General features: G+C 62.8%; 49 protein-coding genes (1 of these 49 cut by a window edge). 20 read left to right on the top strand and 29 right to left on the bottom strand.

Features of this window, described 5'->3' with window-relative positions; translation table 11 throughout:
• On the bottom strand, positions 1–339 hold the 5' portion of the coding sequence (locus tag FJ938_RS10055; RefSeq protein ID WP_140693225.1) for a heme-degrading domain-containing protein. The gene continues 174 nt to the left of window position 1, outside the view; only the first 339 of its 513 coding nucleotides appear in the window; it begins with the start codon at positions 337–339; the stop codon falls past the left edge of the window.
• Between the two features lie 378 nt (positions 340–717).
• On the opposite strand from FJ938_RS10055, the gene FJ938_RS10050 reads away from it, so the two are divergent.
• Positions 718–1,323 (top strand): hypothetical protein, encoded by a 606-nt coding sequence (locus FJ938_RS10050; protein WP_140613147.1) that lies wholly within the window; start codon positions 718–720, stop codon positions 1,321–1,323.
• Between the two features lie 120 nt (positions 1,324–1,443).
• A complete protein-coding gene (locus FJ938_RS10045; protein WP_140693223.1) occupies positions 1,444–2,787 on the top strand; it encodes a hypothetical protein in 1,344 nt (447 codons plus the stop codon).
• A 327-nt stretch (positions 2,788–3,114) separates the two neighbouring features.
• Here the strand turns inward: FJ938_RS10045 and FJ938_RS10040 are convergent, their stop codons facing one another.
• From FJ938_RS10040 to paoA, 3 genes are read right to left on the bottom strand one after another with little or no spacing between them, the layout of a single operon-like run.
• A complete protein-coding gene (locus tag FJ938_RS10040; protein WP_140693220.1) occupies positions 3,115–5,277 on the bottom strand; it encodes a xanthine dehydrogenase family protein molybdopterin-binding subunit in 2,163 nt (720 codons plus the stop codon).
• Positions 5,274–6,245 carry a xanthine dehydrogenase family protein subunit M gene (locus FJ938_RS10035; RefSeq protein ID WP_140693218.1) on the bottom strand — a complete coding sequence of 324 codons (972 nt, stop codon included), beginning with the start codon at positions 6,243–6,245 and terminating at the stop codon, positions 5,274–5,276. Before FJ938_RS10035 ends, FJ938_RS10040 begins: the two co-directional genes overlap by 4 nt.
• A complete protein-coding gene (paoA, locus tag FJ938_RS10030; protein WP_140693215.1) occupies positions 6,242–6,856 on the bottom strand; it encodes an aldehyde dehydrogenase iron-sulfur subunit PaoA in 615 nt (204 codons plus the stop codon). Before paoA ends, FJ938_RS10035 begins: the two co-directional genes overlap by 4 nt.
• A 249-nt stretch (positions 6,857–7,105) precedes the next feature.
• On the opposite strand from paoA, the gene FJ938_RS10025 reads away from it, so the two are divergent.
• Complete coding sequence (locus FJ938_RS10025; RefSeq protein ID WP_210240573.1) at positions 7,106–7,699, top strand: TetR/AcrR family transcriptional regulator; 594 nt, start codon at positions 7,106–7,108, stop codon at positions 7,697–7,699.
• A 121-nt stretch (positions 7,700–7,820) separates the two neighbouring features.
• Positions 7,821–8,372, top strand: a complete 552-nt coding sequence (locus FJ938_RS10020) for a flavin reductase family protein (RefSeq protein WP_140693213.1) — start codon at positions 7,821–7,823, stop codon at positions 8,370–8,372.
• 182 nt (positions 8,373–8,554) lie between these two features.
• Here the strand turns inward: FJ938_RS10020 and FJ938_RS10015 are convergent, their stop codons facing one another.
• From FJ938_RS10015 to FJ938_RS09985, 6 genes are all read right to left on the bottom strand, one after another.
• Entirely contained in the window at positions 8,555–9,874 is a 1,320-nt protein-coding gene (locus FJ938_RS10015) for an HlyD family type I secretion periplasmic adaptor subunit (protein ID WP_140693211.1), read from the bottom strand.
• A gap of 3 nt (positions 9,875–9,877) precedes the next feature.
• Complete coding sequence (locus FJ938_RS10010; protein ID WP_140693208.1) at positions 9,878–11,626, bottom strand: type I secretion system permease/ATPase; 1,749 nt, start codon at positions 11,624–11,626, stop codon at positions 9,878–9,880.
• 46 nt (positions 11,627–11,672) lie between these two features.
• A complete protein-coding gene (locus tag FJ938_RS10005) occupies positions 11,673–13,139 on the bottom strand; it encodes a family 16 glycosylhydrolase (protein ID WP_140693206.1) in 1,467 nt (488 codons plus the stop codon).
• Positions 13,140–13,520: 381 nt separating this feature from the next.
• Positions 13,521–14,315 carry an HdeD family acid-resistance protein gene (locus tag FJ938_RS10000; protein WP_246673249.1) on the bottom strand — a complete coding sequence of 265 codons (795 nt, stop codon included), beginning with the start codon at positions 14,313–14,315 and terminating at the stop codon, positions 13,521–13,523.
• Between the two features lie 197 nt (positions 14,316–14,512).
• Complete coding sequence (locus tag FJ938_RS09995) at positions 14,513–14,818, bottom strand: preprotein translocase subunit YajC (protein ID WP_140693204.1); 306 nt, start codon at positions 14,816–14,818, stop codon at positions 14,513–14,515.
• A gap of 756 nt (positions 14,819–15,574) precedes the next feature.
• The gene (locus FJ938_RS09985; protein WP_246673247.1) at positions 15,575–16,828 is read right to left on the bottom strand and encodes a L,D-transpeptidase; all 1,254 of its coding nucleotides are present in this window, start codon (positions 16,826–16,828) and stop codon (positions 15,575–15,577) included.
• A gap of 165 nt (positions 16,829–16,993) precedes the next feature.
• Here FJ938_RS09985 and FJ938_RS09980 point away from each other — a divergent pair, with 165 nt between their 5' ends.
• Positions 16,994–17,989, top strand: a complete 996-nt coding sequence (locus tag FJ938_RS09980) for a YihY/virulence factor BrkB family protein (protein WP_140693201.1) — start codon at positions 16,994–16,996, stop codon at positions 17,987–17,989.
• A gap of 268 nt (positions 17,990–18,257) precedes the next feature.
• Here the strand turns inward: FJ938_RS09980 and FJ938_RS09975 are convergent, their stop codons facing one another.
• A complete protein-coding gene (locus FJ938_RS09975) occupies positions 18,258–18,713 on the bottom strand; it encodes a phasin (RefSeq protein ID WP_140613153.1) in 456 nt (151 codons plus the stop codon).
• A gap of 310 nt (positions 18,714–19,023) precedes the next feature.
• On the opposite strand from FJ938_RS09975, the gene FJ938_RS09970 reads away from it, so the two are divergent.
• Entirely contained in the window at positions 19,024–19,932 is a 909-nt protein-coding gene (locus FJ938_RS09970) for a hypothetical protein (RefSeq protein ID WP_140693359.1), read from the top strand.
• A 32-nt stretch (positions 19,933–19,964) separates the two neighbouring features.
• Here the strand turns inward: FJ938_RS09970 and FJ938_RS09965 are convergent, their stop codons facing one another.
• Positions 19,965–20,165, bottom strand: coding sequence for a DUF2905 domain-containing protein (locus FJ938_RS09965; RefSeq protein WP_140693199.1), 201 nt, complete (start codon positions 20,163–20,165; stop codon positions 19,965–19,967).
• On the bottom strand, positions 20,150–20,371 hold the full coding sequence (locus FJ938_RS09960; RefSeq protein ID WP_140693196.1) for a hypothetical protein: 222 nt from the start codon (positions 20,369–20,371) through the stop codon (positions 20,150–20,152). Before FJ938_RS09960 ends, FJ938_RS09965 begins: the two co-directional genes overlap by 16 nt.
• A gap of 610 nt (positions 20,372–20,981) precedes the next feature.
• Here FJ938_RS09960 and FJ938_RS09955 point away from each other — a divergent pair.
• The 4 genes from FJ938_RS09955 (at position 20,982) to FJ938_RS09940 (ending at position 24,813) form a co-directional block, all read left to right on the top strand.
• Positions 20,982–22,478, top strand: a complete 1,497-nt coding sequence (locus tag FJ938_RS09955) for an aldehyde dehydrogenase family protein (protein WP_140693193.1) — start codon at positions 20,982–20,984, stop codon at positions 22,476–22,478.
• Between the two features lie 162 nt (positions 22,479–22,640).
• Entirely contained in the window at positions 22,641–22,916 is a 276-nt protein-coding gene (locus FJ938_RS09950; protein WP_140693356.1) for a hypothetical protein, read from the top strand.
• A gap of 174 nt (positions 22,917–23,090) precedes the next feature.
• Positions 23,091–24,113 carry an LLM class flavin-dependent oxidoreductase gene (locus FJ938_RS09945; RefSeq protein WP_140693191.1) on the top strand — a complete coding sequence of 341 codons (1,023 nt, stop codon included), beginning with the start codon at positions 23,091–23,093 and terminating at the stop codon, positions 24,111–24,113.
• A gap of 52 nt (positions 24,114–24,165) precedes the next feature.
• Positions 24,166–24,813, top strand: coding sequence for a ThuA domain-containing protein (locus tag FJ938_RS09940; protein ID WP_140693189.1), 648 nt, complete (start codon positions 24,166–24,168; stop codon positions 24,811–24,813).
• A gap of 289 nt (positions 24,814–25,102) precedes the next feature.
• On the opposite strand, the gene FJ938_RS09935 is transcribed toward FJ938_RS09940, so the two are convergent.
• Together FJ938_RS09935 and FJ938_RS09930 are read right to left on the bottom strand one after the other, a co-directional pair.
• Positions 25,103–27,130, bottom strand: a complete 2,028-nt coding sequence (locus FJ938_RS09935) for an amidase (RefSeq protein WP_140693187.1) — start codon at positions 27,128–27,130, stop codon at positions 25,103–25,105.
• Between the two features lie 148 nt (positions 27,131–27,278).
• Positions 27,279–28,187, bottom strand: a complete 909-nt coding sequence (locus tag FJ938_RS09930; protein ID WP_140693184.1) for a LysR substrate-binding domain-containing protein — start codon at positions 28,185–28,187, stop codon at positions 27,279–27,281.
• 82 nt (positions 28,188–28,269) lie between these two features.
• On the opposite strand from FJ938_RS09930, the gene FJ938_RS09925 reads away from it, so the two are divergent.
• From FJ938_RS09925 to FJ938_RS09915, 3 genes are all read left to right on the top strand, one after another.
• Positions 28,270–29,100 carry a class I SAM-dependent methyltransferase gene (locus FJ938_RS09925; RefSeq protein ID WP_140693182.1) on the top strand — a complete coding sequence of 277 codons (831 nt, stop codon included), beginning with the start codon at positions 28,270–28,272 and terminating at the stop codon, positions 29,098–29,100.
• Positions 29,101–29,112: 12 nt separating this feature from the next.
• Positions 29,113–29,622, top strand: coding sequence for a hypothetical protein (locus tag FJ938_RS09920; RefSeq protein ID WP_140693180.1), 510 nt, complete (start codon positions 29,113–29,115; stop codon positions 29,620–29,622).
• A gap of 70 nt (positions 29,623–29,692) precedes the next feature.
• Entirely contained in the window at positions 29,693–29,887 is a 195-nt protein-coding gene (locus tag FJ938_RS09915; RefSeq protein WP_140693178.1) for a hypothetical protein, read from the top strand.
• 33 nt (positions 29,888–29,920) lie between these two features.
• Here the strand turns inward: FJ938_RS09915 and FJ938_RS09910 are convergent, their stop codons facing one another.
• The 3 genes from FJ938_RS09910 to FJ938_RS09900 form a co-directional block, all read right to left on the bottom strand.
• Positions 29,921–31,135 carry an alpha-D-ribose 1-methylphosphonate 5-triphosphate diphosphatase gene (locus tag FJ938_RS09910; protein ID WP_140693176.1) on the bottom strand — a complete coding sequence of 405 codons (1,215 nt, stop codon included), beginning with the start codon at positions 31,133–31,135 and terminating at the stop codon, positions 29,921–29,923.
• 131 nt (positions 31,136–31,266) lie between these two features.
• Positions 31,267–32,271, bottom strand: a complete 1,005-nt coding sequence (locus FJ938_RS09905; RefSeq protein ID WP_140693174.1) for an NADP-dependent oxidoreductase — start codon at positions 32,269–32,271, stop codon at positions 31,267–31,269.
• A 314-nt stretch (positions 32,272–32,585) separates the two neighbouring features.
• The gene (locus tag FJ938_RS09900; protein WP_140693354.1) at positions 32,586–33,308 is read right to left on the bottom strand and encodes an alpha/beta hydrolase; all 723 of its coding nucleotides are present in this window, start codon (positions 33,306–33,308) and stop codon (positions 32,586–32,588) included.
• Positions 33,309–33,598: 290 nt separating this feature from the next.
• Here FJ938_RS09900 and FJ938_RS09895 point away from each other — a divergent pair, with 290 nt between their 5' ends.
• Positions 33,599–35,140, top strand: coding sequence for a winged helix-turn-helix domain-containing tetratricopeptide repeat protein (locus FJ938_RS09895; protein ID WP_140693172.1), 1,542 nt, complete (start codon positions 33,599–33,601; stop codon positions 35,138–35,140).
• A 138-nt stretch (positions 35,141–35,278) separates the two neighbouring features.
• On the opposite strand, the gene FJ938_RS09890 is transcribed toward FJ938_RS09895, so the two are convergent.
• The 3 genes from FJ938_RS09890 to FJ938_RS09880 form a co-directional block, all read right to left on the bottom strand.
• Positions 35,279–37,513 carry a mechanosensitive ion channel family protein gene (locus FJ938_RS09890; RefSeq protein ID WP_140693169.1) on the bottom strand — a complete coding sequence of 745 codons (2,235 nt, stop codon included), beginning with the start codon at positions 37,511–37,513 and terminating at the stop codon, positions 35,279–35,281.
• A gap of 315 nt (positions 37,514–37,828) precedes the next feature.
• Positions 37,829–38,977, bottom strand: coding sequence for an amidohydrolase (locus FJ938_RS09885; protein ID WP_140693167.1), 1,149 nt, complete (start codon positions 38,975–38,977; stop codon positions 37,829–37,831).
• A gap of 363 nt (positions 38,978–39,340) precedes the next feature.
• Positions 39,341–39,784: an SRPBCC family protein gene (locus FJ938_RS09880; protein WP_140693165.1), complete on the bottom strand. Its 444-nt coding sequence runs from the start codon at positions 39,782–39,784 to the stop codon at positions 39,341–39,343.
• A 269-nt stretch (positions 39,785–40,053) separates the two neighbouring features.
• Here FJ938_RS09880 and FJ938_RS09875 point away from each other — a divergent pair, with 269 nt between their 5' ends.
• The 4 genes from FJ938_RS09875 to FJ938_RS09860 all read left to right on the top strand — a co-directional run bounded on the left by FJ938_RS09875 (position 40,054) and on the right by FJ938_RS09860 (position 44,071).
• On the top strand, positions 40,054–40,914 hold the full coding sequence (locus FJ938_RS09875; protein ID WP_140693163.1) for a xanthine dehydrogenase family protein subunit M: 861 nt from the start codon (positions 40,054–40,056) through the stop codon (positions 40,912–40,914).
• Entirely contained in the window at positions 40,914–41,390 is a 477-nt protein-coding gene (locus tag FJ938_RS09870) for a (2Fe-2S)-binding protein (RefSeq protein WP_140693161.1), read from the top strand. Before FJ938_RS09875 ends, FJ938_RS09870 begins: the two co-directional genes overlap by 1 nt.
• 2 nt (positions 41,391–41,392) lie before the next feature.
• Positions 41,393–43,657, top strand: a complete 2,265-nt coding sequence (locus FJ938_RS09865) for a xanthine dehydrogenase family protein molybdopterin-binding subunit (RefSeq protein WP_140693159.1) — start codon at positions 41,393–41,395, stop codon at positions 43,655–43,657.
• 168 nt (positions 43,658–43,825) lie between these two features.
• Positions 43,826–44,071 carry a MoaD/ThiS family protein gene (locus tag FJ938_RS09860; protein WP_140613542.1) on the top strand — a complete coding sequence of 82 codons (246 nt, stop codon included), beginning with the start codon at positions 43,826–43,828 and terminating at the stop codon, positions 44,069–44,071.
• A gap of 43 nt (positions 44,072–44,114) precedes the next feature.
• On the opposite strand, the gene FJ938_RS09855 is transcribed toward FJ938_RS09860, so the two are convergent.
• From FJ938_RS09855 to FJ938_RS09835, 5 genes are all read right to left on the bottom strand, one after another.
• Entirely contained in the window at positions 44,115–45,374 is a 1,260-nt protein-coding gene (locus FJ938_RS09855) for a caspase family protein (protein WP_140693157.1), read from the bottom strand.
• A gap of 2 nt (positions 45,375–45,376) precedes the next feature.
• Positions 45,377–45,802 carry a hypothetical protein gene (locus tag FJ938_RS09850; protein WP_140693155.1) on the bottom strand — a complete coding sequence of 142 codons (426 nt, stop codon included), beginning with the start codon at positions 45,800–45,802 and terminating at the stop codon, positions 45,377–45,379.
• Positions 45,803–46,117: 315 nt separating this feature from the next.
• Positions 46,118–49,555 (bottom strand): DNA methyltransferase, encoded by a 3,438-nt coding sequence (locus FJ938_RS09845; RefSeq protein WP_140693152.1) that lies wholly within the window; start codon positions 49,553–49,555, stop codon positions 46,118–46,120.
• Between the two features lie 229 nt (positions 49,556–49,784).
• Entirely contained in the window at positions 49,785–50,738 is a 954-nt protein-coding gene (locus FJ938_RS09840; RefSeq protein WP_140693150.1) for an ornithine cyclodeaminase family protein, read from the bottom strand.
• A 558-nt stretch (positions 50,739–51,296) separates the two neighbouring features.
• Complete coding sequence (locus tag FJ938_RS09835) at positions 51,297–52,979, bottom strand: bifunctional diguanylate cyclase/phosphodiesterase (RefSeq protein ID WP_246673245.1); 1,683 nt, start codon at positions 52,977–52,979, stop codon at positions 51,297–51,299.
• 501 nt (positions 52,980–53,480) lie between these two features.
• Between FJ938_RS09835 and FJ938_RS29380 the strand changes: the two genes are divergently transcribed.
• Together FJ938_RS29380 and FJ938_RS09830 are read left to right on the top strand one after the other, a co-directional pair.
• Positions 53,481–53,645, top strand: coding sequence for a hypothetical protein (locus FJ938_RS29380; RefSeq protein ID WP_181169048.1), 165 nt, complete (start codon positions 53,481–53,483; stop codon positions 53,643–53,645).
• Between the two features lie 299 nt (positions 53,646–53,944).
• Entirely contained in the window at positions 53,945–54,385 is a 441-nt protein-coding gene (locus FJ938_RS09830; RefSeq protein WP_140693148.1) for a hypothetical protein, read from the top strand.
• A gap of 17 nt (positions 54,386–54,402) precedes the next feature.
• Here the strand turns inward: FJ938_RS09830 and FJ938_RS09825 are convergent, their stop codons facing one another.
• The 3 genes from FJ938_RS09825 to FJ938_RS09815 are packed head-to-tail and all read right to left on the bottom strand — an operon-like array spanning position 54,403 to position 56,283.
• A complete protein-coding gene (locus FJ938_RS09825; RefSeq protein WP_140693146.1) occupies positions 54,403–54,939 on the bottom strand; it encodes a hypothetical protein in 537 nt (178 codons plus the stop codon).
• Positions 54,936–55,769 carry an SPFH domain-containing protein gene (locus FJ938_RS09820; RefSeq protein ID WP_140611881.1) on the bottom strand — a complete coding sequence of 278 codons (834 nt, stop codon included), beginning with the start codon at positions 55,767–55,769 and terminating at the stop codon, positions 54,936–54,938. The genes FJ938_RS09825 and FJ938_RS09820 overlap by 4 nt, the downstream gene beginning before the upstream one ends.
• 58 nt (positions 55,770–55,827) lie before the next feature.
• A complete protein-coding gene (locus tag FJ938_RS09815) occupies positions 55,828–56,283 on the bottom strand; it encodes a hypothetical protein (protein WP_140693144.1) in 456 nt (151 codons plus the stop codon).
• Positions 56,284–56,554: the final 271 nt, after the last annotated feature.

Here is a 56,554-nt window from a genome sequence, read left to right as displayed (position 1 = left end):
CGGATCGAGCCCGTATCCCGGCGGAAAGGTTCTATCCTCACGCTGCTGCTCCAAGGCCATGCGATAACTGCTCTTTTGGAACATCCTGACGGTATTAAGCTTGCGCCGCGCCCATTCCGCGGTGGCGGCGGTTGAGCCTGGCAGAGCAGCGTGGAACAGCTGCCGGTCCCAGAGACGGACATCGACCACGATACCCTGCCTCTCTACGATCGCGCTCGCGCGGATGGCACAGCCAATCTCGAACGCACACTGTTCATCGAAGCATGCGAAAAGGAGCGTCGTTTCCTGTTCGACGACTATTTTCAAATCTTCGGTCTTCCCAGCTGTTCCTGCCTTCAAAATCTTCGCCTCCTTGCTTGCTGGCCGTTGAAAATTCACGGTCCTACAACAATCTCAGTCCGGTCGGAAATCTGTCGTGGGCAATGGGCCAGAACGCCTGGCACGTCTGTTGAAGTAGTCCCACCACTTCAACCCTATAAAAACTTGCTGCTGCCTTTGGATAAAGCCCCGAAATTTGTCGTCGGCTGCTGTTAGGGCTGTTGCAATCTGGGCAGGATTGCTAGAAGTCGCCAACCAAGCGAGACCGTCCAGGTCGCAGAATTCCCAAGGGCAATGAGAAACCGAACATTTTTTGCGATAGTTTTCGTAGGCAGGCAAGGGTCCAGCTATCTCCAAGGGCTGATAGACTCCCATCCAGACGCGACGTGCGAAGGTGAATTGTTCTCGCCGACGGCACGCTTGCTGGCTGACGTGCTCAGGCGACGCACCATATCGTTCAGGAACTCCCGCCAGAAAGACGTCGCGACTTACCTTGAGAAAAGGCTGCACAGGAAGAGCAGCGACGTCATCGGATTCAAGATGCCATATCTCTCGCTGATAGAACATCCTGATGCGAAGGACGCGTTTGAGACTTTTGGGTACAGGATTATCCGCCTTTCTCGCGAGAATCTCCTGGATCAGTACATTTCGTACAAGCTTGCGACTATCAATGGTGCCTGGAGGTCCGATCGCGGCTCAATGACCGTCAACTGCTTCACTGCGGAGCCGGCAGATGTGGAAGAAGCGTTCAAACGATGGACCGAATGGAATTTGGAGCTCTCAAGGATGGTAGAGACTCTGCCCAATCTGCATGTTACTTACGAGGAGTTGGTAGACGGGCCAGGTGTGTCTCGCTCGCTGGAGTTTCTCAATTTGCGCCAAGTTTCGCTCCATAGTCCGTTCAGGAGGCAGCGGTCCGGTACCCAATCTGAAATCATCAAGAACTATGCCCAGTTGAAGGAGCATTTTGCCCGGACAGAATGGGTAAGTCATTTCGTTGGATGAGTGCTGTTCCGAACGCTGCCTGTTATGGGATCGAGAGCGACGAGCGCGGGGTTTGGCCTCGCTACGGACCTCCGCCCCGAGCCCTCGAAGGCCATTCGGCGGCCGTATGAGCGCGCGGCAATGACCGAACTCTCCGGCGTGCTTAGGAGAGCGAAGCTGCCTTCCATGTTGAGGGCCAGCGGAGCGGCGGCGGCCGGCCGAATAGCAATACTGGCAGCCGGACTAGGCAGCTCGCTTCTTCTCCCCCTCGCCTTACCGCAAGACAAGGTTGGCATCTACTTCATCGCTCAGATTCTCACAGCCGGGTTCGCAATTCTGGCGATGATGGGTCTTACGTTCACGGCGCCGGCACTTGTTTCGGCCGCCGCGGCGCGAGGCGATTTCGGACGTGCGCGTGACGCCATCATGAGGATCCAAGGAATCGTCGGCGGGTTTGGCCTCATAGTTGGGTGCGCCTTTTGGCTTGCAGACCGGTGGATTCCCTCAGGGGCAAACGTCACGGCTTGGAGCGGAGTGCTGGCAATAGTTGCGCTGCAAATTCCGTGCGCCGCACTCGGAGCAGTGCAGGTGGAATTGCTCAGAGCAATTCACTCGATCAGGAGTTCGGCGTTTCTTATGGCGTTTCCGAGCACCGCGGTTGCCCTCTTTCTAACTTTCGCCCTGACCACTCGACTGCAACCAGACTTGCATCAGGTGCTCCTTTGCAGTTTTGCTGGATACGCAATTGCCGCGGGGGTTGGAGCCTTCAGCATTTCCTCGTCGTGCCGGCGCTGGAGCCAGGTGGCCAAAGAGCCCATTGGCGCTGGAGCGATCATCCGCCGGACCCTGCCCAATCTGGCGACAACGTTAGTATTGTTTGGGTTGTCTCAGGTGGACATGATCCTGTTGACGCTGCTCAGCAGTCTACAGGAGATCGCGCAATACGGCATCGCCCTACGGATTTCGACAGTGCTCATAATGCCGCTGAGCATAGCCAATTCGGCCTTTGCGCCCTCAGCCGTTCACCTCTGGACACTCGACGATCGTACAGGACTCCAGAAGGCGCTGCGGCTCCTGGTCTCAGTGGCGACCCTGCTGACTTTTCTCATGTATGCCGGCCTCGCGGTGCTCGGCTACACCTTGGTCCATCTTTGGAATCCACATTATGAAAACTCTCTTTGGCTCGCCCTGATCCTGGGCGCCGGTCAACTAGGGCATGTTCTCGGCGGTTCATCGGGCATTTTGCTGATGGTTCTGGGCGACGAAAAAGTCGCCTTCCGTATCACTCTCGTCACAGGTGTAGCGACAGTTGCTCTATGTAGCGTCGGCATTTTGGTCGGAGGACCTTATTTGCTCGCCGCCGCAGCGGCCGCGTGCAACGTGCTTCAGGTCTTCTTCTTCGCGAGACGAGTTCGGGAAAGATTCAAGGTAGACGCTACATTCAAGTCGCTCTTTCATAAAAAAGTCCCAACATCAGAGGTCTAACCAGACAGTTTCTGACGTGATGTTTGCGTCAACGTTCTGAGCATCGGACAGCAAGGCGTCCTTTCGGGCTCCGGCTCCGATAATACCAATGCTCTTATCTGCTCCTTCGTTGGTCTTGGGCCTGATTTGCTTGAGGATCGGCAGAGGCCTGGCGGCGGGCCGGGGCGCGCTGCGCCAAACCTGCTCACCTACAGTGCCGCAACGATCATCCAGCCGATATTGGTTTGTGCGCGGCGGGCCGAGCTTCCGGCCCGCCGCCGATCCGGCGCAGGATCCGCAGTCCCCGCGCCTAGCGCTCCTCGTCCGGTTGCTTTGGCCGCTGAGTGGTCACGCTGCCGTCCTCATCGGCGGAAGTCCCGGGAGCAGCTTGGCCAGGGTGATCGGAAAATCCCGGACTCGTATCCCGGTGGCGTTGAATACCGCGTTGCTGACCGCCGCTCCCGTGCCGCAGACGCCAAGTTCACCAACGCCCTTGATGCCGAGATGGTTGGCGTGTTCGTCATAGTCGTCGAGCAGCACCGTCTCGATGGCCGGAATATCGGCGTGCACCGGCATCAGATATTCGGCGAGATCGCCGTTCACCCAATTGCCGTGGCGCCGATCAACATGGGCGGCCTCGTGCAGTGCCGAGCCGACGCCCCAGATCATGCCGCCCATCAACTGCGAGCGCGCCGTCTTGGCATTGATGATGCGGCCCGCCGCGAACACGCCGGTCATGCGCCGCAAACGGACTTCGCCGGTAGCGACATCGACAAGGACTTCCGCGAACGCCGCGCCATAGGTGTTCTGGGAATAATTCTTGAAGTTCGGATCGTCGGCTTGGCCAATAGTTTGTCCTGTGGCTTCAAGGCCTTCTGGAAACCAGCGGCCGACATCGGCGAGGATGTCGTTGGGAACGGCTCCCGGACCAGCAGCTTCGGCGATCTTGTTCCTGATCTCTTGGCAGGCCCGGTCGACCGGTATCGACAGGTTGGACGCTCCCCAAGAGCCGCCGGCGCCGGCGCTCGGCGGAAAATCCGAATGCGCCAGTTGTGCCGTCACCAGATTCACGCCGATCCCCAACGCTTCCGCCGCGATTTGGCAGGCGATGGTGTACGTGCCGGTGCCGATGTCGGGCGTGTCGGAGCGCACGATCACACGGCCGTCCGGCTCGATGCGGACGATGGCGCCCGTCGGCCCCTGAAAATGCATTCGGATTCCCGCCGCCATGCCGTAGCCGACCAGATGATTTCCCTCGCGACGGCTACCCGGCGTCTTCGGCCGCTGGTCCCAGCCGAAGCGCTTGGCACCTTCGCGAAGGCAGTCCGCGAGCCGCCGTCCGTTCAGCGGCACGCCCAGCTCAGGATCGGTCGCGGTGTCGTTCTTGAGCCGCAATTCCACGGGATCGATATCGAGCGCATGGGCCAACTCATCCATTGCGGTTTCGAAGGCCAGCAAGCCCGGCAGTTCGCCGGGGCCGCGCACCGCTTCAGCCGCCTTGAGATCGAGATTGGTGATCGAGTGTCGAGTCAGGCGGTTCGGCGCCGCATAGAGCGAGCGCGCCACTGTCGCGGCCTGCTCGATCCATGGTTCCCCTTCAGCCGCCTGAAGGTTGACGTCGTGCCCGAGGCCGGTGAGTTGGCCGTCCGGTGTCGCCGCCAGGCGCACGCGGTGGATCATTTCTGGCCGATGCCCGGTGAGGGTGAAGACCTGCCGGCGCGTCAAGGCGACCTTGACCGGGTGGGCCAGCGCGCGCGCGGCCAGCGCCGCGAGAACGGCTTCGGCGTGGAGATAAAGCTTGGAGCCGAACCCACCGCCGACAAAGGCCGCGTCGACGGTCACCTGATCGGCCGTCAATCCCAGCGTTTCGGCAAGGGCGATGCGATTTTGCGCGACGGTCTGCGTCGCCAGATAGACGGTGAGATGGTTGTCGCGCCAGTCGGCGAGACAGGCATGCGGCTCCATCGGCTGCGAGAAGTGGTATGGCGTCGTGTAGGTCTGGTCGATGGTCACCGGTCCGGCCGACATCGCTGCCTCGAGGTCACCGAAGCGCGTCTCGCCCGGAAGGCCGATGCTGAGGGTCGCCTGCGGTTCTGCCCGATCGGCGTGAGTGGCAAGATCGAAGGCGCCGTCTTCATGCGTATAGGTCACTTTCACAAGAGCCGCGGCGGCGCGAGCTTGTTCGAAGGTGTCCGCGACGACAAACGCCACCGGCTCGCCAAAATACGCGATCCGGTCGCTGGTCAGCTGCGGATGCGACCGGTCGAAGATCGTCGGCTTGTTGACGAACGCCCCCTGTTTGGGAACGTTTCGATGGGTCAGCACCAGGCGCACGCCAGGTGCCATTTCGGCTTCCGCGGTGTCGATGTGGGTGATCTTGCCCTTTCCGATCGCCGCGCCGCGGATGAAACCGTAGAACGGTTGGCCCGGGTCCTGCCGCTCGTAGGAATACACAGCGCGCCCGGTGACTTTTAGCGGGCCGTCGATGCGGTTGATGCCGGGGCCGATCATCTGGAAGCTCCTTCGCGTGCCTGTTCGAGAGTAGCCGAGAGTGCCCGTCGGGCGAGCGGCAGCTTGTAGGCGTTCTGTTCGGTTGGCCTGGCGCCGGCGAGCACAATGTCGGCGATCGAGTCTGTGTCGGCGTCGGTCCGCTCGGCCTGTTCGACGCGCCAAGGCTTGTGTGCGAGACCGCCGAAGGCAAGCCGGTCGACGGTGAGGTGGCCCTCCTCGACCTTGGCAATCAATGCCACCGAGACCGTGGCGAACGCGTATGACGCGCGTTCACGGACCTTGCGATAAAGCTGCACGCCGCCGCGTGGTTCAGGCAGCGTCACCGCGGTGATCAACTCGCCCGGCTCCAGTACGGTCTCGATATGCGGCGTATTGCCCGGCAGGCGATGGAAGTCGGCAATCGGAATGCTGCGCGTTGCCCCTCCTGGCGCCACCGTTTCCACGGCCGCGTCCAGCACCCGCATGGCGACGGCCATGTCTGAAGGATGCGTCGCGATGCAGGCTTCGCTGGCGCCGAGAACAGCGTGATTGGCGTTGAGGCCGCCGATCGCGGCGCAGCCCATGCCCGGCGAGCGTTTGTTGCATGGCATATCGGTGTCGTAGAAATAGGGGCACCGTGTTCGTTGCAGCAGATTGCCGGCAGTTGTCGCCTTGTTGCGGAGCTGCCCGGAGGCGCCGGAGACGATCGCCCTGGACAGCACGCCGTAATCCCCGCGGATCCGAGGATCGGCAGCAAGATCGGTGTTGCGGACAAGCGCGCCGATGCGCAGGCCGCCCTGGTCGGTTGGCTCAATCCGATCGAGGCCGATGTTGTTGACGTCGACAAGATGCGTGGGCGTTTCGATCTGGAGTTTCATCAGATCCAGCAGATTGGTGCCGCCGGCAATGAATTTTGAGCCAGGTGTACGCGCCGCCGCGGCCGCGGCCTCGACCGCGCTGGCCGGGCGTTCGTAGGTGAAGGCTTTCATGGCCGTCCTCCTGCAACCGTGTGGATCGCTTCGATGATGTTGGGATATGCGGCGCAGCGGCAAATATTGCCGCTCATGCGCTCACGGATTTCCGTTTCGCTCAGCACGATTGGTGCAGTGAGATCGGCCGTGACATGGCTTGGAATGCTGGCTGCGACTTCGTTCAGCATTGCCACCGCCGAACAGATCTGCCCCGGCGTGCAGTAGCCGCACTGAAAGCCGTCATGATCGACGAAGGCGGCCTGCATCGGATGCATCCGATCGGGCGTGCCCAGTCCCTCGACGGTCGTGATCGCGTCGCCCTCATGCATGACGGCGAGGGTGAGGCAGCTGTTGATACGCTGCCCATTGACCAGGACGGTACAGGCGCCGCACTGGCCCTGGTCGCAACCCTTCTTGCTCCCCGTAAGATGCAAGTGTTCGCGCAGGGCGTCGAGCAGCGTCGTGCGGGGATCAAGCTCGAGCGCGTGAACTTCGCCGTTGACCCGAAGCTCCACCGAGTATCGCTTGGATGTGCCGCTTTGGTTACCCGCAATGTGGGTCGGTGAATTGTCCGCAGCCGCCGAACTCGGCTGTTTGCGACCGCGTGTCCGCATATGAACTGAAGCCATGCATCGTCCTCCGTTCAGGACGGTCAGACCGCAGCGCCTGCTTCATTCACCAGGATCTGCGGAGACCGCGCTTTGCCCAGGTAGCCCGTCGCAAAAGCTACGATACGTAGCGTACACTTGTCAACCACGATACGTAGCGTACACTTATCAAGCCGATTCGGGGGTTTGGGCGGGATCAGAGGCGCGAGTCTGCTGCTTGCTTTGGCCAGACGGACCGCATGGGAAGCGACGATGCAAAGGAATGTTCGATTGGAAACGGCGAAGGTCGCGCATCCGCGCCAGCGCGGCGCGGATGCGACGGCGGCGATTCTGCGCGCCGCGCTGGACCTGGGCGAAGAGGTAGGATTCGACGCCCTGACGATTGAAGGCATCGCGGAAAGGACTGGCGTAGCCAAGACGACCATCTACCGCCGATGGCCGAATGTCTCGGCAATCGTGATGGATGCGTTTCTCACCGAAGTGACAAAGGCGGCGCCAATCCAGGAGAAGGCGACTGCGCGCGCGAGCTTTGCGGCGTCCATGAAACTGCTGGCACGGGCTTACCGCGGTAAGCAGGGCAGGATCATGCGGCCGCTGCTGGGCCGTGCGCAAACCGATGAAAGGCTGCTGGATGCCGTAAAGATGCGTTGGGTCGAGCCGCGGCGGCGGATTGCTCGCGAGATCGTTCGGCGCGGCATGGCGAACGGTGAACTGAGACCCGGATTGGATCCGGATGTCGTGCTCGATGCTCTATATGGCCCGATCTATCACCGGCTGCTCGTTCCGCACGCCAACTCCGACATCTCCGACGCCTACATCGAGGCGGTCGTTGAAACCGTATTTGGTGGTCTGACGGCGCGCTGAGCCGGCCACCCCGGTGGAGCGGCATCGCGCCTTGTTCGTCCGCGGTTGTTGTGTCGTCGTTGTGGCTAAGGATCTTGCGGGCGCCATCAAATCGCAAGGAGAACTCACAAGGAGAACTCACATGAAGGAAATGCCCGCATCCCATGCCTATCGACTGCTCGAACCTGGCCCCATCGTCCTGGTCACGACCGCTCTAAATGGCGAACCGAACGTGATGACGATGGGCTTCCACATGATGGTCCAACACGCGCCGCCGCTGATTGGATGCGTCATCGGACCCTGGGACCATAGCTACGGAGCATTGCGCGAAACCCGCGAATGCGTGATTGCGATCCCCACGGTCGATCTTGCCCGCACGGTCGTCGATATAGGCAACTGCTCGGGCAAGGAGGTCGATAAATTCGAGAAATTCGGGCTGTCACGCCTTCCCGCCCGGGACGTGGGGGCGCCTCTTATCGGCGAATGTCTCGCCAATATCGAGTGTCGAATTGCCGACGACAGCATGGTCGAGACCTACAACTTGTTCCTTCTCGAGGCGGTCAGGATCTGGATCGATCCCGACCGGGAGGAGCGGCGGACACTACACCACAGGGGAGATGGGTCCTTCACCGCAGACGGCGAGGTCGTCGACCTGCGCGAACGGATGGTAAAATGGCGGGATCTTCCTGCCTGACCACCAGAAACCTTCGCGCCTCTGCTCGCCGTTGCCGCTCGTCGGTTGCGCCTTCGGCGAGCTCGGAGCGCGGTTCGTCTACGCGATGGTCTCGCCCTCAAACAAGATATCCCGGCGCACGGTCGAAGGCAGCGGCCGTCCCTCGCGGTCGATTTCAGCAACGGCGCCGTAATGGCGCCCGCCTACCGCTCCGTGAAGGCGCGAGCGAATGAATCGAGCATCGGCCGCGCGAGATATTCGAAGAAGGTCCGGTCGCCGGTGTTGATGAAGGCCTCGACCGGTGTTCCAGGATAGAGCTGCTCGGCCCTCACGCCGGGCGGCAGGGCGTCGGCAATCTTCAGCTTGGCGCGAAAATAGGGTTCGCGCGTTGCCTCGTCGATCAGCCGGTCCGCGGAAATCTGCGTCACCGTGGCTGAAACCTCGGGCGTCAGGCGCGAGTTCAAGGCGGACAATCTGAGCTTCGCCGGCTGGCCGACGCGAACCAGGTCGACGTCTCGCGGTCGCAGCCGCGCGTCGACAATCAGGCCCGATGCGGTGGGCAGGATCTCCATGATTTTCTCGCCGGGGGCGATCACGCTGCCCTTCGAGTTGTAGGTCGACGACACCACGATGCCGGCGGTCGGCGCCTTGATCGTCGTACGCTCGAGCACCGCCTCGGCCGTCCGCGTCTGTTCCCCGATATCGGCGAGCTTGGTGCGAAGCTCATCCAGCTTGGTCAGCGCCTCCTCGACCCGCTGCGTCGTCAGGCGTTCGGTCTGGTCCTGGGCTTCGACGATCTGCGTCTTGGCCGAGGCGAGGTCCGCCTCCAGCGCCCCGGCCTGACCGACGAGGTCGGCCTCGCTGCGCAGAAGCTGCGAATATTCGGTGCGGTTGGTGAGGCCCCTGTCGAGGAGGTTCGTCTTGATTTCGAGTTCTTTCTTAACCACGCCGGCCTGCTGCTGGATGGCCTGTTGCTGGGCGTTTAGCCCCTGCAGCGACTCGCGATGCATGGCGACCCGTTGCGCGAGGATCGATTGCTCCGACCGGAACCGGGCGAGCCTGGCGGCGAACTCTTTCTGCTGCTCGCCGATCAGGGCCTCGAAGTCGTGCTGGAACGGCGTCGGCGCCGCCTCGGTGATCGGCGCCAGCCTGTCCAGTCCGTCGCGCTCGGCCTCCAGCCGCGCCGCGCTTGCCCTGAGGGCGATCGACTGCCGCGTCAGCCGGTTGAGCTCGGCCTGCGCGGCTGTCTTGTCGAGCAGGACCAGATCCTGGCCCTGCCGAACGCGGTCGCCTTCATGGGCCAGCAGCTTGTCCACGATGCCGCCCTCGGGATGCTGGATGAGGATGTTTCCGCCTGTCGCCGAGATCGTGCCCTGCGTGATCACGGCGCCGGACAAGGGCGCGGTCGCCGCCCAATAGCCGAAGCAGCCGACCAGCAGCGCTATCGCCGCATAGCCGGTGAGCGCGACGCGCCGGAAGTTGGTGCGTGGCTGGCCTTCCCAGGCAAGGCTTTGCGTGGTCATCGTCTACGATCCGAAGCGGGCGTTATGCGTGCGGATCATCGTGGCGAACGAGCCTGTCACCGCCGTGTTCGCCGGCGCGGGAGAGCCCTTGGCGACGACCGGTGGCTTAAGCACGTCGCTGTGCGGGCCGAAGGCCTCGATCACGCCGCCGCGCAGCAGCATCACGCGGTCGCAGGCCATGGCGATCGAAGGCCGGTGCGTGATCACGATGGTCGTGACGCCGGCCTCGCGCGCGGCCGCGAGCATCGCCTGGAGGGCGGCTTCGCCCGTGCCGTCGAGATGGGCGCTGGGCTCGTCCAGCAAAAGCAACCGCGGATTGCCGTAAAGCGCGCGCGCCAGGCCGATCCGCTGGCGCTCGCCGCCCGACAGCGCCCGGTCCGACGGACCGATCCTGGTCTGATAGCTGTCCGGCTGCGCCAGGATCATCTCGTGCGCCTCGGCGCGCTTGGCTGCCTCGACGATCGAGACGTCGTCCGCGTCAGGCTCGAAGCGGGCGACATTGTCCGCGATCGATCCGGGGAAGAGCTCCACCTCCTGCGCGAGATAGCCGATATGCCTTCCGAGCTGGTTTTCGTCCCATGTCCTGAGGTCGGCGCCGTCGATCCTGACGAAGCCGCTGGTCGGCTGCGCGGCGCCGACGAGCAACCGCGCCAGCGTCGATTTGCCGGCGCCGCTCGGGCCCACGATGGCCACCGCTTCGCCGGCGCCAATGCGGAAGTTCAGCCGCTTGATGATGGGCGCTGTCCCGGGCCGGGCATTCGGCGCGACAAAGATCAGGTCCTCCACCGAAATCGCGCCCGACGGGTCCGGCAAGGTCAGCTTGCGGGTCTGTGCCGGATGCTCGACAAGCGCTTTTTCCAGGCGCTGCCACGCTCGCCTGGCCTCGACGATCTGCCGCCACGATCCGATCAACTGGTCGAGCGGCTGCAACGCGCGCGCCGACACCAGTGAGGACGCGAAGATCATGCCTGCGGTCATCTTGCCTCCCAGCACCAGCCACGCGCCGGCGCCCAGTATCGCAAGCTGCAGCATCATGCGCAGCGCCCGAGAAATTCCGCTGAAGATCGCATTGGCGCTCGAAGAGCGGTCGTGCAGGGTGAGCGCTTCCCCGACATGCCGTCCCCACACCCCTGCGGCGTTCTTAACCATGCCCATGGCGCGCAGCGTTTCGGCATTGCGGGTGAAGGCCTGTTCCGACTGGCTGGCCAGAGCCGAGCGTTCCGTGGACAAGGCATCGTTGCGGCCAATGGCGAGCTGGTTTGCCATGACCAGCACGAAGAGCACCACCGCTCCGGCGAGCGTCAGCCAGAACAGGACCGGATGGATGAGGTAGATGAGAGCCAAGAAGAGGGGAGCGAAGGGCAGGTCGAACAGCACCGCCACGCCGCGTGACCTGATGAAGGAGCAGACCGAGGCGAGGTCGCGCAGCGGCGACAGGCTTGCGCCTGCATATCCAGCGCTGAGCGAGGCGGCGAACGTCCTTGCCCCCAGCCTCCTGTCGACGGTGGCCGCGACGCGCTGCGTGTAGATGGCGCGGACCGCGTCCAGGAAGCCGAGGAAGGCAAGCGCCAGGACCGCGATGGCCGACAGATAGATGAGCGTCTCAACGCTCGAGGAGGGCAGGACGCGATCATAGACTTGCAGCAGGTAGAGCGGGATGACCAGGAGCAGGATGTTGATGAGCAGCGAGAAGAGCCCGACATCGGCGACGACGCGACGGAAAACAGGCCGCAAGCCCGACTGTCCAGTCATTCCCGCACTCCCTGTCGAACCCACGGCATGGGGCTGGTCACACGCTTCAGGCCGAATGCTCGCCCGCCATGCCCAAATGGTGTGTGCTGGTCGCCGTGTGGCTGGCCAATTCGAGAGCGTGGCTTGTCGTGTCGTTCAGCGTGTAGGCGCGGATGTAGTCGATCTTCATCTCGGCCGGCGTGGCGAGATGATCCGGCGGTGTGCCGGCGGCGCCGCCGATCGCGAGATTGGCCAGCATGTACATGGGGCTGTGCATGTCGGCCGGCGTGGCTGCCTTGGCGACCTCAATGCCGTCATACGTCCAGACAAGCTCATCGGGAGTCCAAAGCACGCCATAGGTGTGGAAGCCTCCCGTATCCATGACGTTCACCGTGGACGAAACCTCCGTGTGCTGGCCCGTGGCATTCGAATGCGCCGTCATATAGAGCGTGTTCGGATCCTGGCCGCGCGCTTCCACAGCATCCAGCTCCGGAGGCCACGAGCCGTTTTCGGGAAGAAGCCAAAAGGCTGGCCAGGCCCCGGCCGTATGGGGCAATTCGGCCCGCATTTCGAAATAGCCATAAGTCTGGGAGAAGGATTCATGCGTCGTCAGCAGGCCGGATGTGTATCCGTAGTTGTTGATGAGGGGCTTGATGTCGGCTGGCGCCTGCGCCGCGGTGATGGTGAGAACTCCGTCCAGCACGCTGAACGGATGCACCGAGCTGGTCGGGGCGTAATTGGTGTTGATGTACCATTGCAGCTCGCTGTTGCCGGTCAGGGTACTTCCATTCGGTTGGCCCCACCAGAAATTGGAATTCCAGGTGCCGCTATGGCCGTTCCAGAGGCTGAGCGAGTTGAAGTCGTCGTTGAAGGACAGCGTCATGCCGGACTTGTCGATCGGCAGTTCGAACTGGCTGGGCTGCAGCTTGTCGATGGTCGTGTTCTTGAACTCGAGGATCTCGCCCGATCCGAGGTTCAGCACAACATTCGGTCCCGCCTGGATCATGTTGGAGTGGATGGCATCGAACGAAGTGAAACCGTAGCCATCGAGGCGGACGGTATCGTTCGCGGCGAAATTGACGATCAGATCGCTTCCATTGCCCTTCGAGACGATAAAAGTGTCGCCGCCGCCGCCACCATCGATCAGGACATCGTTCCCCCGGCCGCCGTCCAGCGTCTGGCCGCCGGCCGTGGCGGTGATGATGTTGTCCAGCGCATTGCCGAACGCAAAATTGTGGGGGTTGGTGACGACGAGGTTCTCGACATTGTCCGGCAGCGTGTAGCTCATCCAGGTACTGATCGTGTCGATGCCCGCCCCGGCGGGCTCGACCACCTTGTTGCCCGCGCCATAGAGGTAATAGATGTCGTCGCCCGCGCCGCCATACATGGTGACGTTGGCACCGCCGGCGCCCCAGATGGAGTCGTTGCCGGCGGTGCCGTATAGCACCGGCCCGACCCCGGCCGCCGAAAACCAATGGTTGGAAGCGCCGCTATAGGGGAGAGGGACGCCTAGCGCGTTGACGACGAAGCTCATGGGACAATCCTTCCTGGTGTGCCTGGCCCGCCCCGCCGCCCGATGCAAGTTCAAGCGACCGCTTCGAGCAAACCTGTGACTCACCCTATTGTTCCAAGAAATAAGTAAATAGTACAGGGAAAAATATCTTATCCTTCTGTCGAGGCTCCGCGTGAATGGAATAAGCGGCGGCTAATGCAATTATAGCGTGAATCTTCGCCAATTTTACTTAACTTTACTTAATATTGTGAGATTTTCCGCAAGAAAATTATGCAACCTGCCGTAGATGGATGCACTTGTTGCAGCCGGATCTTTTGATCTAAGCGGAGTGAAATCGGCTGGGTTGCCGTAGCGCCGCTCGCCTGGAAGGCGGACGTCGGCTTGAGAAGTCCGTATCGTCGTTCAACTCTTGCGTATTCGCCAAGCGAGGTAAGCAGTCGCCGCGCCCACGCTGATCAGTTCAATCCCCAACAGCAGCCCAATCAGCCACATGGCCGTCAGGGGAATCCTGATCCACACCATCAGGGAAAGAAGAATCCCAATCAGTCCACTCCCCAAGACCCAGCCCCAGTTGGGAAAGGGACGGATGGTGAGGGCGAAAACCACCTTCGAGATGCCCTCGATCATGAAGAAGACGATCAGCAGTAAGGTGATGGTCAGCAGGCCGTTTCCAGGATGGCGCAGAAAAAGCAGACCAATCATCACGGCAAGGATGACGGAGATGAGTTGCAACCAGAAATGAGGCACGTGGCCCGCGCCGACCAGGCTTATGCCTTGCAGGGCGCCGCTGATGATCAGCAGCCACCCGAGCAGGACCACAACGGCAACCGACGAGATCATAGGAAAGATCACGGCTAGAATTCCGGCCGTGACCAGCAGCACGCCCTCTACCAGATACCAAAGCGAGTACCGCTTGACAGTCTGCCGCATGGCCTCGCGAAAGATCTCCGCGGCGGCATCCAACGAGTTCGACTCGGCCCGCCTCCAAAAACCGTCTGTATCCACGACAGCTTCAAGCCGGTCCGCATGCGCCTTTGCAATTTTCAGGAGAGTTGCCGCCGTTTCCTGGGCTGTCCATCCGCGCGCTTGTGACGCTGCGACCAGTTCCTCGAAGGCGGGCTCCAACGCGACCTCACAGTTGACTTCCCGACCGGGGCTGTTCTCTCGCAGGATTGGCAGTTCAACCTTCGGGGACATGCAAAGGAAGTGGATCGCGGACGAAAGGTTCCGAGGCGCCTCGATAGTTGATCGGATTCTGAAAGGGGCCGGCTTATTGGCCAGCGTGGCGTCGCCCGCGGTGATCGAGCGTAGTCCTCCGTGCCTGAAATGGGTGTTCCGTTTTACGGTGCCCGCCTCGAATTCCTGGAGGTTTTTCCAACTTTCTGCCTCGCACCTCAGTCCGCTGAGGTTCGGCGGTGCTTCCTCAGCCTCGTGATCGCGGACTTGTCGACGGTAACCACGCCGCCGCAGTCGATCCGCACGGTGAGCTTATTGGCTTCGCGATCAATACGGATGACGTCCCCAACAAGCACAACCTTGTCTCCGGCGCGGGTTTTGGGCGGTGGGTCGATCGCATAAGGATGGCCATACGATGGAATGCCGGCTATGGCGCGTCCGCTGGGGAGAATGCTTATGACGGTACTCGTCAGCGCGACTTCGTCACCAATCTCATATTCCTCAGGCGTGTTGTATGGGAGCATGGTCTTCCTCCCGATGCTTTTCCCAATAATGTCGGCAAATTGAGTTGGTTGCCTGAAATCGCCTTTGTACGGTTTCGCACAGACTGGCGTCTTCGAAGCACTGGCTTCGCAGCGTCAATGGACAGGTGCAGCGCCTTGCCGGCCCTTGCGGACGCGTTCGCATGGAAACGGCGGACTGGGTCCGCATCGGATTCAGTCAATGGAGTTGCGTAGGTTCGTGCGTTCCAGAATCGCTATGCGATCCTCTCCGCTGCAACGACAAGCACGCGTCATTTGCGCGTTTAGCTGCCAACGCTGCTCCGGTCAGTCGTCGGGCTCGAATGTCTTTGCGACGTCGTCGATCTTACGCCAGTCATTGCCGTGGCGCCGCAAAACATCCCGAGCTTGCTTGGGTGACAGGTTCGTCGTGGCGGTAAGGTGCTTAACCTCGGCGTCCTCGCCTTTCAGGGGTCGGGTGCGAGGTTGCGCATTGTCGTCAGGTGGCGGTGGCGCTTCCACCGATCGGTCTTTTTTTCGCAACGTAGACACTCCTTTAGCCCAATTAATCGGCGAACAAGGAAAAGGTTGCGGATGACGATCCGGCCCAGATCTCCCGACGTGACCCGAGATATCCGCAAAACACCTGCCGCGCCAAAAGAAGGCAACTCGGCAGATCCGGCCCGGACGCGCTGACCGGGACCGGGTCGTGATAAGTGTCGCGGAAGCCGCCGAGTGCCGCGAAACTGGCCCGCACGCACCGGCCTCAGGAACGCAAGGCTAGTGAGACCCTTCGCCGCCAGCGTCCGCCAACCCCTCCGTGAAGCTGACCTTGGTCCCCTGCTGGACCATGGAGCCGAGGTCTTCCGCATCCCAGTTGGTCAGCCGGATGCAGCCGTGCGAGAAGGTTGTGCCGATCTTGCCCGGTTCCGGCGTGCCGTGAATACCATAGCTTTCGATGGAGAGGTCGATCCAGATCGATCCCACGGGATTGTTCGGCCCGGCAGCGATGGTGAACGGGCGCTTGGTCTTGACACCCTTGAAAGCAAAATGCGGATCATAATGGTAGGTGGGGTTGTGAACCACGCGTTTGACTTCCGCCATGCCGCTTGGTGCAGGTTTCTCCTCGCTCCCGATCGAGGCAGGGTAGACCGCGAGCCATTTGCCCGAAGGATCGAGCACGCGCACCAGACGAGCGCCTTTGTCGACCTCGACGCTCGCGACAGCGGCGGGAGGGCCGTCCCGGCCAACATCCGGCACCACCAACATTGTGCCGGCCTTCCTGAAGCCGATGCCCGGATTGAGCCTCCTGAGCAATTGTTCGCTGATGTGAAAGCGCTCCGCCAGCTTCTCCACTGCGTTGCGATAGCCGAGCCTCGGTAGACGGGCCATCTTCTCCATACGGCTCGGAATGCGCTTGGTGAAGGGCCCGCGCACGTCCTTGCGCGTCACCTCATAGGTTACCAGCACAGGATTGGTGGAGGTTGCCATGAGCTTGTCCCAGGTCTCCTGAGTGAGCTTGCCATCCGACGGGAGTCCGCTCGCCGTTTGAAAGGCCCCGACTGCCTTGACGAAGTTTTCTGAAATGCGGCCGTCGATCAGGCCCGGCGAGAAGCGGGCCCGGTCCAGAAGGATTTGCGCCTTCAGCACGGCCGGATCAACGTCTTTTGGCTCGCCGGCGGCGAACTGGGCTTGATTGACGGTGGTCATGTCCAGCTTGGCCGCCCGCGCCACGCTACAGGCGAGGGCGAACGCAGCGAAGACGACAAGAAGGAGGCGGATCATCGATGTCACTCTTGGACCGCAACAGGAACCTGCTTCTATGACGCGGGTGCAGGCCCTCTGGTTCCCCTCGCGGGCAACTTCGTCGTCGGAGCTCGCCGGACGGGATTTCTGCGCCATCTGGCCGGCCGCCTGTTCTCCGTCGGAGATGGCGATGCCGACGGCGCCGCGAAAGCCCGCCGCAGGCCGGGGAACAAGCGGAACCCGACCGCCCCACCGGTTGTTAGAAGCCGTGTGCGCGCGACGAGCCATGACGAACTCGATGCCGGCAAGGATAGTTTGGCCGAGGTCCGCAAGGCCATCTGGCGCTCGCCGAAGCTGTCGCGAGACGGCGCCAGGTGATCCCGTCCATAGGGACGGAACTCGATGATGCTCATGCGCGATAGCGCGGCCGATATCGGCGGCAGGTGAGGAAAGATGCCAGGCTGGGTCCGTGAAGGCTGGGTTCTGCTGAGCGAGAGCGTCAGCGGCTTCGTCAACGACAAGGCGCTGAGCCATGGCGCAGCGATGGCCTTCTACGCCGCCACCTCGCTGGCGCCGATCCTGCTCATCGTGGTGGCGATCGCCGGTCTGGTGTTTGGCCACGATGCCGCCCAGCTCGCGCTGTCGGCCCAGATATCGGGCGTGATGGGAGCACAGACTGCCGACCTCCTGCGGGCGACGATCGAAACAGCGTCGCACAAATCTTCCGGCACGCTGGCCACTATCCTCGGGCTGGTGACGCTCTTCGTCACCGCATCAGGCGTCTTCGGCGAAATGCAGCTCTCACTGAACGAGATCTGGAAGGTCGAGCCCAAGGGCGTCTCGCTTTCGCGGCTGGTGCGGGCACGGGCGGCAAGCCTCGGCCTTGTCGCTGCCCTTGGCTTCATGCTCCTGGTGTCGCTGGCGGCGAGCACGGCGGTCTCGGCGCTTGGCGAGTTCATCAACGCCCGCCTGCCGTTCGGCGCGCTGATCATCAGCGCCATCAACACCGTCGTTTCCTTTGTCCTGATCGCCCTGCTGTTTGCGGCAATCTACAAGGTGCTGCCGGACAGAACGCTCAAATGGCGTGACGTTGCCATCGGCTCGGTCGTCACCACGCTCCTGTTCACCGTCGGCAAGTCGCTGATCGGCTGGTACATCGGCACAAGCGCCATAGCCACGTCATACGGAGCAGCCGGCGCGCTGCTGGTCGTGCTGCTCTGGGTCTATTATTCGGCGCAGATCTTCCTGTTCGGCGCCGAGATAACGCGGGCCTACTCGGTCAGGCGCGGAAGCCGGCCGGACCTCGCGCCGGTGATCGCGGCTGACTCCGGCAAGGACCTCGCGCGGCGCGGCCGCGGCGCGTCTGAAACCGAAGTCGTGGCGTGGATGGTCTTGAGTAGCCTCATCACCGCACTGGTCTCGCAATTCTGGCGGGGGAGGCGCAGCTGAGAGTGGCTGCATGGCACCGCCGGCTGCCGGCGCGTGACTGCCGTCGGAGTGTCCGACGGCAATTTTTCGAGACACCGGAATGCCTGCGTTGCCATGGCTCGCCACGGCGCATTCGATCCCGAGAGGGCAATTCCAAATGCCTTCCTGTTCTTATGCGTCGCTTCAGAGGAGGCACGGATGTCTGCCCCGACCAAATTGCCAGATGGCGGCGGTCGACGCAGCCATCTGGATCATTGACAAGGGTGGCGGGCCGCCTCCCGCAGGGCGGTCAGGCGACCTTGAGATCCTTGAGCGCCTTCTCGAAGGCATCTTTGACCGGTCTGGAAACGTCGGTTGCCGCCTTGGTGGTGAGCGCCTGGAATTCCTTGGCTTGCTCGACACCCATTTCGACGCGTTTGCGCAGGAAGGCAGTCTGCAACTCAAAAATTTCCGACAGCGACTTGGCACGGACCAGAGTCTCGAGGTGCGAGAAGTCAGCTTCGGCATTGACACGCAGTGCGGCAATCATCTTCAGCGACAGCTCGCTGCCGGCCGATTTCGCGGTTTCGGCGGTCGACTCGAGCGCCTTCTGGGCGTCTTCAGTGCCCGACTGGAATTTGGCGAGAGCTTCTTTCGATTGCTCGACGCCCTTTTCGGCGACCGCGCGGAGCTGATCAGTAGCCTTGCCGGGGTCGAATGACGGAGCTTCGACGGTTTCGGCGGTCTTGTCGGCGGTCTTGGACATTTTTCTTATCCTCTTGGTTGGCGATGGTTGTCTTGCCGCCCGGGCATATTGAGGCAGATATGTGACAGTCTTGTGTGCGATGCAGCATTTTTGTTGCGACGCATTATTTTCGACCGCTTCAAGGCCTGGTTCGCGCGGGAGAAGGCGATTTGAACGGGCATTACCTGTTCAGCGTGTCACCTTGGGGGCGCCCGGGGTGGTGAAGCCCGGCCAGCACAATGAAGCGTCCCGGCTGGCTGCCATGGAGCACGATGAACTGTCGAGCGTCGTGACGCGTTTCATACCGAGTGAACAGCGGTGGAAGCAACTCATGGAGGATTTCAAGCGACGACGTGTGAACAAGGGAGCGGAAACGCCGGGCGCTTTCGCGGCATTTCGTTATGACCGGATGGCTATCGAGCGGTTTCGACAGGCCTTTCCCCGGGCGAGGTGGAATGATGAACGCCGGAGCTGGTTTATCCCAGGCAAGACCGGAGCCCGCCGGTTCGACCGCTGGCTCGCGCATGAAGCCGAATTTGCGGACAGATATGGCGATCTGAAGGGTCGAGATGCCTATGCCTTTGACCCGATTACGAGCCCGTACCTGGAAATCGGCGAAGATCTTCGAATTCGAACGCCTTATTCGAAGACTATCGTCGAACAGTTGCGGGCGATCCCGTGGGCACGCTGGGACGACGACCTGCGGCTTTGGCATGTGCCGTTCAGTTCCTATGAGGAGTTACAGCGCCGTTGGCACGAGATCGAGGAGGCGGCTCGACGAAACGAACCGGAAGAGAGGAGACAGCGACGGGAGGCAAAAAGAAACTCGGAAGAGCAAAAAGCCGCCCGTTTGCGCTCCGCGGAACGCAAACGGCGTCGCTATCCCTTGTCGCCTGGGGAACTGCCGCCGCTGGGCCGGCCTGTCGCAACAGCACGGTACGGAATTGTTGTCTTTACAGACATAACGGGCGAGCTTGCCGAGCCGGCTGCGTTAGCGGACTTCTACCCTCACGCGGCCCACGCAGGTTTCGATCCTATATGGGGTATCTGGCGTTCGCCGACGCTATCGGAGCTCGTCGCGACCTGGCCCGCTCGTCATGAGCCCGGCCCGGCGGAATACGGGCGGGGTTGGTGGCAACCGACACTTGCCGAACTCAGAACAGCCCGTCGAAACGCGCGTTCCATGGAGCGTCGAAAGCAGAGGAGAGAACTTGGTCGAGTGCCACCGGTGCGAAGATGAATTTGTTCTCCCGCGGAAGGAGGCGGCTGCAGCTACCGGTTGACCAGCCACAGAATGATCGACAGCACGATGCTGATCAGGATTCCGGTGGAGATCGGAGCGTAGAATGTGAAGTTCTCACGCTCGATCACGATATCACCAGGCAATCTGCCAAGGCCGATCCGCGACAACCAGGGCCATAACAAGCCTATGGCAACCATGATGAGACCAACGATGATCAGGGTTCGCGACATGACCGCTTCCTGCCGGGCGAAAATGCAAGCCGCCGGTCGAAGCGCCGAGTGCGATCGACTGTCGACAGCGGCATAGTTGAGGCGAAATCATCGTCGTCGGCAAGGTGGCGCGACGCGCCCATCCGCAGCATGTCGGCCCCAGCCGGCCGTGGCAAGGCCGAGTGGCAAAGCCCGGCCTGGTCGAGCGCCGCGTCGGCCATGGTCATGCCTAACCATCGAAATCTTGCCGCTTGCGAATTGACCGAATGAGATCATCGACTTGGCCCATTGAAGCGGTCGGTGCGTCCTGCCGGACCGATCGGGCGTCGAGCCGATTGTCATAAATCCGTCTCAGCAGGTCACATGCACTCCTGGCGCGCTCCCATGTGCGGCCTACGAGCTTGCATCCTCCCAAGGTCGCGGGTTCGTCGGCAACGTGATCCCAGACGGTCCAGGTGCCAGACGGCGCGGGACGACAGCGAAATCTGGGTTGGCGATCTTCCATGACCTTGAACGGCCAATGCCGCTTCGAGTTCGGCTCGACATGGGAAGATGGTTAACCGCCGCGGCGTGTCCCTTAAGGCATCGGCATGGGCACGGACACCTGGCCGCCGGACATGGTCTTGAACATGCAGCTTGGATTGATGCTCGGCCGGGTCATGACCGGCGGTTGGATTGGTCCCAACTGGACAATCCCGTGACAAGGTACGCGGTTTTCGGGCTACCTTTCCCGAGCCACGGCGCTTGGAAGAATGAATTGACGCCCTTTTGCTTTCCTTGTTTGAGGGCGCCGGCGCCGGGAGTAATAGTCGCCACGGAATTCGTGAGGAGGAAGAGATGACGCTGAATTTCGACCCCAGGGCGAAGGCGATCACGCTTTACCACGGCGAATTCCGGCCGATGTTCATCGGCGGCAAGTGGGTTCCGGCGCAATCCGGCCAGGAGATGCGGGCGCTCAATCCGGCGACGGGCGAAGTGCTGGCGACGGTGCCGCGCGGGGGAGCCGCGGATGTCGATGCGGCGGTCGCCGCCGCGCGCGCGGCCTTCGAAGGACCGTGGTCAAAATTCTCGCCCTACGAGCGGCAGCGCGTGCTTCTCAGGATCGCGGACCTGTTCGAGACGCATTGGGAAGAGCTCAGCGTTTCAGATACGCTCGACATGGGGCTGCCGATCACGCGCACACTCGCCAACCGCCGCCGCGTCATCGGCATGCTGCGCTTCTACGCCGGCATGGCGACCGCGCTGCACGGCGAGGCGATCGACAATTCCATTCCCGGCGAGATCGTCTCCTTCACCCGGCGCGAGCCAGTGGGTGTCGTCGGCGCGATCATCCCCTGGAATGCGCCGACCGCCGCCTCGATCTGGAAGATCGCGCCGGCGCTCGCCACGGGCTGCACCATCGTCTTCAAGCCTTCGGAGGACGCGTCGTTGACGCCATTGCTGATCGCACGGCTGATGCAGGAAGCCGGCGTGCCTGACGGCGTAGTCAACATCGTCACGGGAACGGGTGCGGAGGCCGGCGCGCGGCTGGCCGAACATCCCGACGTCAACAAGATCGTCTTCACCGGCTCGACGCTGACCGGGCAGGCGATCGCGCGGGCGGGCGTTACCAACCTCAAACGCGTTTCGCTGGAGCTTGGCGGCAAGTCGCCTGTTATCGTCTGCCGCGATGCCGACATCGACAAGGCTGTTCCAGTCGCGGCGATGGCGGTGTTCGTGCATTCGGGCCAGATCTGCATTGCCGGTTCGCGCCTGTTCGTGGCGCGCGAAATTCACGACGAGTTCGTGCGCCGGCTTGCCGAGTTTGCCGGCAGACTGCGCATCGGCCATGGCATCGAAGCGGAGACCGAAATCGGGCCGCTGATCAACGCCAGGCAGGCCGGCAAGGTGGAGGGCTATATCAAGGCCGGCAGCGACGAAGGCGCCGAACTGGTCGCCGGCGGCTCGCGGCTGACGGGCGCGCTCTATGATGGCGGCAATTTCATCGCGCCGACCGTCTTCGGTTCGGTGTCGGACAAGATGACCATCGCGCGCGAGGAAATTTTCGGGCCGGTCATCTCGGCGATGCCGTTCGATACGCTCGACGAAGCGGTGGCGCGCGCCAATGCGACGCCCTATGGGCTGGCCGCAGGCATCTTCACCACCCATCTCGGCACCGCGCACAAGCTCGCGCGCCGTATCAAGGCCGGCTCTGTCTGGGTCAACATGTATCATGCCATCGACCCGGCGGTGCCATTCGGCGGCATGAAGATGTCCGGCTACGGCCGCGAGGGCGGCATCGAGCACCTGCACGAATATCTGGAGACGAAGTCGATCTGGATCCAGACCGACTGAGGCCAGTGGCGGTCAAGTTCATCAACCGCTCCGAGAAGCCATGGCGCACCTTAACCATGCTACGGGGAAATCAGCGGCGACGCCGTCTCCCAGGAACTTTTCTTGCTCTGGCGATTTTCGATATAAGATGGAATCGGAACGGCCAGGAGGGTGTTGCCGATGATGACGACCAAACGGTTTGCGATCTCGGCTCTTGCCGTGGCCATGGCTTGTGCCATGTCCTTGTCGGCGTTCGCCGGGACCAGGCATCGCCACTATCAGCCCGAACCGGTGCATTACGTTCCCGCCGATGACGATCTTATCGACTTCCTGTTCGGTGGCCCGCGCTACTATGACCAGCAGCTGTTCACCACCGCCGCCGGCGCCTGCTCCTACGATCGGAGAGGTCCGGACGCGAATGCGCTGAACAAGATCAACGACCATCATTGCGGGAAATAGCATGCCGGCGAAGGGCGCTGGTCCCAGCGCCTCGATCTCGACGATGCGGCGAGCATCCCACCCTCCACGGCGGTCAACCTTTCGGTGGCGTGGTTTGATACTGCGTTGGACGACGGTGTGTAACCCCGCGCTTTCGCCATTGAAGCACGTGCCGCTGGCATATACTTCAGGGCCATGAAAAAAATCGGTTTCCTGTCATTCGGGCACTGGACGCCCTCGTCGCAATCGCAGGTGCGTTCGGCATCGGACGCGCTGCTGCAATCCATCGATATGGCGGTTGCCGCCGAGCAACTGGGCGCGGACGGCGCCTATTTCCGCGTGCACCATTTTGCCCGCCAGCTCGCCTCGCCATTCCCGCTGCTGGCCGCCGTCGGCGCCAAGACCAGCCGTATCGAAATCGGCACGGCGGTCATCGACATGCGCTACGAGAATCCGCTCTACATGGCCGAGGATGCGGGAGCGGCCGACATCATCGCCGGCGGGCGGCTGCAGCTCGGCATCAGCCGCGGCTCGCCCGAGCAGGTCATCGATGGCTGGCGCTATTTCGGCTACGCGCCGCAGGAAGGCAAAAGCGACGCCGACATGGCGCGGCATCACGCCGAGGTCTTCCTCGATACGCTGCGCGGCGAGGGCTTCGCCCAGCCCAATCCACGGCCGATGTTCCCCAATCCGCCCGGCCTGCTCAGGCTCGAGCCGCATTCGGAAGGCCTGCGCGAGCGCATCTGGTGGGGTGCCGCCACCAACGCCACCTCGGAATGGGCGGCGAAGCTCGGCATGAACCTGCAGAGCTCGACGCTCAAATTCGACGAGAGCGGCAAGCCGTTCCACATCCAGCAGGCCGAGCAGATCCGCGTCTATCGCGAGGCCTGGAAGGCGGCCGGCCACCAGCGGGAGCCGCGCGTCTCGGTCAGCCGCAGCATCTTCGCGCTGGTCGACGATCGCGACCGCGCCTATTTCGGGCGCGGCAATGAGAGCCGCGACCAGATCGGCTTCATCGAGGAAAACACCAGGGCGATCTTCGGGCGCAGCTATGCCGCCGAGCCCGATGTGCTGATCAAGGAATTGGCGCAGGACGAGGCGATCGCCGAGGCCGACACGCTGCTGCTCACCGTGCCCAACCAGCTTGGTGTCGACTACAACGCCCATGTCATCGAGGCGATCCTGACCCACGTCGCGCCGGCGCTCGGCTGGCGCTGACGCCGCGACGCGCTACCGTCGGCCCGGTGGGATCGAAGGAGGTTATTGCCGCATGCGGAAGAAGGCCCTGATTGCCTGGGGTGGCTGGGAGGGCCACACGCCCCAACGCAGCGCCATCGTCGTGCGCGGCATGCTGGAGCGCAACGGGTTCGACGTCACACTTGCACAAGGCACCGCTGTGTTCGCCGATCCCAATCTCGGCTCTTTCGACCTGATCGTGCCGGTCATCACCATGTCGACGATCGAGAAGGCCGAATTGCAGGGCCTGACCCATGCCGTTCGCCAGGGAACCGGGCTTGGCGGCTTTCACGGTACGATGGGCGACAGTTTCCGCAACGAGCCGAACTACCAGTTCATGACCGGCGGTCAATGGGTCGCGCATCCCGGCGACATTATCGATTATCACGTGGTCATCACCCAGCCGGACGATCCGATCACAAGAGGCGTCAGCGATTTCGCCTACCGGTCGGAGCAATATTACATGCATGTCGACCCGGCCAACGAGGTGCTGGCGACGACCACCTTCACCGGCGCACATTTCCCGGGCATTGATGGCGTCATCATGCCGGTCGTCTGGAAGCGCAGATATGGCGCGGGGAAGGTCTTCTACAGTTCGCTTGGACACACGGCGGATGAGTTCGCGGTGCCGGAGATGGCGTTGATTGTGGAGCGCGGTTTGCTGTGGGCGGCCCGAGGGTAGCCACAAGCGCCATTTGGCGCATTCATTCGTCATCCTAGGGCGTAGCAAGGAGCGAAGCGACGCGGCGCAGACCCTGGGATCCATGCCGGGAGTTTTGAGCGGTACGACGGTGGAGAAAGTTCGGTCGGTGTCGTGGAAGGCAAGTTGGCTGAACTGGCGACCGGTGCAAACGATGTTCTGGACCGATGCATTCTTAAGTCACAGTCCCGGCATGGATCCCAGGGTCTGCGCCGCGTCGCTTCGCTCCTTGCTTCGCCCTAGGATGACGAAGGCGTGGTGGCCGCTGTCCTCACCCAATCCCGCCGGTAACCGCATAGGCTCCGGCGGTGCGCCCGTCCTCCAGCCGCACCAGCGCTGTCACGATGGAGCCGTACGAGCCGCGCCAGACGCTGTGGAAGCGCTGATGCTCGGCGGCCGGGACGAGCGCAATCCCGTTGAAGCGCGCACCGCTGCGTTGCATCGCGATTTCCTCGCCGTTGACATGCACCTTGACGCTGGCGTTCCCGGCCTCGGCTGCCTCAACGGGCAGGTCGAGCGTGACGACGATTTCGTCCTGATCGCCCAGAGTGCGCGTTTCGGCGGCCAATGCGATGGCGAGGGGAGGCGCTTTGCCGCCGCCGGTTTGGACGGGGCGGCGCGCAAACACATCATCATCCAGTTCCGGCGTGCGCGGCGGGCTTGTGCGGCGCCGGCTCGACCGTTCGTAGTCCCCGGCCATGCGCAGCAGCTTTTCGTCGTCATAGGCCTTGCCGGCGAAGGTCAGGCCGACCGGCATGCCGATGTCGGCCATCGTCCCCATCGGCACGGTGACGGTCGGAATGCCGAAATGGCGCCAGACCAGATTGCCGTTGGCGACCCAGGTGCCGTTGCGCCAGGCAAGTGCTGCGGATGCCTCGTTGGTGTCGGCGTCGGCCGGCCCGACATCGGCGGCCGCGGGCAGCACCACGGCGTCGATGCCCTGCGCGTCCAGCCAGTCCTCGAAATCGACGCGCCTCGTCGCCTCCAGCCCCTTCAGCCCGTCCTCGATGGTTGGAATGTGTTCGAATGGCGTGACGCCGGATTTCGCCCGCTCGACATATTCCGACAGGTCGAAGCCGCCCTCATAACGATCGGGCAGCGTGCCCGGCGGCTGGGGAAAAATCTTCGGGCCGTCGACCGAGGCGAGATCGGGCAAAGCAGGGTCGGCATTGGCGCGCAGAAAGTCGTCCCAACCCCAGACGCAGAGGTCCCAGAGTTCGCGGTCGGCGAAGTCTTGCGGCACCAGCCCACGTTCGACCATAGTGCGGGCGCCGGGGCGGTCACGCTCATAGTTGGAGACGACGGGAAAATCGACTTCCACCACCTCGGCGCCAAGCTGCTTGAGATCGGTCGCCGCCTGCTCCCACAGCGCCAGCACCGAGGCGCGGGTTTCGATGGGGCGGTCGGCCTCGCTGTCGCGGCCAATATACATCCTGGGCACGCCGAGCCGTTTGCCCTTCAGCGATCCGGTGAGCGTCAGGTCGGTATAGCGTTGCGGCCTTGTCTCCGAACTTTTCGGCAACGCGACCCAGGGCTGCGCGCGCCAGAAATCGCCCCGCGTCACGGGATCGTCGGCAACGATGACGTCGAGCAGTTCCAGCATGTCGGGCACGCTGCGCGTATGCGGCACCACGACATCCATGGTCGGCACCAATGGCCAGTTGCCGCGCACGGAAATGACGCCGCGCGAGGGCGTGTAGGCGACCAGCGCGTTGTTGCTGGCCGGCGCGCGGCCCGACGACCAGGTTTCCTCGCCGAGCCCAAAGGCGCAGAATGAGGCAGCCGTCGCCGTACCCGAGCCGTTGGACGACCCTGACGCGAAGGCGGCGGTCAGATAGTCGGCATTGTATGGACTTTCGGCACGGCCATAGACGCCACGCTGCATGCCGCCATTGGCCATGGGCGGCATGTTGGTGAGGCCGATCAGCACCGCGCCGCCGGCCCTGAGCCGGGCGATGGTGAAGGCGTCTTCATTGGCGACGAGATGCTCGAAGGCCGGCGAGCCGGCGGCGACCGTCAGACTCTTCACCTTGTAGCTGTCCTTGGCGGTGTAGGGGATGCCGTCAAGCGGCCCGAGCGTGGCGCCATCGCGCCGCCGCCAGTCCGAAGCGGCGGCCTCCTCGAACATCGCCGGATTGAGCACCGGAACGGCGTTGAGGCTGATGCCATGGCGGTCGAAATGCGCGATGCGGCGCAGATAGGCCGCGACCAGTTCGACGCTGGTGACGACGCCGTCGTCGAGCGCGGTTCGAAGTTGGTCGATCGTCGCTTCGACAAGGCTTAGGCTGGCATCGGTCATCATTGGTCCCAGGCTGTTTTCCGCACGCCATGGATGGAGGCAACGGCTCGCTTCGGCAAGAGCCAATCGCGATTCGTTACGAGCCTAGCTGGGGCAAGCCAAGATTGGGCAAGCGGAGCTGGCTCACCCGCGCACCGGAGCCCCGGCATCACCCTTGGTGCCTCACATGGTCGATGAACGCGCGCAGTTTGGGCAGCATTTGCCGCCTTGCCGGGTAGTACAGGAAAACCCCCGACGAGTTCGCGGCGAAAGGCTTCAGCACCTCCTGCAAACGGCCATCGGCGATCGCCGGCTTGGCGAGCGGCGCGGGCACCTGGGCAAGTCCGGCCCCCTTTAGCGCCGCCCCAAGCAGCGTTGGATAATCATGGGCGATGAGCGGCCCGGAGACGATGACCTCGACCGGTTTGTTGCCGTCGAGAAAGGGCCAGGGCGCGATCGATCCGTTCGAGCGGCGCATGCGCAGGCAGGCATGGCCGCGCAGATCCTCGATCTGTTCGGGCACCTTGCGCTGGCGCAGATAGTCGGGGCTGCCGACGACCGCGAATGGCAGCGGCGGCGTCAAGCGCACGGCGATCATGTCGGAGGCGATAAACTGGCCGGGCCGGATGCCGGCGTCGAAGCCCTCGGCGGCAAGATCGACGAGTTCTCCACCCGCCACGATCTCCAGCTCGATCTCCGGATAAGCCTGGCAGAAGGAGGCGATGAGCGGCTCCAGCAGGACCGGCACGATCGACGGCGGCACCGAAAGGCGCAGCAGTCCGGTTGGGCGTTGGCCGAGGTCGCGTGCCGCTTCGCTTGCCGCGACCAGTTCCTCGAAGGCTGGCCCGGCGCGCGACAGGAAACGCTCGCCGGCTTCGGTGAGGCCGACGCTGCGCGTGGTGCGGATGAAGAGCGCCGCCCCGATGCGTGCCTCGAGCGTGCGGATCGCCTGGCTCATCGCCGACGGCGTCACCTTAAGCTCCGCCGCCGCCTTTCGGAAATTGCGATGGCGGGCGACGCTCAGGAAGGCCTCGACGCCATCGAGCGCGCCCTGCCTTACTGTGAAGTTCTGCTTCATGGCACATCGACATTATCGCGGATAGTCGCAACCCGGAAGCGGTCCTATGTCTCCAGCAAGGACGAAACCAGAGGAAACCGCGATGACAGACAATCTCGACGGCGTGCGCGCCCATTACCATGCCAGCGGCCTGACCGAGCGTCTCAAGACGGCGCTGGCGGCTCTCGGGCCGGAGGACCAGCGGCTCATGCCGGAGCAACTGGCCGGGCTGGATCAGTTCCACACCCGAGGGCTCGCGGCGACCGCCGAACTTGCCGGCCTGGCCGGGATTGGGCCGGACACAACGGTTCTGGATGCTGGATCGGGACTTGGCGGGCCGGCCCGCTTCCTGGCCGCGACTTATGGCTGCCGGGTGACCGGCGTCGACCTCAGCGAGCCGTTCGTCGAGGCGGCGGATTACCTGACCGAACGTACCGGGCTGAGCGGAAAGGTGACCTTCGAAGCGGCCAGTGCGCTGGCGCTTCCCTTCGATGACGGCCAGTTCGATGTCGTGCTGCTGCAGCACGTGGCGATGAACATCGCCGACAGGGAAGGGCTCTATAGCGAGATCAGGCGGGTGCTGAAGCCGGGCGGCCGGTTTGCCACCTATGACGTCGTGCTGAACGGCGGCGACCCTCACTACCCCGTTCCCTGGGCGCGCACTCCAGCGGAGAGTTTTCTGCTCACAGCGGCCGAAACGCGGACGCGGATCGAGCAGGCGGGCTTTGAACCGCTGGTGTGGCAGGACGACACCGCAACGGCCAAGGCCTGGTTCGCCCAGCTGCGGGCGTCCGGGCCGCCCGCTTTGCTCAATCTTGGCGTTGTCATGGGATCGGGTTTCGCGGGCGTTGCCGCCAACCTCGGGCGCAATCTCGGCGAGGACCGGCTGGGCATCCTGACGGCCGTCTTCGAAGCCGTTCCGGGCAAGGCCTGACAGGAGGCACTGATGTCACCGGCAACAATCTTTAATATCCATCTCGCCTTGGGCTACGTGCCATGGTTGCTGTGCTTCGGCTATTATGTCTGGCCGAGGCTCAGATCGATGGACCCGATCGAGGCGCAACGCGCCATCGCCACGCTGCACAGTTTCCGTTTCTTCGGGCTGGTCTTCATCCTTCCCGGCGTCGTCGGCACCAATCTGCCCGCCGGTTTCGCGGTCTTCGCCGCCTATGCCGACTTCGCCACCGGATTGCTGGCCATGCTGGGGCTGCTCACGGTGCGGATGCGTTCAGCCTTCTGGCTGTTCGTCGTCGCCTTCAATCTGGTCGGGGCAGTCGACATCGTCGTCGACTATTACCATGGGGTTCTGCTCGGCCTTCCCGATCTGGCCGGAGAACTGGGCGCGGCTTACGCGATTCCGATCATCTATGTTCCCCTGCTGATGATCACGCATGTCGCCGCGTTCTATCTGCTGATGCGTCGGCGGCCCGAGGCGGTTCAGGGCTCCTACCCGTGATAAGGACGGGAGAGCGGCGGCCCATATCATTGAAAAAACCGTGCCGAGATCCCAGCATGAGAGGGGAATCATGCCTGACCAGAATGCCCGCGCGGCCATCGGACGGCTGCTGTCCGAGAAAACCGGAGTTGCGGCTATTTCCATGAAAGAAAGCATCGCGGAGCTGACGGCAACAACCGGCACCGCGCCGACCCTCGAAAGCCTGCAGGATCTTCTGCTCGAAATGGCCGAGGTCCGGGGCATGACGGTCGTGCTCTACGTTTAGAGCAGTTCCAGTAATTGTGGAACGGCTTTCCTTTTACAGCAGTTCAAGGCCGGCGGTCGCCCGTTCAACCTGAGAATGTTGCGCATTTCGCGCCGGTGCAAGCGTGCCGTCGCCATAGATCATGCGGCCGGCGCGGAAGGTGGCGCGCACACGCGGCACGGGCTGGCGGTCAGCCACGACCAGATCGGCCAGCAGCCCGGGCTCGATGGCGCCGCGGTCGGTGAGCCCCAGCGCCGCGGCCGGGTTGGCGCTTGTCAGCGCCGCCGCCGCCACGAGGCCACCGTCGCGCAGTTCCGCCAGGCCGAGAATGGCCGGCAGGATCGAGGCCGGGTGGTAATCGCTGGCCAGCATGTCGAGCAGCCCGGCCTCGTAGGCCTCGCGGGCGGAAAGATTACCCGAGTAGGATTCGCCGCGCAGCGCGTTTGGGGCGCCCATGGCGGTGTGCATGCCAAGCCTGCGGGCTTCCCGCGCCGCTTCCAGGGTTACCGGGAATTCGCTGAGCATGGCGCCGAGGCCGTGGACGAGCTCCACCTTTTCCAGCGTGTCGTCATCATGCGAGGCGAGCACGATGCCACGAGCGCGCGCACGGGCTGAAAGGTCCTGCAGGGCGTTCAACACATCGCCCTGGCCCTCGCGGCCGGCCATGCGCTTGCCGACGACCTCGGATGCCGCGGCAACCGACATGCCGCGCTCCTTGGCGATGCGGGCGATGTAGAGTTCGACGTCGCGGTACTGTCCCTGTCCGGGCGTGTGATCCATCAGCGAGATCAGGTGCAGCCTGCCTGCGTCCATCAGCTTTTGCAGCATGGGAACCGCCGGGGTGAATGTCACCTCGAAGCGGGCATGGATGCGGTGATCCACCAGCAGGTCGCCCTTCATTGCGGTCATGGTGTCGATGATCGTGGTCGTATGATCTTCCGAACGCAGCACGCCGCTGGTGACGCTGGCACCGATGAAGGAGAGCGCGGCGTAGGCGGTGGTGACGCCGCAGGAGGCGAGCTTCTTGTCGAGCTCGGCGATGCCGATCCGCATCGGCACGTGGACGCCGATGCGCGGCTCGACTTCCCGCTCCACCATGTCGCCATGCATGTCGATGAAGCCGGGCAGCAGCAGGCGGCCGCCACCCGATATGTCGGCCTGCTCAACGGGTTCGTCGCGAATCTCGGCGATCCTGCCGTTCTCGATCCTGAGGGCGCCGCAGGCGATGACGCGGTCGCGCAGGACAATTTCGAATTCACTCAGCCACATCTAATGTCTCGTGCAAGGATGCTGTTTCAAGGCGGATTTCCCCGTCGACGAGGTCGGCGACATCGTCGGGCGATGGAAGACACCGATCATGGCGACACCAGCGGATCGCGGGGGGCAGGCGAGCCGTCAACCTATCGGATCGTGACAACCACTTTTCCCTTGGCGTGTCCGCTTTCGACATAGTCGAGCGCTTCGGCGATCTTCGCAAATGGATATGTCCGGTCGACGACAACCTTCAGTTTGCCCTGCTCGATGAGTTCGGCAAGCAGGGAGAGATCGCGGCCGCTTGGGTGCATGAAGAAATAGCGATAGCCGACGCCTCTGCGGCGGGCTCGGGCCCGGATGCCGTAGCTGACGAGCCAGAGGACGGCGGAGAGAACCTTGCGGCCGCCCAGATCCCTGATAGCGGTTTGCGGTTCCGGTACGCCGGCCACCGAAACGACCATGGTTCCGGGCTTCATGATGTCGAACATCTGCTCCAGCACCTTGCCGCCGATCAGGTCAAGTCCCGCGTCAAATCTGCTTTCCACGCTGGACAGGTCCTGGACCGTATAATCGATCACCTCATCGCAGCCGAGGGAGCGCACCAACGCTTCCCCTCTCTTCGAAGCGGTCGTCGTTACATGAGCGCCGAGCCATTTGGCGATCTGAATGGCAAAGGTGCCGACCCCTCCGGCGCCGCCGGAGATGAACAGTTTCTGCCCCGGTTTGACACCGAGCAGGTCTCTCAGCGTCTGCAGGGCGGTCAGCCCGGCCAGCGGGACCGCCGCCGCGTCCGTGAAATCCAGCGTCCGGGGCATATAAGCGGCGTGGTCCTGATCGACGCATGCCTGCTCGGCGAAGGCGCCGGCGCGTTCCTTGGCGACCCGGGCAAACACAGGATCCCCCACGCGGAACCGCCCGACCTGGCTGCCAACGGCAACGACATTGCCCGCGAGTTCGTTGCCAAGCACCAGCGGCAGCCTTGGCCGCAGGATGGCGCGCAGCTTTCCCTGACGGAACTTGAAATCCACCGGGTTCAGGCCCACGGCCCGGACTTCGACGAGAAGATCGCGCGGCCCCGGCACGGGCGCCGGTACCTCCATCATCCGCGCGCTTTCCGGGCCGCCATAGCGCTTGAGAACGTATGCGTGCATAAACCTCAGCCTCTCGGCAGGAGCATGCCATGTCCTCGGACCAGCGCAAAGCTGAGCGCCAGATTTGCCGACATTGGCTTTTTGTCGAGTGACGGAGTGGCGACCCATGCGCCGTGCGGATGGCGGGTGTAAGCCCGCCATCCCTCTCCAGTCACCGCCGAGGACCGCCACGATCCGACAAGCGCATTCACGTTCGCGCGGAACCCGGTGTGCGGCTTGCCCACCGCGGCGAGGCGGGCGTGCCCGCCGAAGTGCGTCAAGCCTGGATGTTTTTCTGCTCATGCCGCCGGTTGGATAGGTAGAAAAGAAACCGGCTAATTTGCGACCGGCTTCGCCGTCTGGGCCGCCTCTTCGATGAGTTCGGCAACGGCGCCGGGCTTCGACACGTAGATGGCGTGGCTGCCCGGGACCTCGACGACGGTGGAACCGGCGCGCTTCGACATGGCGCGCTGGGCATCCGGCGGGATCATCTTGTCTTCGGTCGCCACCAGGTACCAGCTCGGCTTCACCTTCCAGGCAGGCGCGCTGACCTTGCCCTCCAGCGCGGCCACGGCCCAGGGAACCTGGGAGTCCGCCATGAAGGAAGCGAGGTCCGGGCGGACATCGGCGGCGAACGACGCGGCGAACTTGCCCCGATCGAGGAACAGGAATCCATCGACCGGCGCCAGGATCGGCGGCACCGGAGCGCCGGGCGGCGGGTTGGCGATCAGGCTCGATACGGATTCGCCTGCATCCGGCGCGAAAGCGGTGATGTAGACCACGCCCGCCACCTTGGGATCGGTGCCGGCTTCCGAAACGACGACGCCGCCATAGGAGTGGCCGACGAGGATGACGTTGCCCGATGCCGCGGCGATCGCGCGCTTGGTGACGGAGACATCGTCGGCGAGCGATGTGGTCGGGTTCTGGACGATGGTGACCTCATAGCCATCCTTCTTGAGGATGTCATAGACGCCTTCCCAGCCGGATCCATCGACAAATCCGCCATGGACCAGCACGATGGATTTCACCGGGGCGGCGATTGCGCCCGTTGCCGACATGCCCAAGGCAAGCGCGGCAGCCGAGACGAGTGCGGTTAGAGCAGTCGACATTGAAGTTTCTCCTTGGAGCCTGGTTGCGGCGGCAAGTTCATCGCGAACTCTTCACCGGCCCACGGCAGGGCTGCTTCAGCGTCCGCCGATTGAACGATCCTGCGGTGCAGGGGTCCCGGTGGATCCTTGGCCGGCCTTTGGTGCGGCGCCGGAGAAGGTGTCTTGAAACGGCACTCGCGTATTGAAGCGATGCCGAATAATCTGCGAACAATTTCCTAAGGCGCGCCAGCACCCAGAAAATGTCGAAGCAAGCAACCGTTTTTGGCCCGTTTACGCTGGACCCTTACAAGGGGACGTTGCTGCGCGAGGGAGAGCCCGTGGCGCTGGGCCGCCGGGGCATTCTGCTTTTGGACGCACTGCTCAAGCGGCAGGGCGAGATCCTGACCAAGACCGAGTTGATGGACGCCGGCTGGCAGGGCAGCGTCGTCGAGGAGAGCAATCTTTCGGTGCAGATCGCGCTGCTGCGCAAGGCGCTTGGACCGATGCCGGACGGTGGGGAATGGATCGCGACGGTGCCCCGCATCGGCTATCGCTTTCTCGGGCCAGGCCTCGATGAAGCCAACAAGACGGTCCAGCCGCAGGCGAAGCCGTCGCTTGCCGTTCTTCCGCTCACCAGCCTCAGCACCGACATCGAACAGGAGTATTTCGCCGACGGGCTGGCCGAAGAGATCATAACGATGTTGTCCAAGCTGTCCGGGCTGGTCGTCATCGCCCGCAGCTCGAGCTTTGCCTACAAGGGAAAGTCGGTCGACATCCGCACCGTCGCCCGGGATCTGGGCGTCCGCTATGTCCTGGCGGGAAGTGTGCGCACGAGCGGCAGCCGCCTGCGCATCGTCGCTCAGCTGAGCGACGGAGAGACGGGCGCGCATATATGGGCCGAAAGCTACGACCGCGAGCTGGCGGACATGTTCGCGGTCCAGGAGGAGGTGGCCCGCAAGATCGTCGGCGAACTCCACATCGCCTTGAACCCGAAGGAGGCGGCCCAATGGCCTGGGATCACTTCGGCGGGAACCACCGATATCGATGCGTATGACTGCTTCCTGCGTGGCCGCGCGATGCAACGGGGCGCCACGCAGAATGCCGATGTCTTCAGGCGGACGGCAGAACTGTTTCGCAAGGCGATCGATCACGATCCCGCCTATGCGGCACCCTACGCCGCGCTCGCAATGGCGATGGCGCATGCCTACTACAATCGCTGGGTGAGCGAACCCGGTTGCGCACTGGCCGAGGCCGGCAGGCTGGTCGATGAAGCCATCGATCGCGATCCGAACGATCCGTTTCCGCATGGCGTTGCTGCCCTAGTTTCGATGTACCGGAAGGATTTCGAACGCTGGGCAGCGGAGGTCGAGATATCGCTCACGCTCAACCCGAACTTCGCGCCTTCGCTGTCGCTGCGCGGCATGCTCAACATGTATTCGGGAAAGCCCCTGGCGGCGATCGCGGACATGGAGCGGGCAATCCGCCTCGACCCGCTCTATTCGCATCTCTATCTGCATCATCTGGGGGTGGCGCACCTTATCGCCGGCAAATACGAAACCGCGGCCGCCCTGCTGCGCGAGCGCATCTTGCTGGTTCCCAAGACCGATATGAGCCGCGCCTATCTGGCGGCGGTGCTTGGTCTGCTGGACCACGGCGAGGGCGCGCGCCAGGTCTGGAGCGAATTGATGGCGATCAATCCGGATTATTCGTTTTCGGAAGGCATTGGCCAGATGCCCTTCAGGGATCCGCAGGATATGGAGAGGATCAAGAGTGGGCTTCAAAGGGCGGGCCTGCCTGTTTAAGGACTAGGTCGGTTTGAAGGCCAGGGCCGGTTTGAAGCCAGGCCGGAGTGCTGCCGGCGTGGCTTGGATGGCGTTCGGCATCTCAGGAGTGTCCCCGCCGTGGGCGCTATGTGGAAGCCGCGCCGTGACCGGCAGGCGTCACGGCTTTCCTGCTTCTTGTGCCACCTTTCTTCTGCGCCGGTTGGTGTGCGACTGGGCGACGGCCATTCTCAACTCGGGTGTGATCTCCAACGGCGCATCCTCCGGTCCATGCGGGTTCTGCAGCCCCTGGACGTGAACGGTCGGGAATGGGAGTTCGATGCCCTGCTCCTTGAAGACTTGGCGAATTCGTACATAGAATTTGCGCTTCATGGCGAAGGCGCCTCCCGGTCTGGTTGTGACCTTGACCCTCAAGACGATGCCGTACTCGCCGAACTCCTGTACGCCCTGCATCTTGATCGGCGAGAGCACCCAGTGTTTGAACTCGGGATCTTCCGCCAGTTCGAGGCCGATCCGCTTGATCAGCCTGCGAGCGAAGTCGATATCAGTGTCGTAACCGACGGTGATGTTGAATTTGTCGGTAACCCAGTCACGGCTCTGGTTCTGGACCGCCCCGAGTTCGCCGAAAGGTATCGTGAACAGCGGGCCACGGTGGTGGCGCAGCTTCACCGAGCGCAGCGAAAAGCTCTCCACCGTTCCGACATAACGTCCGGATGTAATGTATTCGCCAACACGGAACGCGTCATCGAGCAGAAAAAACACGCCCGAAATGATGTCCTTGATGATGGTTTGTGCCCCAAATCCCACAGCGACGCCAACGACGCCGGCGCCGGCGATCAGCGGGCCGATCTGGATACCCACCGACGCGAGCATCATCAGCACCGCCATCACCACGATCACTGCGAGCAGAATGTTCTGGATGATCGGCAAGAGCGTGCGCAGCCGCGCCTGCTGAGGATCGAGGTTCGGGACGTCCTCCTCGCCGATGACCGCGTGCGGCGTTTCGATGCCCAGCTTTCGTTCGATCAAGGCTTTGATGATCGACCAGCCGAAATCGGCGGCAAGTGCAATGACCATGACATTGATCAAGCCGCGCAATATGAGCGTCGTCATCGTATCGCGATCTTGCATGGACTGCATGTCCAGACCCAAGACACGCGCGAGAAAGTAAGCCGCCGCCAGGATCAAGATCATCCGGATTCCGCGATCGATGGCCGCGATCGTCACCGCCGGGATCGTCGGCCGGCCAGCATCTTCCGAACCCGGCCGCAGGACGAAATTGACCCCGCGCTGCGTCAGCACGATTGCCCCGGGCAGGAAGAACGCGGCGAAGGTAAACCAGAAGAATACATCAAGACCGGCGATGCGCTGCAGGAACAGAACGACGAAATAGCAAGTCAACAACCATGTCGCTGCCGTGTGACCGCTTTGGCGCGCACCGTCCCGCTGTGTTCTTGGCCGACGCCAAACGGCAAGCAGGAAAAGCAGCAGCAGCACGAAATCGGCGCCCGTCGACAGCACCAGCATTCCATCCCGATCGATGCCGAGACCCGGCAAGAGGAAAAACGCGGCGGCGAAGAAGGCGAAGACGCCGACGATCCGGGATAGCCAATAAGTCCAATGGTCGGCTGTTTCGTTGGTGATCGGCAAGGCACGAACCTCGACAGCGTTCTCGACGTTCATGAAGGAAGGGACGAGCAAGGCCGTGACGTACATGCGCACACCCCATGTAACGACCGCAGCCATCAGAAACGTCAGGACAATCTCGCGGATGAGCATCGGCCAGTCGAACAACATGAACGCGCCGGCGCTGCCCAGCGCGAAGGAGACGATCAGCATGCTGGAATAAAGCGTGCGGCCGCCAATCTTCTTGGCTCGCCCGGTGGGGGTGTCCTTCGGCTGCGCGATGATCCAAAGACGAAATGGACGGGTGAGCTTGTACGTTGCCCAGGTGAGCGCCAGCCCGGCGGCGATGAACATCGCAATCAGCAAGAGTACGCCGGCGGATCCCTTGCTGGACATATCCTCCATGGTCGCAGCCCGAACGCGGGCGAACTGGCCTGGCAGCGAGGGCAAGGTTCCCACGATCCTTTCGATATGATGCCTGATCCGATCGAGCGTGGAGGATGCCATCGTGTTCATCCGGGCCGGTGCGGCCACGGGGTCGGACGATGCGCCGGCAGGGGGAGCGCCTGCCTGGGCAGGCGCTTGCGTCGACCCGGCGTCCTGATTTCGTTGTTCGGCCACCCAGGTCTTCACCGACGGGTCGTCGAGAAGCTCGAACAGCTGTTTGACCTTTTCAGGCGGGACACTCGCCGGCGCCTGCGCCTGCGTCGGACCAGCCAACAAAAGGGCGATTCCAAAGACGAGCGGCCTGGCAATCAGGACAAACATCGCAGTCAGATCTCCGAGACGTCGCGCCGGGCGCGTCAGAGTCCTGGCGGCCAATCGTCGAATCCTGAGTGGCATGGTGCTGTAACCTTCCGGTCAAATCGGCAAGCAACGACATCTATGTCCGCCGTTGCTCCTACCTTGAAGAAACCGATGTTGTGGTGCAAGCCTCATCGTTCCGAGCCAGACCGTTGCATGACGGTCGATGATGCGGCGGGACAGCGAGCGCGCCACCGGGTGTCTGTGTCGGTCAAGGGTGGTCGTAGTCGACCGCAACCGCGCGCGACTTGCCGCCTCGGAGGCTGAGTTAAGCCAAGCTCAGCCCAGCAGATTGCGGGCGGTGCGCATGAAAATCCTCGACCCGATCGGGATCAGGTCGTCGGGAAAATCATAGTCCGGATTGTGCAGGGCAGGGTGCTTCTCGCCGGCGCCGAGGAAGAACATGGCCGACGGGGCGCCGTGGCCGAACAGGCCGAAATCTTCCGAGGCACGCATCGGCAGGGCTTCCTGCCCATGCGCGACACCTTCTTCGTCGAGGGCGCGCCGCAGGTGTTGCACCGCGTCCGGCGCGTTGACGCTGGCAACGAAAATCTCGTGATAGTCCCAGCAGGCGGAGAGGCTGTGGCGGGCGGCGATCTCCTTGACCAGGGTCTCGGCGGCGGCACACAGATCCGCCATGCGCTCGTCGCGGCGGGTGCGCAGCGTCGCCCAGACTTCTGCATGGGCAGGCGCGATGCCGAACACGGCTTCGCCCATCTCGGCATGGGTGACGGTGACCATGGCGAAGTCGTCATCGGCGAAGGTCGCGCGGCCGAGCGCGGGCAAGGCCGGCATCAGCTCCGAGATCGCCGGCATCGGCGAGATGCCGGTCTCGGGCATGGAGGAATGCGCGGTCTTGCCCTCCAGGATGATGCGCATGCCGCGCGAGGCGCAATTGACCACGCCGGGTTTCAGCCGCACCTCGCCGAACGGCACGCCGGGCAGATTGTGCAGCGAGAAGGCGAAATCCGGCGCGATCTCGCCGAAGCGCGGATCGGCGACGACGCCGGCCGCGCCATTGCCGGTCTCCTCCGCCGGCTGGAACATCAGCACGACGCGGCCGCTTGCCGGCCGCTGGCGGCCGAGCTGGCGGCCAAGCGACGCCAGGATCGCGGTGTGTCCGTCATGGCCGCACATATGCGACTTGCCGGGCACCTGCGAGGCATGCGGCGCGCCGGACAGTTCCTCGATCGGCAGCGCGTCGAGTTCGGAACGGAACAGCACCGTCGGTCCCGCCTTGCCGCTGTCGTAGATGGCGGCCACGCCATGCCCGCCGAGGCCGGTCAGCACCTTGTCAGGCGCGGTATCGGCGAGGAAGGCGACGACCTCTTTGGCCGTATTCTCCTCCTCGTTCGAGATTTCCGGCCGCCGGTGCAGCTTGCGCCGCCATTCGGTCAGCTCGACGATGTCCCGGTTGGTGAGGGTCATGCTTCTTGGCCTCCGCCGCGTTCTTCGTGACATGCCGGTCACAAGGCGAGGACAATCGCATAGGGCGCTCCCCCTCTCCGTCCGCTGCGCGGCCACCTCTCCCCCACTTTGTGAGGGCGAGGAACCAAGCCTCCCAAAGCCGCGACTTCGGAGATTGGCGTTTCCTCGCCCCCATGTAATGGGGGAGAGGTGGCCGCGCAGCGGACGGAGAGGGGCCGGCGCTGCCGTATGCGATTGCACTGCCCTTTGGCCGGAGAGGTTTCACGCGCAAGATGGTGCGGTCAAGGCCCCTGTTTGTCACCGCCCGCAGCCGTTGGCGCCGCCGATGAGGATGTCATCGTCGACAGCGCTGCACTCAGCGAATTATTGATTGATCTCGGGCTCGACGAGCTTTGCCAGGTTCCGGAGCGATTCCTGCCAGCCGAGATAGCAGGCCTCGACCGGGATGACGTCCGGAATGCCGGCCTGGGTGATGTCGATCTCGGTGCCGACCGAGACTTTCTTCAGGACTACCGTGACCTGCATCTCGCCGGGCAGGTTGGGATCGTCGAACCTGTCGGTGTAGCGCAGGCGCTCGCCCGGAACGAGTTCAAGATATTCGCCGCCGAAGGAATGGCTGCCGCCGGTGGTGAAGTTGCGGAAGGCCATCTTGAACGTGCCGCCGACCTTTGCCTCGAGATGATCGACCGTGCAGGTGAAGCCGTTCGGCGGCAGCCATTTCGTCAGCGCATCCGCCTCGACGAAGGCGCGGTAGACCTTTTCCGGGCTGGTCGTCAGAACGCGGTGCAAACGTACGGTGCCGGGCATATTCTTTCCTTTCATGATTGCTGTTCGACGCCCCAAGGACGAGCAAGGCCTGGCCAGTCCGACATCGGCCCTGGATTTTTTTCCGAAGGCCCGCCTCCGTCGCTCGTTGGGCCTGTCCGGCTGGCGCACGCCTAACTTACGCCGGTTCGGGTGGATTTGGGACTGCATTTTGCGGCGTGTGGCCCATCGTCGCGAATGAGGAAGCGGATGGTCATTATGGGGAGACAGTTTATAACGGTCGGCGAGATCGCGACAATCAAGGGGAGACGATGCGTTACATACGTCCGCTTTCAATCGAAGATGCCGTGGGCCAATTGGCCGGATCGGCGGGGCCGGCGGCCATTCTCGCCGGCGGCAGCGACCTTCTGGTGAGGATGAAGGGCGGCTTCATCGAACCGGAGCTGATCGTCGACATCAAGGGCATCGCCGGCTTGAGCGACATCCGCGAAACGGCCGACGGCTTCAGCATCGGCGCCGCTGTTCCCTGCGCCGTGCTCGGCGAGAGCGCGGTGCTGAAGAAGGCTTGGCCGGGCGTCGTCGAAGCGGCGAAGCTGATCGGCTCCAAGCAGGTGCAGGGCCGCTGCACCATGACGGGCAATCTGTGCAACGCCTCGCCGGCGGCCGACAGCGTGCCGGCGCTGGTCGCGGCCGGCGCCCGGGCGGTCATTGCCGGGCCCGGAGGCAGGCGCACGATCGCCGTGGAAGCCGTGCCGGTCGGGCCGGGCAAGACCTCGCTCGCCAGGGGCGAGATCATCGAGGCGATCCTGCTCGACAAGCGTGCGCCGCATTCGGGCGATGCGTATCTGCGGTTCATTCCGCGCACCGAGATGGACATCGCCGTGGTCAGCGCCGGCGTCAACCTGACGCTGGACGAAGCGGGCGTCGTGACGGCGGCCCGCGTGGCGATCGGCGCCGCCGCGCCGACCGTGTTGCTGGTGGAAGAAGGGGCCGAGGCCCTTGTTGGCAGGAAGCTCGACGAAGCGGCGCTCGAGCGGCTGGCCAAGGTCTGCTCCGGCGCCTGCCGCCCCATCGACGACAAGAGGGGCACCATCGAATTCAGACGGAAGGTTGCGGGCGTGCTGGCCAGGCGGGCCGCCATGACCGCCTATGCACGTGCAGGAGGCAAATGATGGCTGGCATAGCAGTTTCAACGACCATCAATGGCGACACGATCGAATATCTGTGCCAGCCCGACGAGACGCTGCTGGACGTGCTGCGCGACCGGCTCGGCCTGACCGGCGCCAAGGAAGGCTGCGGCACCGGCGATTGCGGCGCCTGCAGCGTCATCCTCGACAACCGGCTGGTGTGCTCCTGCCTGGTGCTCGGCGCTGAAGCCGAGGGCCGGCGGATCGAGACCGTCGAAGGCATGGCGCATGGCGATCAGCTGCATCCCTTGCAGCAGAAGTTCCTCGAGCATGCGGCGCTGCAATGCGGCATCTGCACGCCGGGCTTCCTGATCGCGGCCAAGGACCTGCTCGCCAAGAATCCCGACCCGACCGAGGAGGAAATCCGCTTCGGCCTGGCCGGCAACCTCTGCCGCTGCACCGGCTATGACAAGATCGTGCGCGCCGTCCAGGATGCGGCCAGCGTGATGAAGGGAGCCTGACAATGAATTTCGATCCGCGTTATTCGGGGCGCAGTTTCAAATCCGTCGGCACGCGCCCCGTCCGCCCCGACGGCGTCGACAAGGTCACCGGCCGCGCCCGCTATGGCGCGGACTTCAACATGGCCGGCCAGCTGGTCGGGCGCATCCTGCGCAGCCCGCACGCCCATGCGAAAATCCGCAAGATCGACACCTCCAAGGCCGAGAAGCTGAACGGCGTGAAGGCGGTGATCACCGCCGCCGACCTGCCCGACCTCACCGATGGCGATGCCGCCATGTACGACATCCTCGACAATTGCATGGCGCGCACCAAGGCGCTCTATGACGGACATGCGGTGGCCGCCGTCGCTGCCGTCGATGCCCGCACGGCAAGGCAGGCGCTGAAGCTGATCGAGGTCGACTACGAGCCGCTGCCGCATGTCACCGATGTCGACGAGGCGATGGCGCATACAGCACCCCTGATCAACGACGCGATCTTCACCGAGGGGCTGGAGGAGAAGCCGGTCAAGCCGTCCAACGTCACCAAGCGCACGCAATACGGCCATGGCGACGTGCATGAGGGTTTCGCGCATGCCGACTTCATCGTCGAGCGCTCGTTCAAGACCGAGCAGACGCACCAGGGCTATATCGAGCCGCATGCCTGCGTGGCGAGCGTCAGCTCCGACGGCACCGCCGACCTGTGGGTCTGCACGCAGGGGCATTTCGTCTACCGCCAGCACTGCGCGCAGCTGCTGGGCATGGAAGCCTCGAAGCTGCGCGTCACCTCCTCGGAGATCGGCGGCGGCTTCGGCGGCAAGACCCATGTCTGGGCCGAGCCGGTGGCGCTGGCTTTGTCGCGCAAGGCCGGACGCCCGGTGAAGCTTGTCATGACTCGCGACGAGGTGTTCCGCGCCTCGGGGCCGACCAGCGCCACCTCGATCGACGTCAAGATCGGCGCCCGCAAGGATGGCACCATCACCGCCGCCGAAGCGACGCTGCGCTACACCAGCGGCCCCTATGCCGGCAGTTGGGCCGAGGTCGGCGCCATGACGGCGTTTGCCTGCTACAAGCTCGATAACGTCAAGACGGTGGGCTACGAAGTGCTGGTCAACCGCCCGAAGACCGCGGCCTATCGCGCGCCGTCGGCACCGATGGCGGCCTTCGCGGTGGAAAGCGCCGTCGACGAGCTGGCCAAGGAGATCAGCATCGACCCGGTCGAGTTCCGCATCAGGAACGCCGCCCAGGAAGGCACGCGCTCCTCCTACGGCCCGGTCTACGGCCCGATCGGCATCGGCCCGACGCTGGAAGCGGCCAAGCACCATCCGCATATGAAGGCGCCGCTCAAGGAAAACCAGGGGCGCGGCATGGCCTGCGGCTTCTGGTTCAATTTCGGCGGCCAGACCTGCACCGACCTGAACGTCGGCATGGACGGTTCGGTGTCGCTCGCCGTCGGCACTGTCGATGTCGGTGGCTCCCGCGCGTCGCTGTCGCTGGTGGCGGCGGAAGAGCTCGGCATCGACTACAGCCAGGTCAAGGCGATCGTCGCCGACACATCCAGTCTAGGCTACAACGACATGACCGACGGCAGCCGCGGCACGTTCTCGTCCTCGATGGCGACGATCTCGGCGGCCCGCAACGCGATCAGGATCCTGCGCGAGCGGGCCGCGCAGATGTGGGACATTCCGGTCGACGACATCGTCTGGGAAAAGGGCCACGCGCTGGCCAGGGGCGAGAAATACGGCAACCTCGCCGCGCTCTCGCTGAAGGAGATCGCCGCCCAGTCCGGCAAGACCGGCGGGCCGATCGCCGGCCATAGCGAGCTCGTCGCCGACGGCGCAGGCGTCTCCTTCGCCACCCATATCTGCGACGTCGAGGTCGACCCCGAGACGGGCGCCACCAGGGTCATCCGCTACACGGTGGTGCAGGATGCCGGCAAGGCGGTGCACCCGACCTATGTCGAGGGCCAGTACCAGGGCGGCGCGGCGCAAGGTATCGGCTGGGCGCTCAACGAGGAGTATATCTACGGCAAGGACGGGCGGCTGCAGAACGCCGGCTTCCTCGACTACCGCATCCCGGTGTGCTCCGACCTGCCGATGATCGACACGCAGATCCTGGAAATCCCCAACCCCAACCACCCCTATGGCGTGCGCGGCGTCGGCGAAACCTCGATCGTGCCGCCGCTGGCGGCGATCGCCAACGCGGTGTCGAACGCGGCCGGCGTGCGCATGACCCACATCCCGATGTCGCCGCCGCGCATCCTGGCGGCGATCGAGGCGGAGCGGGAAGGCTGAGACATCCAACGCTGAGGTCAAGGTGTGTTGAGATTCAAGTCAGGACGAATCGAGAACGACGGCTTGCGAGAACCGGAGCGGAGCGTACTTTTCGTATGTGGGCACCGGAAGCGCAGGAAGCCTTCGTTCGCAGGCCGGCCTCACTTGAATATCGGCACACCTTAAGCGATGGTCGAAGTCACGCTTTGGGGCGCGCTCGGCCAACTCGCTGGCGGCAAGAGCAAGGTCGAAGTAGAGGCCAAGGACATCAGGGAGCTGTTCAGGAAACTGGCTGAACAGTATCCCGGCTTCGAGCCGTGGATCGATCGCGGGATTGCCGTGGCGATCGACGGGGTGATTTATCGCGATACGTGGGGGAAGGAACTGCCGCCCGGGGCGGAGATATTTCTGCTGCCGAGACTGGCCGGGGGGTGAGGGGGAATTTTACCCGAGCCTCCGAACCGCTCTTTAACGCAGCCTAACCCAACTCCGATGGGAAGATTGCATCGGCAGATCCCTTGAGAAATTGCCCGGTTGAGGGCAGGAGCAATAGTGCCAAGCGAGTAGACGCATCTAGCTTCATCGCCTTGCCCAGCATTGCGGCCCGCTCTCGGATCTTGATCGGAGTTGGAGGGATCAAGTCCTCCAGCAATTTCATAACGACCTGATCTAGAAACCTGAAAGTTATTCCTTCTGCGAACACATTCGCTTCAATGGCGGCCATGATCTCACTATTGAAGCTGGCAGGATTGCACGCGCGAACACCGACGTCAGTGAGTTGAACAGCCCCGCTCGGCTGAACGATGAAACGCGCTGTGCGCAAAAATTCCAAGTACTCTCTCAGGCGGTCTGGGGAGACGTATCTGGATGCCCCGCCCTCCTCCCTCTGCAGCAGAAAACTTGCATCAGACCTGATTGCAGCCGTTAGGTTGCCCATCGAGAGAGGGCCCGCTTGAATAATTTGCAGCAACCGGAACACTCGCCCGTAAATGCTGCGGCCAGACGCGAAGGGATTGTAACCGATTGGAACGCGGCGGGGCGCCGCCAGAAGCACGGTATTCCCATATTCCCCGAATGCACGAGGAATCTGAGATAAGTGTGTTTGCGATAAGGTCGAGATCATTCGACCGCGGGCGTTTTCGAAAACCTTATTGTAAGTCATGCCTTCGTGCCTGCGGTCGACGCGCTGATCGCTTTTTCTGATCGGAGCTTCAAGGGCGCGAAGCACAGCGTCAGAAAATGCCGCTTCGAAAGCGTAAGCATCGCCGGTTCCAAACATTGCGAACCAGTTGCCATTAGCGGCGCGGAATTGCTGTTCGGTTCGTCCTGCATGACATGTATCTAGTATAATAACGAGTTTTCGAATGCGCTCACTTGCAATTGTGTCGAGTAGCCAGCGAAGCTGGATGAAACGGTTGTTCCCGTCCTTGTCGACATCAAGGATCAGGCGTATATCGTCAGTCCCTTCACTCACGCTATGGCCAACGAAGTACACCAGTAGTTCGGTATTATCTGAGATATCCGAGGCGTTGTCGAACTGGGAGATGATATCGGCACGAGATGGGTTCTCAAGCGCGGCTGGTTTCATCGCGCGGTCGGCAAGCGCTCTAAACTCGTACCGATCCTCGTCGAAAATTTTCTGCCATCGCCCCAACAACGACAAAACTTTCTGTGGGGTAGGGATAGTTCGTCCCGCAGCTTTCCAGCTGCCGACTATAAGCGCACGACGGTCGATCATGACTAACTCTGGATCGACTCGAGGATTTTCTTGATGACGTTGACCGCGACCGGCAACGCCACCTCTTTGCCCAAAAATTTGATCTTTACAGCCGGCTTTTCTTCACGCGCAATCTCCTCGTTCGGCCCCGGCTTTTCGCCCGATTGCTTGGAGGTAGCCGCAGCGATAATCTCATTGATGGCGTAAACGAGCGCTGTGGCATAAGCCTTAGCCATAGCGGGATCAGTGGCGATGTCGATGATCCAATGAAGTGCGGAAAGATCCCCCTGTGCTCCTGGGGGTGCCGGGCGCTCCTTGGGCTTAGGGGCCTTTGCGCCTGCGGTTGAAGCAAGTTTATCCAGTTCCGCCTGTATGTTCGCGACGAGCGCGTCACGGTCCACACCAGCTGTTGCGGACCCGCCGGTATCCATGGTGACTTCAATCTTCAACAGTCCGCCCCCCCAGTTCTTAATATTGCATCGACTTTAATCACCGCTGTCATATAGTCTGGTGGAAAGAACCTTTCTAGTGCAATCTACGCACGCGCTCCGAAATATTTTCTTGTGTCGAATTTCTGCGCTGCAATAATCAGGAGGGCGACTATTCAAGTGCTCAGGATTTTTGAGTTGAGATCATACTGATGGCCACGCCGGATTCGACTAGTTTGCCGCACGTTGGCGGTGACGGCTTGCAGCAGTAGCGTTGGTTGGCGTCGTGACTTGAGCCGCTGCCATCGTTCTCCCAGGATGAAGCGACGCGGCAGCCTAAGCCGCACGAAAGAAGCTTCTTCCTTCGTCGGAACTCTCCGCTTGGCCAAGCCGTACCAAGGACTGAAGCACGTCTCGCACTTCGATGATGGTCTGTTCTGACAAGGAGAACGTCGCCGCAATTTCTTCAACCGAAAGAGGCGCTTTTGCGCGGCCCATGATGTCTAGCACAACCTGAGCCTGCGACAGCCGTGCTACGGGGAACGCTGTCTTTTTGCTTCTTGCTTTCGTGGAAAGGATAGCTTGTATGCGGTCGCCACGGTGCGCCAGTGGGCCGATCCTATCGATTTGATATTCAGGGCGTAGCCATTTGATGAAGCCACGGCGTTCTTCGGCAGTCCGGATTTCGTTCAGGCGGACAAGGCCGTCGAGGATTTGCTCAACGTCGCAATTCACCTGCCATCCGTATGATTTTAGAACTGCGGAATCGAGCCGGTCGTGAAGTTCCCGAAGTATCAAAACACGGCCGCGGCTTCGAATATCCTGCTCCCTGCCGGATAGTTGGCTACCCACCATAACGGCTTCGAGAACATTATAGAGCGCGGTCAGGGTTATGTCGGGATGCTCGACAAGGACTCGTTTGCGTGTCCCGTCGAGTTCCTCTGCAATAGCTCCAATCTCCGCGCGGGCGGCAGCGCTGGCGTCAGGAAAGGGGAAGGGATCGAAGCACTTAGATTTTACATAGACAGGATCATTTCCAATTCCGAGCCTGCCGCCCGCCGCCAATGACCAAGTCACATGAACGCGCGATGAAAGTACGCCGAGAGCGAAGGCGTCATCGAGTGCCATCACTACAAGCTTGTTATCTGGAAGCACTTGGCCATCAATGAACTGGAATATCCGGTGCTTCATCGTTTCGGCTGTGGCGATGTAGCGGAACAGACCTTCGATTGCTGGCCGGAGTTCCCTTCGAGGCTCACCAAACCACCACCATTTCTCCCTGTAGGAGGCTCGGTTATTTCGGTCACGCTCCGGCTTCACCGTCTCTAACAGATGCTGGTAGACCTCGGGAAAGTCGCGCCGAACGTCATCGGAAGAGGTACCAAACAGGTCGATTACCATCACCTCACGCGGCCGTGTCGTCAGATCTTTGCCATTTCGATATTCACGGATATATTTATCGAGGCCTAATCGCGTTCCAAAGCCGAGTTGAACGGCCTTCTCTTTCGTGATGATGAAACCAGCGCCCATCAATTGGACGCCTCGGTAGCCAATGGCGCTGTTGCTAACTAAGTCTCCCGCCTTGTCTGTGTTTGCCCCGATCGACAGGTCCGCATTTATCCTGCCCTCACGTTCAATAAACTCAATTGTAGGTTCGTCGGTGTCCAGGTTTTCTTCTCGCGTAACGATCCGCATTACACCGTACCGTTCGCCGGCTTCCGCTACGGTCATCGCGATTCTGACCGCAGCAGCATCCTTGGACGCCTTGGTCCATGGATGATCCGGAATGGCAAGCACAAGCGAAACTGGCGAAGTGCCCGACAGATGCCGCTCAAGGACGCGTCGCTGAAATACCTGAGTTATGGAGTTCGTCGTAACGAAGCCGAAGCGACGTAGCCGGGTTCCATTCTTTACAAGCAGTTCAGCCGCGCGGTCCCACCAGTACATCACGAAATCCGCCGCAGGGTTCATCTGCGGATTTGCCGTCCACAAGGCTTCAGCATACCCGGCCCCGAGGCGCCCTCGAATATCCTTACCGCCGATGAAGGGCGGATTCCCGACGATAAAGTCCGCCTCCGGCCAATCCGCGCGGATAGCGTTTGGATAGACGTATATCTCGTTGCCTTGACCGTCGGCCACGGGCTTGCCCAGCGAGTCACGCTTGAGTTGCAGATGGGGATAGCCCGACCAGGTAATCAGAGCATCTTTCGCATGAACATGATCACTGCTGCCCAGGACAGGCTCGGTGGGCACTGTGGAGCGTGTCCGCATGTGCCATTGAATGTACCCTATCCAGAGGACTAGTTCGGCAATCTCGACTGCTCGTCTGTTGAGTTCCATGCCGAAGAACTGCTCTGGCTTCACTGAAATCTCCACGATCCGAGCAACTGCCTGGTCGCCTCCGATGTCCTGCAATTGCTTGAGCGCTTCTCCCTCCAACTGCTTCATTCGACGAAGGGCGACATAGAGGAAGTTGCCTGTGCCGCATGCCGGGTCGAGTACCCGCACCGAGGCCAGGTGGCGCAGGAAGTCTTCGATCTCGCGAATGGCCGCCGCCATGGAACCATCGCGGAGTTCACGCGCAGCAGCCGATTGATGGCCGATCCAGTCTTTGCTCAGAGGTTCTATGATGGTCGCGTCGACAACGCTTTCGACGTAGGCGCGTGGCGTATAGTGCGCTCCCAGACGTTTTCGTTCGTGAGGGTCCAATGCCTGCTCGAACAGTGCACCGAAGATGGCTGGCTCCAGATCACGCCAATCTGCATCCGACGCGTCGCGGAGTAGACGTATCTCGTCCTGCGTCAGCGGAAGGGATGCGGCATTCTTAAACAACTTACCGTTGAATCGAAGCAGCCTCTCGCCGATACCCGGTGAATAGTCCCCGCGATCCATGTGACGCCAGAGGTCATCGATTTCGAACGTGAACCGTGTCGGATCATCGAGGCATTTCGTCAGAAGCTCCGTAAAGCCTTTTTTGCGAAGGAGGCCTACGTCCTCGACGAACATTGTGAACAGGCATCGCATAAGGAAAACCGCAACGCTGCGAGGATCAAAGCCTCGCCCCTCAAGGGCCTTGGAGATTTCGGCGAGCTGGCCGGCAATCTCGCGAGTGACTTTCGCAGTCCTCTGTGCAGGGTCCAAGGATTGAGGTTGTTCCCATACGGCGCGCAGAAGGTCTCGCGTCTCGGGGTTTTTCAGCTGGCCGAGTTCGATGCGGAACTGTCGCGCATCGGGGAACTGGGCGTAGTGGCGTCCGTGACCGGAAAAGTCGGCGTAGAGTTCGATAGCGCGTCCGACATCGCAGGCGATGACAAACGGGGGATATGGATGGTTAGAAGGCAACGACGCTGCATACCGCTCGGCCTGTCGGCGGGCTTGGACCATAACGTGATCGAGCCCTGACGCCGCCGTATCTGAAAGACCGCTTTGTGTCGAGCCAAATAAGTCCACCTGGCCTTCCGGCACCGCTTTCCTACCACCACGGAGGCGGCTCTGCTTTGCTTCGAGAATGAAGCAACCACGTTTATAGAGGTCGATGCGGCCGGCTTCCGTTGTTCCGTCTGGGCGTTTTCGCTCGACGCGCCGTTCAAATACATAGTCGTTGAAGTCGTGTGCGGCCAAAGCTGGATCGGGCCGCTTTACCTCGATCGCATCGCAAAGCTCAGCCAAGAAAAGGGAATAATTGGCGCGCTCTTGACCGCCATCAAGATTTGACCACCGATCAATAAAATCGGCTACTGGTAACTCCCCATTAAGTTTTTGCTCATGCCCCATACATTATATTAGCATCGTACGGTTACCAAGTTGATAACTGTGTCCTGCACACAACAACCGGCAATTCAGAAGAGACAAATCGTCTAGATGCTACATGCGCCCCCAATGATGAACGTAGATACTGTGAGCCACCAACGAAACTCACACCTGTGCTTGTGCGCGGAGGCGTGTGGGATGCAGCCGGGGGCGCCGGCGTCGTCCACATGAGGGGAATTGCACTATACTTCGATCACCCACTTGCCCTTCGATACACCAACCCCGCCACCGCCAAATCCCCCACAGCCAGCCCGCGAAACACAAACCCCGTCGTCTCGCCCGGGCTCTGCCTTCCCGCAAAATCGCCGCACACCAACCCCGTCAGGTCTCCGGCCACCAGGCCGGGGTCGACCATCGGTTTGGCCATATTCCTCTCCTGCTCCAGGTCGTCGACGATGACGCGGTCGAAGCGGGGCATTGTTTCGGGCAGCCAAGGCAGGGCCTGGTCGGTCATCACGGTGAAGCTGCCCGGCTTCAGCCAGTTGGCGTCGAGGAAGGGGGCGGGTCTGGGCACCAGGGGCACCGACGTCACCACCATGTCGGCGCCTTCGATCGCGGCCCTTGCCGTGTCGCATGGCACTGCCTGCAGGCCTCGCGATTGCGCCATTTGGCACAGCGCGTCGCGGTTGACGGTGCCGCGGCCGAAGGCGCGGATTTCGCGCAGGGGGAAGAGGTCGGCGAAGGCTTCGAGGTGGCCGCGCGCCTGCACGCCGCAGCCGATGAAGGCGATGGACGATGCCTCGCGTGCCGCCATGCGCCTGGCGGCGACGGCGCTCAAGGAGGCCGTGCGCTTCTCCGTCACCCAATTGCCGTCGACCAGGGCAAGCGGCAGGCCGGTCTCGGCGTCGAGCAGCGTGATCAGCGAGTTGATCGTGGGGAGGTCGCGCCCGGCGTTGCGGGGGTTGACGACCAGCGACTTGGTGGCCAGCACGGGCGGATTGGAGGCGACGCCGAGCGTGGCCATGATGTAGCGGTCGTCGCCCGGCTGCACGACCGCCTTCGGCGCGCACCAGAGTTCGCCGCGCCTCTGGCCAGCGATCTGGCGTTCGATCTCGTCGACCATTTCGGACGTCGAGATCGCCAGGCGGTCGAGATACGCCGAAGACAGATAGGGCAGGGTATCGGCTTCTATTGCTTGAGTGTTCATGCGGTCTTTTTCCAATGCGGGTCGGCAAACTACCAAGCAGGTGGCCAACCGCATAGGGCGGCGCGCTTTCTCAGTATCGCGGCTTTGGCGGGGGCCTCTAATTTGTGGGCAGGCAATCGCCTACGGCCGATGCTTTCGCCTTACGAGTATCTTCCCCACGAGGGGCAGGGCAATTGCGTTGGGAGGCCGAGGCTTTCGCCCTACGAGTACCCCCCCTGACTTGCCGGGGCGAGCCACGGGTCTCGCCCGTCCTTCGGACCCCCACAAGGGGGAGAGAGACCCTCGTTGACGCTGATCCGTGGCAAATTGTGCATGTTTTGGACGTCAATGAAGGAAGTAGGGGTGCGCGCGGCAGCGTTCCCTCCCCTTTGTGGGGGTCCGAAGGACGGGCGAGACCCGTGGCTCGCCCCGGCAAGTTAGGGTGGGGGTCCCCTTCGCAAGAATCCATTTTGCCATAGCCATGACTTTGTGAGGACGACGAAACGCCGGCTCGCAAGCCATGTTGCCGCCGCTGAGGCGGCGGGCACAGTTGCAGGCCTCGCCCTATCATGTCGGCACTCAGGCCGCGCTGCCGCTTTGGGGCTTGCGGCGGGAAGCTGGATCGAGGAGGGCTTCCGCCAGCGAATTGCTGGAGCGGGCTGCCTGGAAGGCGAGCGCCTCGGGCGCGGGGAGGGCCGGCGAGAAGAGAAAGCCTTGCGCGACCATGCAGTCGAGCGAGCGCAGGATCAGGCGGTCGGCGTCCGTCTCGACGCCCTCGGCCATGACCTCTATGCCCAGCGCGCGGCCGAGATCGATCACCGTCTTGACCAGGGCCTGATCCTCGACCGACTTGGCGAGGTCGCGCACGAAATGCTTGTCGATCTTGATCTTGCGGATCCGGCTGTCCTTCAGCGCGACCAGGGTCGAAAAGCCGGTGCCGAAATCGTCGAGCACGATCGATATGCCGGCATCGGCGAGGCGGCCGACCTTTTCGTCGACCCTGTCGCGATCGACCGGCGCTTCCTCGGTGATCTCGATTTCGAGCATCGCCGCCGGCACGTTCCTCGCCTTCAACAGGCCCAGGATCATGTCGTCGACATTACCAGCCTCGAGCTCGCGCGGCGACAGGTTCATGGCGACGCGGACATCGCGGCGGCCAGCTTTCACCAGCTCCTCGATCATGGCGCAGCAATTGCGGAACACCGTTTCCGTCAGCAGCGGCAGCAGGCCGGTCTCGCGCGCCGCGGTGACGATCTCGGGCGGGGAAATCGGCCCGTGGATCGGATGCCGCCAGCGCAGCAGCGCTTCGAACCCGACCACCGCATTGGTGTCGAGGCGCACCAGCGGCTGGAACCATGAGCAGAGCGCGCCGGCCTCGATGGCGCCGCGCAGGTCGCGCTCGATATGGTGCTTGCGTTCGAGCGCCTGGTCGAGCCCGGCATCGAAGAGACAGTGTTCGTTCCGGCCCTTGCGCTTGGCCGCGTAGAGGGCGAAATCGGCCCTGAGCAGCATCTCCGTCAGTCGCGGCCTGTCCGAGACGTAGATGCCGATCGAGGCGCCGACACGCACCGAGTTCAACGCCGGATCGGGTTGCGCGATCGCCGCGATGAGCGTGGAGGCAAGCGCGTCGGTCGCGGGCGCCGATTGGCAGGCGGGGAAGAGCAGCACGAATTCGTCGCCGCCGATGCGCGCGATCGTGGCGCCTTGCGGGGCATGGGTCTCAATGCGGCGCGCGACCTTGACCAGCAGATCGTCGCCGATGTTGTGGCCATAGGTGTCGTTGACGGATTTGAAGCCGTCGAGGTCGATCAGCATGGCCACGAACGGGCCGTCGGAAAGCCCCAGCTGGCCGATCGCCTGTTCGAGCCCGTACCGGTTGAGCAAATTCGTCAGCGGATCGCGCCTGGAATTGCGCTCCATCTCGGCGGCGAATTCCCTCGCCTCGTATTTGAGGCGGCTGGTCTCGCGGAAGCGGGCCTGTCCGATCAGCGCGCTTCTGACCATTCCGGCGAGGAAAAGCAGAATGGTGAACGCCAGAATGTCGTTCTCGATGCCGCCTTTGGCCAGCACGCATCCGGCGGCGGCCAGAAGCGGCAGCGTCATGAAATTGAGCGCGGCCGGTGCGTATGACGCCGAGTAGGTGACCGAGCCGGCCGACAGGCCCGCAAGCACGATCAGATAGAGCGGCGCCTGGGCCGTGGTGTAGCCGTGCGCCAGCACGGCCAGGAAGGGACACCAGTGCCAATGCGCCGTAGAGGGCAAACCGGGCGCTGACCGGCCTCGGCCCGCTCCCGGAAATGTCCGGCTGGGCGGCGGCAAGCGCCAGGCGCGCGCAATTGATGATGCTGATCGCCGCAAACCACAGCACCGCCGCCAGACCGCCGCCGGAAAGCATCTGCACAGCCAGGATCAGGGCCGACAGCACAATGCCGACAGGCATGGAAATGAAGATCCCTTTCCTCAGATCAGCGAACTGATCGCGGAGGATCCCCGTTGCCACGGCTTCGCTTTGCCCTTGGGGAGTGGGACCAGCAAACCACCGCTCGTCATGCCTTGCCATTGCATGGTGTTAGGGCAGTGGAATGAAAATTGTGTTAAGGATTTCAGCGGTTTACGGTGCATTTCTCGAATAAAGGCAGGCAACACGCCATTCCTTGGGCCACGGGAGGCGAGGTGGGGTTGCCGGGCAGCAAGCCGGACCGTTGCGGCGCCTTCCGAGCCCGCTATCTGGTTCAGCGGCCGGGAAAAGGAGGCCGCGCAGCAATGAGCCGTGCAGCAGTCGCGCTTTACGTCCTGGGCATGGTGGTGGTCATCGTCGGGGCCGATTTTCTGTTCCTCAGAGGCCGGTTCTGGGAACGGCTGGCCGTGAACATCGCGATCGTCTGCGTGTTCGGAGCTTTCTATCTCCTGGTGCTTCGACGCCGTTGAACCGGGCGCGCCCTCATCCCGGGCGGCGCCAGCCAGTGTGGCCAGCCCTCGATCGGCCGCGGGCATTGGCCGGGGGCTGCTGACGGTCCCTGACTGGCTCGGGAAGCGTCGCCAGCTTGGCATTTTGCAGGCCAAATGGTCAGGCCGCCTTGTTTCGCTGCGGCCTTCCCAAGCCGGGTTCTGGCCAAAGCCGGATTCGGGCGCTTGCTGGAACCAATGGCGGGCCAGACTGTTTAGCCTTGACTTTGATGCTGACGTGCCGGCCGACTGGATAAGCGGCGATCTTGAGGAGCTTCATCATGAACATTTCGTCCAGGGTTCGTTCCGTCGCGGTTGCCGCGATAGCCGTTGCGGGCGTGGGCTTTGCCAGCGCCGCGCATGCCGACAGCGGCACCATCCGCTTCTCCGTCTACAAGGCGGCCTTCTTCGTCGGTGGCTCCGGAGGCGAAGGCACGCTGACCTTCCATGGCCGCCGCTATCCCATCTCGATCGGCGGTGTCTCGGGCGGTCTCGCCTTCGGCGTGTCCAAGACCTATTTCCAGGGCACAGTGCGCCACATCAGGCGCGCCCGCGACGTGGCCGGGGTCTACGGCGCGGCGGGCGGCGGCGGCGCGGTCGGCAGAGGCGCCCAGGTGATCGTCATGACCAATGACAAGGGCGCCGAGCTGCAACTCACAGGCAGGCAGGTCGGGCTGCAGGTCAACGCCGATCTCAGCGGGATGAGCATTTCGTTGAGGTAGGCGCGGTTTCCGCTACTTCACGACAAGAATGATTGTCGGTCGCGCAACGTCGCCGTGATGGCGGCGATGCCGTCCTCGATCTCGCGTCTGTTGGCCAGGATCGCATCGCCGGCAGCACCTTCGACCATCGATCGCAAGAGGTCGGCCTGGCCGACGAGCACCGCGTCCTTCTCCGCCAGGGCGGCGAGCGTTGCGGCTTCCAACCGGTAGCGCTGGGTCATGCGGTCATTTTCCGGCACCGGCTGATGGCGGATCTGCCCTTCGAGCGCGCCGACCTCGCGCCCCAGCCGCTCGAGCGCCTGGGCGTTGGCGACGATGCCGGGATCGGGGAACGGATTGGCTCGCGAAGGCGGCTGGATGTTCTCGCGGCGGTACCGGCCCTCGGCCTCGTCGACGGCCGCCCGGGCGCGCGCCAGCAGCGAGGACGCCATCTGGCGCACCCGCTGGTCGTCCGCGCGGAGCTGGTTTTCCTGGCGGTAGAAATTGTAGCCATAGCCGTAGAACAGGTTGATCCCGACCTTGGCGAGCGGTCCGACCTCGTAGAAGCGGCTCATCTTGTCGCGCCCACCTCATCGCCGAGCGGATAGAAGCCCGTGGGCTGGCCGCCAATATTGAAGGGCACGCCGGCGGCGGCGTTGGGTGCGGAAACCAAGCCTTTGTCCGCCATGCGCAACGCCAGATAATAGCGCACCGCCTCGATCGGGCTCAAGCCGATCGCCTGCAGCGAGATCAGTTCGCGCATGCGCTCGTCGCGCGGCATGATCAGGACCTTGAGGTCGTTGAGCATGATGCCGTAGACCTTGAGGAAATCGGTGAGGTGCAGCTTCACCGCCTCGCGGACATCGCTGATCCGTTCGTTGATGTTCTCCATCTTGGTGACCTGGATGATCTGGTTGATCGCCTGCTCGATGGCGGGTCCGGCATAGTCGGCGATTTCCTTCGTATCGATCACCGCGCCCGCGAAAGGCATGTGGGTGATGAGATCGAGCGCTTCCTGCTTGCTGTCGATGTGGATGTAGTAGTCGACGACATAGGACATCTCCGCCATCTCGGCGCTGGTCGCGATGCCCTCATTGCGCACCAGAAGCTTGGAACGGTTGATGTAGATGACCTCGTAGACCCAGGGCGACGATCCGCCGAAGAAACCCTGGACGACCGATCCGACCAGCGGCTTGTCCGGTGTCTGGAGCTGATATTGGCCGGTCTCGTAGACGTTGAGCACCGCGCCGCGCGATTTCAGGATACAGAAATGGTTGCTTTCGACGGTCAGCAGCGAGCCGGAAACGATGCTCTCGTCGACGATCTTCATCGCTACGGTCCGGGTGCCGAGCGCATCCGTGCCATCGCGCTGCAGCGACGTGATTACCTGCCTGGTGATCGCCATTTCGAATTCCCTCCTCGTACGGGCGCGCGGAGCGCGTGCCCAGATCCTCGCGGCGCGCCTAGCGCGGCGAACAGAGGCCCTTGCCCCTGAATGATTGCTGAAGCCGGGCGGTTCGGTCGGTGCGCTGGCGGTGGCCGGCGTCACAATCGAGCAGGTACTTGGCCCGCCGCTTGTCGCGCGCCGGCGATGCCGTCCTCGTTGGCGCAACCGTCTTCCTGATCGGCTCCATCGCCCCGGCGGAACCGAGGCCGACACCTGTCCCGACCGTGGACTCTTGAATGGCGCGGCTGACAGCCTGCCCGATCAGCTCCTGGCCGTTCTGGCCAAGGAACTTCGAGACCAGTCCTGCAATGTCGGCTCGTATTGCCTCACCCTGAGCGTCGCCGGCAAGGTCCAGCAATGGCGAAGCGGGGCCGCCGGCCTCGGCTTGCAAGGCTCTCGCCGGGCGCCTGCTCTTGCCCAGCCGCTGCCAAAGAATGAAGGCGATGACGAGTGCAAATACAACAAACGACATTCGACCAGCCCCGCTCAGTGGTCCGCGTTGATTGCAGGATTGAAGATGATGGACCCGGACGCCGCCCGTTCAGCGCGCCCTTGCGCCGCCCTGGAACGCTCTCGTCCTCAAGCACCGACCGTCGCGCCCAAAATCCTCAGGGATCACTGGCGGCTTCCGGAGTGCCTGTCGAATCCCCCATTCCCTCCCAGCAATGTGTCGACAACATTTCTTTCCCGGACATGGCTGTCCAGGAACTCTGAATGGGCAAATGCTGTCTATTTGATAGGGT

The organism is Mesorhizobium sp. B2-4-14 (assembly GCF_006442155.1).
GTDB lineage: Bacteria > Pseudomonadota > Alphaproteobacteria > Rhizobiales > Rhizobiaceae > Mesorhizobium.
Note: the sequence above shows the minus strand (reverse complement) of the source record. Positions and strands in the feature narration are given on the sequence as shown.

Bases quoted from the DNA above. Each gene is read 5' to 3' on its own strand.
- FJ938_RS29380 (WP_181169048.1), top strand. From the start codon at position 53,481: ATGAGCCGTGCAGCAGTCGCGCTTTACGTCCTGGGCATGGTGGTGGTC.
- FJ938_RS09925 (WP_140693182.1), top strand. From the start codon at position 28,270: ATGACAGACAATCTCGACGGCGTGCGCGCCCATTACCATGCCAGCGGC.
- FJ938_RS10035 (WP_140693218.1), bottom strand. From the start codon at position 6,245: ATGAAAGCCTTCACCTACGAACGCCCGGCCAGCGCGGTCGAGGCCGCG.
- FJ938_RS09945 (WP_140693191.1), top strand. From the start codon at position 23,091: ATGAAAAAAATCGGTTTCCTGTCATTCGGGCACTGGACGCCCTCGTCG.
- FJ938_RS09855 (WP_140693157.1), bottom strand. From the start codon at position 45,374: ATGATCGACCGTCGTGCGCTTATAGTCGGCAGCTGGAAAGCTGCGGGA.
- FJ938_RS09935 (WP_140693187.1), bottom strand. From the start codon at position 27,130: ATGACCGATGCCAGCCTAAGCCTTGTCGAAGCGACGATCGACCAACTT.
- paoA (WP_140693215.1), bottom strand. From the start codon at position 6,856: ATGGCTTCAGTTCATATGCGGACACGCGGTCGCAAACAGCCGAGTTCG.
- FJ938_RS09965 (WP_140693199.1), bottom strand. From the start codon at position 20,165: ATGTCGCGAACCCTGATCATCGTTGGTCTCATCATGGTTGCCATAGGC.
- FJ938_RS09840 (WP_140693150.1), bottom strand. From the start codon at position 50,738: ATGAACACTCAAGCAATAGAAGCCGATACCCTGCCCTATCTGTCTTCG.
- FJ938_RS09815 (WP_140693144.1), bottom strand. From the start codon at position 56,283: ATGTCGTTTGTTGTATTTGCACTCGTCATCGCCTTCATTCTTTGGCAG.
- FJ938_RS09900 (WP_140693354.1), bottom strand. From the start codon at position 33,308: ATGTCGGCAACGGGCGCAATCGCCGCCCCGGTGAAATCCATCGTGCTG.
- FJ938_RS10040 (WP_140693220.1), bottom strand. From the start codon at position 5,277: ATGATCGGCCCCGGCATCAACCGCATCGACGGCCCGCTAAAAGTCACC.
- FJ938_RS10015 (WP_140693211.1), bottom strand. From the start codon at position 9,874: ATGACCACGCAAAGCCTTGCCTGGGAAGGCCAGCCACGCACCAACTTC.
- FJ938_RS10045 (WP_140693223.1), top strand. From the start codon at position 1,444: ATGACCGAACTCTCCGGCGTGCTTAGGAGAGCGAAGCTGCCTTCCATG.
- FJ938_RS09875 (WP_140693163.1), top strand. From the start codon at position 40,054: ATGCGTTACATACGTCCGCTTTCAATCGAAGATGCCGTGGGCCAATTG.
- FJ938_RS09955 (WP_140693193.1), top strand. From the start codon at position 20,982: ATGACGCTGAATTTCGACCCCAGGGCGAAGGCGATCACGCTTTACCAC.
- FJ938_RS09860 (WP_140613542.1), top strand. From the start codon at position 43,826: ATGGTCGAAGTCACGCTTTGGGGCGCGCTCGGCCAACTCGCTGGCGGC.
- FJ938_RS09975 (WP_140613153.1), bottom strand. From the start codon at position 18,713: ATGTCCAAGACCGCCGACAAGACCGCCGAAACCGTCGAAGCTCCGTCA.
- FJ938_RS10010 (WP_140693208.1), bottom strand. From the start codon at position 11,626: ATGACTGGACAGTCGGGCTTGCGGCCTGTTTTCCGTCGCGTCGTCGCC.
- FJ938_RS09980 (WP_140693201.1), top strand. From the start codon at position 16,994: ATGCCAGGCTGGGTCCGTGAAGGCTGGGTTCTGCTGAGCGAGAGCGTC.
- FJ938_RS09825 (WP_140693146.1), bottom strand. From the start codon at position 54,939: ATGAGCCGCTTCTACGAGGTCGGACCGCTCGCCAAGGTCGGGATCAAC.
- FJ938_RS10000 (WP_246673249.1), bottom strand. From the start codon at position 14,315: ATGTCCCCGAAGGTTGAACTGCCAATCCTGCGAGAGAACAGCCCCGGT.
- FJ938_RS09960 (WP_140693196.1), bottom strand. From the start codon at position 20,371: ATGACCATGGCCGACGCGGCGCTCGACCAGGCCGGGCTTTGCCACTCG.
- FJ938_RS09920 (WP_140693180.1), top strand. From the start codon at position 29,113: ATGTCACCGGCAACAATCTTTAATATCCATCTCGCCTTGGGCTACGTG.
- FJ938_RS09995 (WP_140693204.1), bottom strand. From the start codon at position 14,818: ATGCTCCCATACAACACGCCTGAGGAATATGAGATTGGTGACGAAGTC.
- FJ938_RS09870 (WP_140693161.1), top strand. From the start codon at position 40,914: ATGGCTGGCATAGCAGTTTCAACGACCATCAATGGCGACACGATCGAA.
- FJ938_RS09915 (WP_140693178.1), top strand. From the start codon at position 29,693: ATGCCTGACCAGAATGCCCGCGCGGCCATCGGACGGCTGCTGTCCGAG.
- FJ938_RS09905 (WP_140693174.1), bottom strand. From the start codon at position 32,271: ATGCACGCATACGTTCTCAAGCGCTATGGCGGCCCGGAAAGCGCGCGG.
- FJ938_RS09885 (WP_140693167.1), bottom strand. From the start codon at position 38,977: ATGACCCTCACCAACCGGGACATCGTCGAGCTGACCGAATGGCGGCGC.
- FJ938_RS09985 (WP_246673247.1), bottom strand. From the start codon at position 16,828: ATGGCTCGTCGCGCGCACACGGCTTCTAACAACCGGTGGGGCGGTCGG.
- FJ938_RS09950 (WP_140693356.1), top strand. From the start codon at position 22,641: ATGACGACCAAACGGTTTGCGATCTCGGCTCTTGCCGTGGCCATGGCT.
- FJ938_RS09970 (WP_140693359.1), top strand. From the start codon at position 19,024: ATGGAGGATTTCAAGCGACGACGTGTGAACAAGGGAGCGGAAACGCCG.
- FJ938_RS09895 (WP_140693172.1), top strand. From the start codon at position 33,599: ATGTCGAAGCAAGCAACCGTTTTTGGCCCGTTTACGCTGGACCCTTAC.
- FJ938_RS10020 (WP_140693213.1), top strand. From the start codon at position 7,821: ATGAAGGAAATGCCCGCATCCCATGCCTATCGACTGCTCGAACCTGGC.
- FJ938_RS09890 (WP_140693169.1), bottom strand. From the start codon at position 37,513: ATGTTTGTCCTGATTGCCAGGCCGCTCGTCTTTGGAATCGCCCTTTTG.
- FJ938_RS10005 (WP_140693206.1), bottom strand. From the start codon at position 13,139: ATGAGCTTCGTCGTCAACGCGCTAGGCGTCCCTCTCCCCTATAGCGGC.
- FJ938_RS09910 (WP_140693176.1), bottom strand. From the start codon at position 31,135: ATGTGGCTGAGTGAATTCGAAATTGTCCTGCGCGACCGCGTCATCGCC.
- FJ938_RS09830 (WP_140693148.1), top strand. From the start codon at position 53,945: ATGAACATTTCGTCCAGGGTTCGTTCCGTCGCGGTTGCCGCGATAGCC.
- FJ938_RS09865 (WP_140693159.1), top strand. From the start codon at position 41,393: ATGAATTTCGATCCGCGTTATTCGGGGCGCAGTTTCAAATCCGTCGGC.
- FJ938_RS09940 (WP_140693189.1), top strand. From the start codon at position 24,166: ATGCGGAAGAAGGCCCTGATTGCCTGGGGTGGCTGGGAGGGCCACACG.
- FJ938_RS09880 (WP_140693165.1), bottom strand. From the start codon at position 39,784: ATGCCCGGCACCGTACGTTTGCACCGCGTTCTGACGACCAGCCCGGAA.
- FJ938_RS09845 (WP_140693152.1), bottom strand. From the start codon at position 49,555: ATGGGGCATGAGCAAAAACTTAATGGGGAGTTACCAGTAGCCGATTTT.
- FJ938_RS09930 (WP_140693184.1), bottom strand. From the start codon at position 28,187: ATGAAGCAGAACTTCACAGTAAGGCAGGGCGCGCTCGATGGCGTCGAG.
- FJ938_RS09820 (WP_140611881.1), bottom strand. From the start codon at position 55,769: ATGGCGATCACCAGGCAGGTAATCACGTCGCTGCAGCGCGATGGCACG.